This is a genomic window from Pseudomonas sp. Sample_22 (assembly GCF_004307635.1).
GTDB lineage: Bacteria > Pseudomonadota > Gammaproteobacteria > Pseudomonadales > Pseudomonadaceae > Aquipseudomonas.
In genome coordinates this window covers 56301-107585 of sequence record NZ_RCNY01000066.1, presented here as the reverse complement: position 1 = coordinate 107585, position 51285 = coordinate 56301, and the positions used below count along the sequence as shown (strand labels likewise).

At 59.4% G+C, this 51285-nt stretch carries 50 protein-coding genes, 4 tRNA genes, 1 pseudogene and 1 riboswitch (1 of these 56 cut by a window edge); of the genes and pseudogenes, 17 read left to right on the top strand and 38 right to left on the bottom strand.

Features of this window, described 5'->3' with window-relative positions; translation table 11 throughout:
* From D8U73_RS17925 to D8U73_RS17900, 6 genes and pseudogenes are all read right to left on the bottom strand, one after another.
* Positions 1–1198 (bottom strand): annotated as a pseudogene (locus D8U73_RS17925) (type IV secretion protein Rhs); the annotation flags it as partial.
* A gap of 208 nt (positions 1199–1406) precedes the next feature.
* Positions 1407–1814 carry a sel1 repeat family protein gene (locus tag D8U73_RS17920; protein ID WP_056852910.1) on the bottom strand — a complete coding sequence of 136 codons (408 nt, stop codon included), beginning with the start codon at positions 1812–1814 and terminating at the stop codon, positions 1407–1409.
* Positions 1815–2186 (bottom strand): hypothetical protein, encoded by a 372-nt coding sequence (locus D8U73_RS17915; RefSeq protein WP_003223109.1) that lies wholly within the window; start codon positions 2184–2186, stop codon positions 1815–1817. It abuts the gene before it with no gap.
* The gene (locus D8U73_RS17910; protein ID WP_056852911.1) at positions 2183–2527 is read right to left on the bottom strand and encodes a helix-turn-helix transcriptional regulator; all 345 of its coding nucleotides are present in this window, start codon (positions 2525–2527) and stop codon (positions 2183–2185) included. The genes D8U73_RS17915 and D8U73_RS17910 overlap by 4 nt, the downstream gene beginning before the upstream one ends.
* 114 nt (positions 2528–2641) lie before the next feature.
* On the bottom strand, positions 2642–3097 hold the full coding sequence (locus tag D8U73_RS17905; RefSeq protein ID WP_130905272.1) for a DUF1232 domain-containing protein: 456 nt from the start codon (positions 3095–3097) through the stop codon (positions 2642–2644).
* A 293-nt stretch (positions 3098–3390) separates the two neighbouring features.
* On the bottom strand, positions 3391–4104 hold the full coding sequence (locus tag D8U73_RS17900; RefSeq protein ID WP_056852913.1) for an FKBP-type peptidyl-prolyl cis-trans isomerase: 714 nt from the start codon (positions 4102–4104) through the stop codon (positions 3391–3393).
* Between the two features lie 266 nt (positions 4105–4370).
* On the opposite strand from D8U73_RS17900, the gene D8U73_RS17895 reads away from it, so the two are divergent.
* Both D8U73_RS17895 and D8U73_RS17890 read left to right on the top strand, forming a co-directional pair.
* The gene (locus D8U73_RS17895) at positions 4371–6179 is read left to right on the top strand and encodes a di-heme-cytochrome C peroxidase (protein ID WP_130905271.1); all 1809 of its coding nucleotides are present in this window, start codon (positions 4371–4373) and stop codon (positions 6177–6179) included.
* Positions 6176–7354 (top strand): catalase family protein, encoded by a 1179-nt coding sequence (locus D8U73_RS17890; RefSeq protein ID WP_130905270.1) that lies wholly within the window; start codon positions 6176–6178, stop codon positions 7352–7354. The genes D8U73_RS17895 and D8U73_RS17890 overlap by 4 nt, the downstream gene beginning before the upstream one ends.
* On the opposite strand, the gene D8U73_RS17885 is transcribed toward D8U73_RS17890, so the two are convergent.
* The 5 genes from D8U73_RS17885 to D8U73_RS17865 form a co-directional block, all read right to left on the bottom strand.
* Complete coding sequence (locus D8U73_RS17885; protein WP_130905269.1) at positions 7343–8713, bottom strand: hypothetical protein; 1371 nt, start codon at positions 8711–8713, stop codon at positions 7343–7345. The two genes, D8U73_RS17890 and D8U73_RS17885, sit on opposite strands and share 12 nt — an antisense overlap.
* 197 nt (positions 8714–8910) lie before the next feature.
* A tRNA-Asp gene (locus D8U73_RS17880) sits at positions 8911–8987 on the bottom strand.
* Between the two features lie 15 nt (positions 8988–9002).
* Positions 9003–9078, bottom strand: a tRNA-Val gene (locus tag D8U73_RS17875).
* Between the two features lie 188 nt (positions 9079–9266).
* Positions 9267–9343 (bottom strand) — tRNA-Asp (locus tag D8U73_RS17870).
* Positions 9344–9358: 15 nt separating this feature from the next.
* Positions 9359–9434 (bottom strand) — tRNA-Val (locus D8U73_RS17865).
* A gap of 159 nt (positions 9435–9593) precedes the next feature.
* Here D8U73_RS17865 and rdgC point away from each other — a divergent pair.
* The 3 genes from rdgC to sugE all read left to right on the top strand — a co-directional run bounded on the left by rdgC (position 9594) and on the right by sugE (position 12072).
* Positions 9594–10514, top strand: coding sequence for a recombination-associated protein RdgC (rdgC, locus tag D8U73_RS17860; RefSeq protein ID WP_008060875.1), 921 nt, complete (start codon positions 9594–9596; stop codon positions 10512–10514).
* 159 nt (positions 10515–10673) lie between these two features.
* Entirely contained in the window at positions 10674–11639 is a 966-nt protein-coding gene (locus D8U73_RS17855; protein WP_056852916.1) for a bile acid:sodium symporter family protein, read from the top strand.
* A gap of 118 nt (positions 11640–11757) precedes the next feature.
* Positions 11758–12072, top strand: coding sequence for a quaternary ammonium compound efflux SMR transporter SugE (gene sugE / locus D8U73_RS17850; RefSeq protein WP_056852917.1), 315 nt, complete (start codon positions 11758–11760; stop codon positions 12070–12072).
* A gap of 123 nt (positions 12073–12195) precedes the next feature.
* Here the strand turns inward: sugE and D8U73_RS17845 are convergent, their stop codons facing one another.
* The 3 genes from D8U73_RS17845 to D8U73_RS17835 all read right to left on the bottom strand — a co-directional run bounded on the left by D8U73_RS17845 (position 12196) and on the right by D8U73_RS17835 (position 16633).
* Positions 12196–14070, bottom strand: coding sequence for an MFS transporter (locus D8U73_RS17845; RefSeq protein WP_056852918.1), 1875 nt, complete (start codon positions 14068–14070; stop codon positions 12196–12198).
* A gap of 96 nt (positions 14071–14166) precedes the next feature.
* Positions 14167–15318: a TDT family transporter gene (locus tag D8U73_RS17840; RefSeq protein WP_130905268.1), complete on the bottom strand. Its 1152-nt coding sequence runs from the start codon at positions 15316–15318 to the stop codon at positions 14167–14169.
* Positions 15319–15436: 118 nt separating this feature from the next.
* Entirely contained in the window at positions 15437–16633 is a 1197-nt protein-coding gene (locus tag D8U73_RS17835) for an MFS transporter (protein ID WP_130905267.1), read from the bottom strand.
* A gap of 151 nt (positions 16634–16784) precedes the next feature.
* On the opposite strand from D8U73_RS17835, the gene D8U73_RS17830 reads away from it, so the two are divergent.
* Both D8U73_RS17830 and D8U73_RS17825 read left to right on the top strand, forming a co-directional pair.
* Positions 16785–17321, top strand: coding sequence for a TetR/AcrR family transcriptional regulator (locus D8U73_RS17830; RefSeq protein ID WP_130905266.1), 537 nt, complete (start codon positions 16785–16787; stop codon positions 17319–17321).
* 135 nt (positions 17322–17456) lie between these two features.
* Positions 17457–20927 carry a PAS domain-containing hybrid sensor histidine kinase/response regulator gene (locus tag D8U73_RS17825; RefSeq protein WP_056852922.1) on the top strand — a complete coding sequence of 1157 codons (3471 nt, stop codon included), beginning with the start codon at positions 17457–17459 and terminating at the stop codon, positions 20925–20927.
* Positions 20928–20942: 15 nt separating this feature from the next.
* Here the strand turns inward: D8U73_RS17825 and rmuC are convergent, their stop codons facing one another.
* Together rmuC and D8U73_RS17815 are read right to left on the bottom strand one after the other, a co-directional pair.
* A complete protein-coding gene (rmuC, locus tag D8U73_RS17820; RefSeq protein WP_177434392.1) occupies positions 20943–22286 on the bottom strand; it encodes a DNA recombination protein RmuC in 1344 nt (447 codons plus the stop codon).
* A gap of 196 nt (positions 22287–22482) precedes the next feature.
* Positions 22483–22806 (bottom strand): hypothetical protein, encoded by a 324-nt coding sequence (locus D8U73_RS17815; RefSeq protein WP_082557531.1) that lies wholly within the window; start codon positions 22804–22806, stop codon positions 22483–22485.
* A 985-nt stretch (positions 22807–23791) separates the two neighbouring features.
* Between D8U73_RS17815 and D8U73_RS17805 the strand changes: the two genes are divergently transcribed.
* From D8U73_RS17805 to D8U73_RS17795, 3 genes are all read left to right on the top strand, one after another.
* Positions 23792–24016 (top strand): hypothetical protein, encoded by a 225-nt coding sequence (locus D8U73_RS17805; RefSeq protein WP_003204606.1) that lies wholly within the window; start codon positions 23792–23794, stop codon positions 24014–24016.
* 277 nt (positions 24017–24293) lie between these two features.
* A complete protein-coding gene (locus tag D8U73_RS17800) occupies positions 24294–24776 on the top strand; it encodes a hypothetical protein (protein WP_056852925.1) in 483 nt (160 codons plus the stop codon).
* Between the two features lie 147 nt (positions 24777–24923).
* Complete coding sequence (locus D8U73_RS17795) at positions 24924–26195, top strand: outer membrane protein transport protein (protein ID WP_056852926.1); 1272 nt, start codon at positions 24924–24926, stop codon at positions 26193–26195.
* A gap of 89 nt (positions 26196–26284) precedes the next feature.
* Here D8U73_RS17795 and D8U73_RS17790 read toward each other — a convergent pair whose 3' ends face one another.
* From D8U73_RS17790 to cobO, 14 genes are all read right to left on the bottom strand, one after another.
* Positions 26285–26854: a redoxin domain-containing protein gene (locus D8U73_RS17790; protein ID WP_130905264.1), complete on the bottom strand. Its 570-nt coding sequence runs from the start codon at positions 26852–26854 to the stop codon at positions 26285–26287.
* Between the two features lie 69 nt (positions 26855–26923).
* The gene (locus tag D8U73_RS29685; protein WP_277751642.1) at positions 26924–27046 is read right to left on the bottom strand and encodes a hypothetical protein; all 123 of its coding nucleotides are present in this window, start codon (positions 27044–27046) and stop codon (positions 26924–26926) included.
* Positions 27043–28251, bottom strand: a complete 1209-nt coding sequence (locus tag D8U73_RS17785) for an MFS transporter (protein WP_056852928.1) — start codon at positions 28249–28251, stop codon at positions 27043–27045. Before D8U73_RS17785 ends, D8U73_RS29685 begins: the two co-directional genes overlap by 4 nt.
* A gap of 52 nt (positions 28252–28303) precedes the next feature.
* Positions 28304–28708, bottom strand: coding sequence for a MarR family transcriptional regulator (locus D8U73_RS17780; protein WP_056852929.1), 405 nt, complete (start codon positions 28706–28708; stop codon positions 28304–28306).
* A gap of 54 nt (positions 28709–28762) precedes the next feature.
* Positions 28763–29494, bottom strand: a complete 732-nt coding sequence (locus D8U73_RS17775; protein ID WP_130905263.1) for an adenosylcobinamide-GDP ribazoletransferase — start codon at positions 29492–29494, stop codon at positions 28763–28765.
* A gap of 2 nt (positions 29495–29496) precedes the next feature.
* Positions 29497–30072: an alpha-ribazole phosphatase family protein gene (gene cobC / locus D8U73_RS17770; protein ID WP_130905262.1), complete on the bottom strand. Its 576-nt coding sequence runs from the start codon at positions 30070–30072 to the stop codon at positions 29497–29499.
* On the bottom strand, positions 30069–31124 hold the full coding sequence (gene cobT, locus D8U73_RS17765) for a nicotinate-nucleotide--dimethylbenzimidazole phosphoribosyltransferase (protein WP_130905261.1): 1056 nt from the start codon (positions 31122–31124) through the stop codon (positions 30069–30071). The genes cobC and cobT overlap by 4 nt, the downstream gene beginning before the upstream one ends.
* Complete coding sequence (gene cobU / locus D8U73_RS17760; protein ID WP_130905260.1) at positions 31121–31642, bottom strand: bifunctional adenosylcobinamide kinase/adenosylcobinamide-phosphate guanylyltransferase; 522 nt, start codon at positions 31640–31642, stop codon at positions 31121–31123. The genes cobT and cobU overlap by 4 nt, the downstream gene beginning before the upstream one ends.
* A 145-nt stretch (positions 31643–31787) precedes the next feature.
* The gene (locus D8U73_RS17755) at positions 31788–33239 is read right to left on the bottom strand and encodes a cobyric acid synthase (RefSeq protein ID WP_130905259.1); all 1452 of its coding nucleotides are present in this window, start codon (positions 33237–33239) and stop codon (positions 31788–31790) included.
* A complete protein-coding gene (gene cobD / locus D8U73_RS17750; protein WP_056852935.1) occupies positions 33236–34228 on the bottom strand; it encodes a threonine-phosphate decarboxylase CobD in 993 nt (330 codons plus the stop codon). The genes D8U73_RS17755 and cobD overlap by 4 nt, the downstream gene beginning before the upstream one ends.
* Positions 34221–35129 carry an adenosylcobinamide-phosphate synthase CbiB gene (cbiB, locus tag D8U73_RS17745; protein WP_130905258.1) on the bottom strand — a complete coding sequence of 303 codons (909 nt, stop codon included), beginning with the start codon at positions 35127–35129 and terminating at the stop codon, positions 34221–34223. The genes cobD and cbiB overlap by 8 nt, the downstream gene beginning before the upstream one ends.
* Complete coding sequence (bluB, locus tag D8U73_RS17740; protein ID WP_130905257.1) at positions 35126–35776, bottom strand: 5,6-dimethylbenzimidazole synthase; 651 nt, start codon at positions 35774–35776, stop codon at positions 35126–35128. Before bluB ends, cbiB begins: the two co-directional genes overlap by 4 nt.
* Positions 35773–37188, bottom strand: a complete 1416-nt coding sequence (locus D8U73_RS17735) for a cobyrinate a,c-diamide synthase (RefSeq protein WP_130905256.1) — start codon at positions 37186–37188, stop codon at positions 35773–35775. The genes bluB and D8U73_RS17735 overlap by 4 nt, the downstream gene beginning before the upstream one ends.
* A 10-nt stretch (positions 37189–37198) precedes the next feature.
* Complete coding sequence (gene cobO / locus D8U73_RS17730; RefSeq protein WP_056852939.1) at positions 37199–37810, bottom strand: cob(I)yrinic acid a,c-diamide adenosyltransferase; 612 nt, start codon at positions 37808–37810, stop codon at positions 37199–37201.
* Between the two features lie 82 nt (positions 37811–37892).
* A riboswitch (cobalamin riboswitch) is annotated at positions 37893–38123 on the bottom strand.
* Between the two features lie 149 nt (positions 38124–38272).
* Here cobO and D8U73_RS17725 point away from each other — a divergent pair.
* Together D8U73_RS17725 and D8U73_RS17720 are read left to right on the top strand one after the other, a co-directional pair.
* On the top strand, positions 38273–38857 hold the full coding sequence (locus tag D8U73_RS17725) for a hypothetical protein (protein ID WP_130905255.1): 585 nt from the start codon (positions 38273–38275) through the stop codon (positions 38855–38857).
* A 68-nt stretch (positions 38858–38925) separates the two neighbouring features.
* Positions 38926–40239, top strand: a complete 1314-nt coding sequence (locus tag D8U73_RS17720) for a sorbosone dehydrogenase family protein (protein WP_056852941.1) — start codon at positions 38926–38928, stop codon at positions 40237–40239.
* Positions 40240–40260: 21 nt separating this feature from the next.
* Here the strand turns inward: D8U73_RS17720 and D8U73_RS17715 are convergent, their stop codons facing one another.
* From D8U73_RS17715 to D8U73_RS17690, 6 genes are all read right to left on the bottom strand, one after another.
* Complete coding sequence (locus tag D8U73_RS17715) at positions 40261–40914, bottom strand: class I SAM-dependent methyltransferase (RefSeq protein ID WP_130905254.1); 654 nt, start codon at positions 40912–40914, stop codon at positions 40261–40263.
* 18 nt (positions 40915–40932) lie between these two features.
* Positions 40933–41469 (bottom strand): C40 family peptidase, encoded by a 537-nt coding sequence (locus tag D8U73_RS17710; protein WP_056852943.1) that lies wholly within the window; start codon positions 41467–41469, stop codon positions 40933–40935.
* A 164-nt stretch (positions 41470–41633) separates the two neighbouring features.
* Complete coding sequence (locus tag D8U73_RS17705; protein WP_056852944.1) at positions 41634–42278, bottom strand: NlpC/P60 family protein; 645 nt, start codon at positions 42276–42278, stop codon at positions 41634–41636.
* A gap of 227 nt (positions 42279–42505) precedes the next feature.
* Positions 42506–43210 (bottom strand): DnaA regulatory inactivator Hda, encoded by a 705-nt coding sequence (gene hda, locus D8U73_RS17700; RefSeq protein ID WP_056852945.1) that lies wholly within the window; start codon positions 43208–43210, stop codon positions 42506–42508.
* Between the two features lie 219 nt (positions 43211–43429).
* A complete protein-coding gene (locus D8U73_RS17695) occupies positions 43430–44503 on the bottom strand; it encodes an AI-2E family transporter (protein ID WP_056852946.1) in 1074 nt (357 codons plus the stop codon).
* Between the two features lie 36 nt (positions 44504–44539).
* On the bottom strand, positions 44540–45601 hold the full coding sequence (locus D8U73_RS17690) for a DUF2066 domain-containing protein (RefSeq protein WP_130905253.1): 1062 nt from the start codon (positions 45599–45601) through the stop codon (positions 44540–44542).
* A 383-nt stretch (positions 45602–45984) separates the two neighbouring features.
* On the opposite strand from D8U73_RS17690, the gene purM reads away from it, so the two are divergent.
* The 5 genes from purM (at position 45985) to D8U73_RS17665 (ending at position 49926) form a co-directional block, all read left to right on the top strand.
* Positions 45985–47043 carry a phosphoribosylformylglycinamidine cyclo-ligase gene (gene purM, locus D8U73_RS17685; RefSeq protein ID WP_130905252.1) on the top strand — a complete coding sequence of 353 codons (1059 nt, stop codon included), beginning with the start codon at positions 45985–45987 and terminating at the stop codon, positions 47041–47043.
* Positions 47043–47693 (top strand): phosphoribosylglycinamide formyltransferase, encoded by a 651-nt coding sequence (purN, locus tag D8U73_RS17680; protein WP_056852948.1) that lies wholly within the window; start codon positions 47043–47045, stop codon positions 47691–47693. The genes purM and purN overlap by 1 nt, the downstream gene beginning before the upstream one ends.
* An 8-nt stretch (positions 47694–47701) precedes the next feature.
* Positions 47702–48415 (top strand): DUF3108 domain-containing protein, encoded by a 714-nt coding sequence (locus tag D8U73_RS17675; protein ID WP_056852949.1) that lies wholly within the window; start codon positions 47702–47704, stop codon positions 48413–48415.
* Positions 48416–48559: 144 nt separating this feature from the next.
* On the top strand, positions 48560–48976 hold the full coding sequence (locus tag D8U73_RS17670) for an OsmC family protein (protein ID WP_056852950.1): 417 nt from the start codon (positions 48560–48562) through the stop codon (positions 48974–48976).
* 62 nt (positions 48977–49038) lie between these two features.
* Positions 49039–49926: a pirin family protein gene (locus D8U73_RS17665; protein WP_130905251.1), complete on the top strand. Its 888-nt coding sequence runs from the start codon at positions 49039–49041 to the stop codon at positions 49924–49926.
* Positions 49927–50047: 121 nt separating this feature from the next.
* Here D8U73_RS17665 and D8U73_RS17660 read toward each other — a convergent pair whose 3' ends face one another.
* Both D8U73_RS17660 and htpG read right to left on the bottom strand, forming a co-directional pair.
* Positions 50048–50776, bottom strand: coding sequence for a dienelactone hydrolase family protein (locus D8U73_RS17660; protein WP_130905250.1), 729 nt, complete (start codon positions 50774–50776; stop codon positions 50048–50050).
* 67 nt (positions 50777–50843) lie between these two features.
* A protein-coding gene (gene htpG, locus D8U73_RS17655) for a molecular chaperone HtpG (protein ID WP_056853163.1) crosses the window boundary here: on the bottom strand, positions 50844–51285 show its 3' portion. 1463 nt of this gene lie beyond the right edge of the window; 442 of the gene's 1905 nt are visible here — the last part of the coding sequence; the start codon falls outside the window, past its right edge — the gene reads right to left on this strand; the stop codon is at positions 50844–50846.

The following is a 51285-nucleotide window of genomic DNA, read 5'->3' as shown; positions in this document are numbered from 1 at the left end:
CATGGGTGGCGGTGCGGTCGGCGGCGTCGGCGCTGTCGCCGTTGGGGTTTTTCGCCTGTTGCGAGGCGTCGTCGTGGTGCTCGTGTTTTTTCAGCGAGGTGTTGTTGCGAGCATTCCAGCGCAGTTGCATCCGGCCTTTTTTCAGGCCCGCCGCAACGCCCCGTGCGGCCACATTTTTGTAGCGGTCAACGTAACCGCTGAAGGTGTTGACGATGGCGAACAACGCATTGACGAGACGCGTCAGCGCACTGATCATCTGCGCGCCCCGCCCCGCCAAACGCGTTGCCAGATAGGCCACACCGCCCCCGGCCGTGGCAAAGGTCAGGACGATGGCGATCAGGATGTCGATCAGCAACTCCACCACGACCTTCGACAGCGCTTCGGCGGTGCTGCCAGCGATCACGCTGGGCGGCAGCATTTCCAGCCAGAGACTGGCCGTGCGCAACAGCAGACACAGGGCCGCTTCGTCACTGGCCAGCAGCTGGATTCTTGCCATGGCTTGCGGCGTTTTCTGCGCCATTTCCTTCAACGCAATTGCACTGCTGCCCAGTCGCGCAACAAACGCCTCGGGATCCTTGAGGATGTCCGAAAGCAGATTGATCCCGTCCCACACGCCCTCGATCGCCGCCCAACTCCCGGCCAGCAAGCCGTTGCCCACGGCGGTTGAAGAGGACTGCGACCATTGCGGCTTGAACCCCTCCCACTCATTGCGCAGCCACTTGTCCAGGTCCAGGGACAGGCCGTCGTAGGAGGAGAACAGCGCTTCAACCTGCGCCTCTGTGACCTCGCCTTGCACGCGCACGCGATAGAATTTGTCCGGCTCTCCCTCGAACTCACCTTTGCCGTCTGCGTCGAGGGTCACCGGCTTCGTCTCGCCACCCTCCACCGCAATCACATCAACCTTGATGTTCCCCAGCGGAACGTCGTACACCGACTCGAACTTGCTCTCGATGTGCAGGATTCCACCCTTCGGACACTGCGCCACGGTCGAGATGAAGTCGTCGTCTGCACTACTGACCACGGTGCTGGTATTACCCAGTTTGATCACCCGCTCCATGCCCATCAGCGAAGGCATGTCCGTAGCGCGGCTGACCTGATCGGCGGCCTGGCTGAACCATCGCTTGAGCTGTTGGCGGTACAGCGTGAGGGTGTCCGGGAAACTGTCGAGCTCTCGCTCAATACGGGTGACGTGATCCATCAGCCCACCGGAACATCTGGGGCCACGTAAAAAACCGGGTCGAACATAAGCAATCCTTCGCGCAGGAAATTTGGCGCAATGGACTTTGCGGGGGTTCAGCGGGGAAAGAAGTCAGGCAAGGATGAGGTTGCTGTAGGGCGTTTCGCTAAAAGCAAAAACGCGGCGCAGGGGTCGATCCCAGCGCCGCGCTCAGCAAACAGGTCAGTCTTTAATGCGTGCTATCAGGGGAATCCAGCGCCTGCAGTTTGATCTGCGCCAGCGGATGTCCGGCCTTCGCGGCGATGGTCCAGAACCGCGCCGCTTCAGCCGGATCCGGCGCCTTGCTCGGGCTTCCGGAAAGGTAGATCACGCCGACCTGATAGGCTGCTTTGCCATCCCCGCCCAATGCCGCCAGACGCAGAAGGCGTATGCCTTCCTCGCGAGCCCCCAGTCCGACGCCGCGGAAGGTCAGGATGTGACCATAGAAGCTCTGGGCACCAACATCGCCCAGGTTCGCCATGCGGGCAAACTGGCCCTCAAGCCATTTCCAGCCGCGCGGTTGACGCACAAACCATGACCAGTGAAACAGCCTGCGCGCGAGCCAGTACCCAGCCCGCGCCTTGAGTCGAAAAAACATTCAGGCTTCCGCCGATTCCGGGTATTCGTATTCGAAAACACGCACCACTTCCGAGGCATGCCACGACGCTGCTGCGACGCCATCGGAGGGCCCGGAAAAGCGCCCCAGTCGCTCGACGCATTCAAAAAAACCGGTACGTGGCAGGCGGCTGGCACCCTGGCTGATCACCAGCGAACTGCGCAGCGGCTGCTCGGCTTTGGCGTCCAGCGCGGCCAGATGTTCCAGTGCCGCGGTCAAGGTTTGCATGGCCGGTGTCGGCAACTGCAAACGCTCCAGCAATGCTCGATAAGTCAGTAGATGACGCTGCCGGCGCGCCTGATCCAGCTCACCCAGCAATCCATCCCAGTGTTGACGACTGATGCGTACGCTCACGATTCATCCCTCCACCCCGGCACCGTCAACTCCCAGGCCAGGCTGCGACGTATCGCGGCGTCGGGCAGACGCTCGCCACTTTCGATCATGGCCAGATAGGATGGGCTGATGCCTACCGTGCGGGCCAACGCTTCAATGGCGATGCCCTTTCCTTCGCGCAAACTGCGTAGTTGATCAAGACCTGGAAGGGTCGGGTCTTGGCTTGTCGCGGCCAGCGGCGCCGGGGCCGGGCTCGACGGTGCTTCTTTGATGCCTGCTGCTTTCAGTAGAGCCTGATATTGAGCCCATGGCAAAACCGCATATTCGGGCTCGCCTTCGCGTGTAATTATCTGAATATCCATGACTACCCCGTAGGACAACAACACTTAGCGAGTCGGCACTTTTCCCTAGAAGTGTAATCCTAACAGCGGCTAAGGTCGCGGGGGGTATCTATCTGAGGATAAGTCGGGGTCGACTTATCTTTTTTTCGGTCCCTGAAGGTGAAGTTGTTCCGGCGTATCGGGCAAGCGCTCAACCACGGCAAGCTTCTCCGGCAATTGCCGTTTACGCCAGGCGCGAAACGCGTTGAGCTCATCGTCGAGGACTTTCATGAGCCAGGCGAGTACGGCGATGTCATCGATCATGCCAAACAGAGGCAGGAAATCCGGGATCGCATCCACCGGGCTGAGGAAGTACATCAAACCTGCCACCACGGAGATCAACGCCTTGGGGCTGATGGCCCGGTACTCGCCGCGCCAGTACGCCAGGCAAAGCGCCTGCAACAGACGCAAATCATCTTTAAGTTTGCCCAACCGGTTACCTTGGCTGGCACTTTTGCTGGCCACGGCGAACAACAAAGTCGGCAATCGCCCACGTGCGATCAGGCGCCCGGCCAGTGGCAAGAAACGAGCGAAACTCCAGGGTGCTTTCATCATTCCTCCCACTAGAATGTTATCCACACAAATTGTGGATAACCTTGTGAACAGACCTGCTTTTCACGGCTGAAAGCCCCGCAACACAAGGGCCGAACTTAGATCGGGCGTTTTTTACACATCAAAAAAAACCCAAGATTTCATTGACTTGACAGCCCTGCGCGGTTAGCAGCGGTCCTACATTGGCTATGACTCCAGCCTACAGCATCTGTTCGCTTTGTTTATCCGCGCCAAATGCCGGATGCAACAACGCCCCGCATAAGCGAGGCGTTGTTTGTGACCCAGGCGCCGATTTACTTGGCAGCGTCTTCTTTTGCCGGATCTTTGATGCCCAGCAGTTCCAGGTCGAATACCAGCACCGAGTTGGCTGGAATGGCCGGGCTTGGGCTTTGAGCGCCGTAAGCCAGTTCGCTAGGAATGTACAACTTGTACTTCTCGCCAACGTGCATCAGTTGCAGGCCTTCGACCCAACCCGGGATCACGCCGCTGACCGGCAGATCAATCGGGCTGCCGCGCTCGACGGAGCTGTCGAACACGGTGCCATTGGTCAGCTTGCCGGTGTAGTGAACGGTCACTACATCAGTCGGCTTGGGCTGAGCGCCATCGGCTTTCTTTTCCACTTCGTACTGCAAGCCCGAAGCGGTGGTCACTACGCCAGCTTTCTTGGCGTTCTCTTCGAGGAATTTCTTGCCGGCGGCTGCCGACTCTTCGCTCATTTTGGCCATGCGCTCTTCGGCACGCTTTTGCAGTGCGGCGAACGCTTCAACCAACTCTTCGTCTTTGAGTTTCTGTTCTTTTTTGCCGACGGCATCTTCGATGCCCTGGGCTACGGCTTTGGAGTCCAGGTCATCCATGCCTTCCTGAGCCAGGCTTTTGCCCATGTTCAGGCCAATGCCGTAGGAAGCTTTTTGCGCCGGGGTTTTCAGCTCTACGCTGGTCTGCGAGTCGCAACCCGCGAGTACCAGGCCAACCAGGGCAACCGCCGCTGCCAACCGATGCTGTTTCATGCTATTTCCTTGTTCATGCGCCGAAAGGGCAATCGAGTAAAGCCGCGAGCTTATCAGGCCGCCACGACCAATGGCTACCGGCATGAGAGCAAGAGTTTTACGATAAGTTCAGGTGTTTAAACGCTTTTGCAGTTGAGCAAGATGAAACTTCTGTCAGATTGATCTGAAGGAGGCAGTTCTGCCCTGATGACATATGGCGTAATGGCCTCTTGCCGCTAATTGGCCACTCAGGCATAACGGGCGAAAAATCGACAAGGATGTTCATCTTGCGCCTCCTCCTCCGCTTGCTGATTGTGGTCGTTTTTCTGTTGGTGGCTGGGCTGGCCGTGGTTCTGTATTACATCGCCAACCCCAAATTGCCCTTCCATTCGCCAGTGCAGCAAGTGCATTACCTGGATCAGTGGAGTGCCGAGGAACGGCAAACCTATTACTTCACGCCTCAGGGCACACAGGTCAAAGGCCTGCGCTACGAGTGGTTCCAAGCCCTCGAACTGCCGTTCTCGCAACAGCGTTTCGCCTCACCGCAATACCTCGCTCGCTTTGGATTTCTGATTGATCCCCAGCAAAAAGCCACGCCGAACAATCCCGGCAACTTGCCGGTAGGCTTCACCCGGCACCGAAACCCCGGAAGTTCGGAGCAATATCTGGACATAACTTGCGCCGCTTGCCACACCGGTGAACTGCGGTTAAACGGCCAGGCGGTGCGCATCGATGGTGGCTCGGCGCAACATGTTTTGCCTTCCAGCGTTCCTACGTTGCGCGGCGGGAGTTTCGGACAGGCATTGGTCGCCAGCCTGACATCTACCTACTACAACCCTTGGAAGTTCGAGCGTTTCGCCCGCCAAGTACTGGGCGAAAACTACGATGCTGCTCATGCGCAACTGCGCAGGGACTTCAAAAACTCGCTGAACACGTTCCTCAAGGTCGCCTGGAACGATACCCATCGCGGTCTCTACCCCACCGAGGAAGGTCCTGGCCGCACCGATGCTTTTGGCCGAATTGCCAATGCAACCTTCGGAGACGCCATTTCCCCGACCAACTATCGCGTCGCCAACGCCCCGGTGGATTATCCACAGCTATGGGACATGTGGACGTTCGACTGGGTGCAATGGAACGGGTCGGCGCAACAGCCGATGGCACGCAATATCGGTGAGGCGCTGGGCGTCGGCGCAACCTTGAGTTTCTTCGACGCCAACGGCCAGCCCCTGCAAGGCGACGAGCGCTACGCCTCCAGCGTCCGCGTGCGCGACCTGCATGCGATCGAAGAAACCCTGCAGCGCCTGAAACCACCCACCTGGCCGCAAGCCCTGTTCGGCATTGTCGATAAACCGCTCGCAGCCAGGGGCCGCACACTGTTTGCCGAAAATTGCGCCGGCTGCCATGTCCCGCACAAGACTCAGGAAGGTGAGCGCTGGGTGCAACGTTTGCACATGCTGCCAGTGGACTTCATCGGTACGGATCCGAGCGCGGCGAACAATATCGCCAACCACCGATTTGATTTGACCGCCCTGCAATGGAACCTGGCAGAGCTGGAGCAGATGGACGTGAAGTTGCACCCCACGCCCAAGGAACCGCTGGACTTGAGTCAGCTATCGGTAGCCAGGGGCCTGGCTTATGTCACCGCGCTCGTCGAAAAGCGCGCTTATCGTGAAGCCGATGTCACTGCCCAAGAGAAGCCTCGGCTCGATGGCTTCGGCCTGCCTATCGGCGTTCGCGAAAAGGTCGCTTACAAGGCTCGCCCACTGGCAGGGGTTTGGGCGACTGCCCCGTTTTTGCACAACGGCTCGGTTCCCACCCTTTATCAATTGTTGTCGCCTCAAGATGAGCGATCCACCACGTTCTACAAAGGCACCTTCGAATACGATCCGCGGCATTTGGGTTATCGCACAGAAGCGTTCACCAATGGCTTCCTGTTCGATACCCGCATCACCGGCAACCACAACAGCGGCCATGAATTCCGCGCCGGCAAGCGCGGCAGAGGTGTCATTGGCCGACTGCTGTTACCCGAAGAGCGCTGGGCGCTGCTGGAGTACCTGAAAGTGTTGGGCGGCCCGCTGGAGGCGCAACTGCCATGATCATGACCACCTTCAAGAAGGATCTGCCACTGCTTGCCAGGGTGTGGTTGCGCCTGGGCCGATTGCTCGGCAAGTGCTTGCTGATCGCGCTCGGCATCGGCCTGCTGATCTGGGCTCTGACTACTGCGTGGTTCGTCTGGCAGCACCGTGGACCGGTTTCTGCACTGGAACAGATTCCGGACGGCGAATCAGCCATGACCCAGGACGTGATCCAGACCGCTGTGCGCATCGTCGACCAGCACCGTGAGAGCACCCGTTATCTGCGCGACGCCCACGCCAAGGCACATGGCTGTGTCAAAGCCCAAGTGCAGGTGTTGCCGCAACTGGCGCAGGAACTGCGTCAGGGTGTATTCAGTGAGCCGGGCAAGGTCTGGCAGGCCACCCTGCGTTTTTCCAACGGCAATGCCTATCCGCAGTTCGACAGCATGCGCGATGCCCGAGGCATGGCGATCAAGTTGCTCGATGTTGCGGGTACGCCGCTGCTTGCTGACCGGCAGGGGCAGCATGAACAGGACTTTGTGATGTTCAGCCATCCGAATTTCTTTGTCAGCGATGTTGCCGAGTATCGGCAGAATGTCGCGGCTCAAGCCAATGGGCAAAAAATCATGGCGTTTTTTCCGGGATGGGATCCGCGAACCTGGCAGGTCCGCCACCTGTTCATTGCGCTGGCAACGCTGTCCCCGCCGCCAGAAAGCCCGACGCAAAGCACTTACTTCTCTGTATCGCCGTACAAGTTCGGCGAGGCGAATGCGAAGTTTCGGGTGAGGCCGGATCCGGATAATTGCCCGACATACGTTTTACCCAGGCAAAACCGCGATCTGCCGAACTTTCTGCGCAATGCTCTTAACCAGCAATTGTCCACCGACCGGGTGCCGGCCTGCTTTGCCTTGCAGATCCAGCGCCAGGATGCGAACAAGTACATGCCGATCGAGGACACCAGCATCGAATGGCGTGAACAGGATTCCCCGTTCGAAACGGTGGCACGGATCACTTTGCCGCCTCAGGATTTCGATACGCCTGCGCAGAATCTGCAATGCGACAACCTTTCGTTCAATCCGTGGTTCGGGCTTGAGGCGCACCGCCCCATCGGTGGAATCAATCGGCTGCGCAAAGCTGTTTATGAGGCGGTCAGTGACTATCGACACAGTCGCAATGCCGAGTCTTCATTGCGCTGACTCGTCCCCCATGATCACAGTTGCCGTAGGAGCCAGGACCCTGCCCTTTGCCCAGACATCGCCAGGATAAAGGACGCTCAGGGTTCCGGCAGCCGCCAGCCGATCGACAAACGCCTGCACACGCATCTCACCGCTCAGAATCTTCTGTTCGAAATCTTGATAGTCAGCGTTTTGGGGATCCAACTGCGCCATCAGGTTTTGCAGCTTTTCGGGTTCCGGTTTGGAGAATCGCAAAACAGCCCCACTCGGCGTACACAGAAATACCCGATGATGCGGTGCGACGATAAATCGGCTTAACCCGGTGCGCAGATCATTGGCAGAGAAAAAGTTTTTATACAGCTGCACTTCCTGCGCGGGCAGCCTGTCATCAGCGATAGTTTTCATGGAGTGATAGAAGCCATGAATCCGAAACTGTGCCGGCAGCAGCACGTTTGCCTGGGGCCCCTTGGGAAAGATAGTGTGCCGGTCAAAACTGGCGTAATCGCTCGCCACCGGTGCGGTGACGACAAAAACGTCCTGAGTTTTATGCTTGAGAATGATGCCGACGTGCTGTTGCAGGTGTGATAACTTGAGCATCTGTTCATGAAGATAATGAGCCACAGCACTGACAGCCTTTAGAACCGGACCACAGACAGGCATCAACTCGATTGGCGGATTATGTTGCAGTATGTCGTTTCTCCAACTGGCTTTGAGCCTGCCCCTGCGCCTCCAGAGACTACCGGCTACCACAGTGGTTACCTCACCCGCCGCAATCGCCAGCAAAATCAGAACACTGCTCGGGATTGCACCTCTTTCATACAAACTCTCGAAGTTTTGCGGTCTCCCGTCAGGTTTTAGCTGAAGCCTTGGCGACAACTCCTTCTCGAAGTCGGAAAGGCTTGAGGTGTAGGCAATAAGCCCGCCATCACTGGCCGACAGATAACACCTGGAATATTGACGTCGCGAAGACATGACCGCGTGCAAATCAGCAACCGAATGGAAAAGGTTGCGCTGGTTCCACTCTACGGCGCTTTCGTCGAAACCTTTTGCTTTGTCGACGCGGGAGACCAGGCTCGCTTCAAGGGAATAGCCGCTGGGCACTTCCATCTCACCGAGAAGATTCACGGCTACGGTTAACGGGAAATCGCGGGGGAGTTCTGTGTCAGCAAGTTCATCGGCGCTCTTCACTTCCAGGGCACAATAAAAGCGCCCTTCCGTGTTTTTGAGGATGAAGCCGGTGAATTCGATACTTCGCCGACCTTTCAACGACTCATGCATGAAGGCCGCTGCGTCATCACAGGTCAGAAAAGCCGGATTCGATCCTGCTGCCGGAGCGGCAGCCGATGACGAAACAGTAGTTTCAGGAGGGAGGGTATTCATGTTTTCAGTCTCTCGGTAGATATCGAACACTTCCCATGACTGTCATGGAAACGTTGCCCATCATCCGAAAGCTGCGTGCCTTGCAGGCACTACATAGTTATATACACAGAATTGCCAAACGCCAGACAGCAAAAAGCCCGCATAAAGCGGGCTTCTTGTGTGGTGACCTGGCGTTCAGTGTTCCAGGTTACCGAATATGGCGCAGCGGACGGGACTCGAACCCGCGACCCCCGGCGTGACAGGCCGGTATTCTAACCGACTGAACTACCGCTGCGCGTAGCGTTGAAAGTGGTGGGTGATGACGGGATCGAACCGCCGACATTCTGCTTGTAAGGCAGACGCTCTCCCAGCTGAGCTAATCACCCTTTACCTTCGTTGCGGGGCACATTATGCCACAGGTTTTTATAAAGTGTTGATTTAATTGAAGTTTTTTTCAAAAAAATCTAAAAACCGGTGAAACGATGCAACCTGCAGGAACTTCATTCATAAAAAAACCCGCCTTGGCGGGTTTTTCCGTGGTGACCTGGCGTTCAGTGTTCCAGGTTACCGAATATGGCGCAGCGGACGGGACTCGAACCCGCGACCCCCGGCGTGACAGGCCGGTATTCTAACCGACTGAACTACCGCTGCGCGTAGCGTTGAAAGTGGTGGGTGATGACGGGATCGAACCGCCGACATTCTGCTTGTAAGGCAGACGCTCTCCCAGCTGAGCTAATCACCCTTCGCTTCGGTGTGGCGCGCATTCTACGGAGCGACCCTACCTCTGGCAAGCACTTTTTTAATTAATTTTCTGATGCCTTCCAAAGGCTTAGAGAAGGGTTGGCCTATGGCACACGGAGGACAATAATGCCCGCCTTTGTATAAAGGAGAGACTCACCCCATGTGGTTCAAAAACCTGCTTATCTATCGCCTGACCCAAGATCTGCCTGTTGATGCCGAGGCGTTGGAAACTGCACTGGCCACCAAACTGGCGCGCCCATGTGCAAGCCAGGAGTTGACCACCTACGGTTTCGTCGCCCCGTTCGGCAAGGGCGAGGATGCGCCGCTGGTACATGTCAGCGGAGATTTCCTGCTGATCAGCGCGCGCAAGGAAGAACGTATTCTGCCTGGCAGCGTCGTGCGGGACGCGGTAAAGGAAAAGGTCGAAGAGATCGAAGCCGAGCAAATGCGCAAGGTCTATAAGAAAGAACGCGACCAGATCAAGGATGAAATCATCCAGGCCTTCTTGCCTCGTGCCTTTATTCGCCGCTCCTCGACCTTCGCCGCCATCGCGCCGAAACAGGGCCTGATCCTCGTCAATTCGGCCAGCCCGAAACGGGCCGAAGACCTGCTGTCGACCCTGCGTGAAGTGATTGGCACCCTGCCAGTGCGCCCGTTGACGGTGAAGATGTCGCCGACCGCGACCATGACCGAATGGGTCACCACGCAGAAAGCCGCCGACGATTTCTTTGTGCTGGACGAGTGCGAGCTACGCGATACCCACGAAGACGGCGGCATTGTGCGCTGCAAGCGTCAGGACCTGACCAGCGAAGAAATCCAGCTGCACCTGAGCACCGGCAAAGTGGTCACTCAGCTGTCGCTGGCCTGGCAGGACAAGCTGTCCTTCGTGCTCGACGACAAGATGGTGGTCAAGCGCCTGAAATTTGAAGACTTGCTGCAAGACCAGGCAGAACAGGACGGCGGCGACGAAGCCCTCGGCCAACTGGATGCCAGCTTCACCCTGATGATGCTGACCTTCGGCGATTTCCTGCCGGCGCTGGTTGAAGCGTTGGGTGGCGAAGAGACTCCGCAGGGGATCTGACTTCTTTCCCAGATAATCGGCACTCAAAAAGATCGCAGCCTTCGGCGGCGCCTACGGAAAACTTTTTCCTGAGGCGACGCTGGCGCAGGCTGCGATCTTTTTTTTGCAAGCAGCGTATGCTTAGCTCCCTAACGCTTTTCTCATAATAAGGATCAGGCCATGCGCGCACTGGCTGCATTGAGTCGTTTTGTCGGCAACACTTTCGCTTACTGGGTACTGATTTTCGCTGTCGTGGCATTCCTGCAACCGGCATGGTTCATTGGCCTCAAAGGTGCCATCGTGCCCTTGCTGGGCCTGGTGATGTTCGGCATGGGCCTGACCCTCAAACTCGAAGACTTCGCCGAAGTCGCTCGCCATCCATGGCGCGTGGCTCTCGGCGTGGTTGCGCATTTCGTGATCATGCCCGGTGTGGCGTGGTTGCTCTGCCAGGCATTCCATCTACCGCCGGAAATCGCCGTCGGCGTTATCCTGGTCGGCTGCTGCCCTAGCGGCACCTCTTCAAACGTCATGACCTGGCTGGCGCGTGGCGATCTCGCACTGTCGGTGGCCATCGCTGCGGTTACCACCCTCCTCGCCCCACTGCTGACGCCGGCGCTGATCTGGTTGCTGGCTTCGGCCTGGCTGCCGGTTTCGTTCATGGAGTTGTTCTGGTCGATTCTGCAAGTGGTGCTGCTGCCGATCGTATTAGGCGTGGTTGCCCAACGCTTGCTCGGGGACAAGGTTCGTCACGCCGTGGACGTGTTGCCGCTGGTCTCGGTGGTGAGCATCGTGATTATCGTCACTGCCGTCGTCGCCGCCAGCCAGGCGAAAATCGCCGAATCCGGCCTGCTGATCATGGCGGTGGTCATGCTGCACAATAGCTTCGGTTACCTGCTGGGTTACTTCACCGGACGCGTATTCAAGCTGCCATTGGCCCAGCGTAAATCCCTGGCACTGGAAGTCGGCATGCAAAATTCCGGGTTGGGTGCCGCGCTGGCCAGTGCACACTTCTCGCCGCTGGCGGCAGTGCCGAGTGCGTTGTTCAGTGTGTGGCACAACATTTCCGGCGCGCTGCTTTCGACGTATTTCCGCCGCATGAGCGAGAAGCAAGACCGGAAAGTCGCGGGTCAGCAAGCCACCGACTGATCCGGCAACTTGATCCCCGGATTAATGCTGGGCACTATATTGCGCACCGGGAGGACGACCTCGCGGCTCGATCGAGTCATCAATCTGGGGACGACCCCGTCAATCGATGAGGTCTTACATGTCCTGGATCATTCTGTTTTTCGCCGGCCTGTTTGAAGTCGGCTGGGCTGTGGGCCTGAAGTACACGGACGGTTTCAGCCGACCACTCCCCACTGCCCTCACCCTCGCGGCCATGGCGATCAGCCTTGGTTTGCTGGGCCTTGCCATGAAGGAATTGCCGCTGGGTACGGCCTATGCAGTCTGGACTGGCGTAGGCGCCGTCGGTACGGTGATTGCCGGGATCATCCTGTTCGGTGAGTCGATGGCGTTGTTCAGGCTGGCCAGTGTGGCGTTGATTATTGCCGGGTTGGTTGGGCTCAAGGTCAGCGCTTAGGCCACTACCGCCATCGCGGGCAAGCCCGCTCTCACAGGATTTACGTTGTGCCACCTATTTGGAGCACACCATCAATCCCTGTGGGAGTGGGCTTGCCCGCGATGGGGCCAGTACAGTCACCAACTACCTGACGGTCCCGCGCAAGTCACCAACCAAAGCCTGTAGTTTGGCAGGCTCGGCCACCTCAACCGCCACCGCCGGCCCCGCCACCAGTGTCACCCGCGACCACAGCCGACGAAACAATCCCTTGCCCGGATCGCGGCTGAAGAAACTTCCCCACAACCCCTGCAAAGCCAACGGAATCACTGGCACTGGCGTCTCCTCGAGAATCCGCGTCAGTCCACCCTTGAACTCATTGATCTCGCCGTCCGCCGTCAGCTTGCCTTCGGGGAAGATGCACACCAGCTCACCTTCCTTCAGATACCGGGCAATGCGCGTGAAGGCCTGTTCGTAGATCTGGATATCTTCCTGACGTCCGGCAATCGGAATCGTCCCCGCCGTACGGAAGATAAAGTTCAGCACCGGCAGGTTGTAGATTTTGTAGTACATGACAAAGCGAATCGGCCGACGCACTGCACCGCCGATCAACAAGGCATCGACGAACGACACGTGGTTGCACACCAACAGAGCGGCACCTTCATCGGGAATCCGTTCGAGATTGCGGTGCTCCACCCGGTACATGGAATGGCTGAGCAGCCAGATCATGAAGCGCATGGTGAATTCGGGAACAATCTTGAAGATGTAGGCATTGACGCCGATGTTGAGCAGCGACACCACCAGGAACAATTGCGGAATCGACAGCTTGGCCAGGCTCAGCAGGATGATCGAAACGATCGCCGATACCACCATGAACAACGCGTTGAGAATGTTGTTGGCGGCAATCACCCGCGCCCGCTCGTTCTCGGCGGTGCGTGACTGAATCAGCGCGTACAGCGGCACGATGTAGAAACCACCGAAGACGCCGAGGCCGAGGATGTCGAGCAACACCAGCCAGGTGTGGCCAAAGCCGAGAATGTCGATCCAGCCATGGCCCGCAACGCTGTCGGGAATCCCCCCGGAATGCCACCACAGCAGCAAGCCGAACACGGTCAGGCCAAACGAACCGAACGGCACCAGGCCGATTTCGACTTTACGCCCGGAGAGCTTTTCGCAGAGCATCGAACCGACGGCGATACCGACCGAGAACACCGTCAATATCAGCGTTACAACGGTCTCGTCACCGTGCATCCACTCCTTGGCATAGGCGGGGATTTGCGTCAGGTAAATCGCCCCGACGAACCAGAACCACGAGTTGCCGACAATCGAACGCGACACCGCCGGGGTTTGCCCCAGGCCCAGTTTCAACGTGGCCCAGGACTGGCTGAAGATGTTCCAGTTCAGGCGCATTTCCGGGGTCGCCGCTGCAGCCCGCGGGATACCGCGGCTGGCCAGGTAACCGAGCACGGCAATGCCGATGATCGCCGTCGAAACGACCGGGGCGTAATGACTGGAAGACATCATGATCCCGGCGCCGATGGTCCCGGCAAGGATCGCCAGGAACGTACCCATTTCCACCAGGCCGTTGCCACCGACCAGTTCATCTTCGCGAAGGGCTTGCGGCAGGATCGAATACTTCACCGGCCCGAACAGCGCCGAGTGCGTACCCATGGCGAACAGCGCCACGAGCATCAGCCACAGGTGATCGAACATGAAACCGATCGCGCCTACCGCCATGATGGCGATTTCCCCGAGCTTGATCAGACGGATCAACGCGTCCTTGGCGAATTTTTCCCCGAACTGCCCGGCCAGCGCCGAGAACAGGAAAAACGGCAGGATGAACAACAGCGCACACAGATTGACCCAGATCGAACGATCACCGTCGATAGTGAGTTTGTACAGGATGGCGAGGATCAGCGACTGCTTGAAGATGTTGTCGTTGAACGCCCCCAGGGACTGGGTCACGAAGAACGGCAGGAATCGACGTGTGCGCAGCAAGGTGAACTGTGAGGGATGACTCATCTTCCATGTTTCCCTGAGGTTGGGTAAAAGTGGCCGGGTTTTCTGATTGGATTGTCGAACCTCGATCCAGGCCACACATTACCTAAACTTCGCAGGTTATTTCTTTAATCCTGCAATGCATGGCGAGACGAACAGCTCCCCTCTCCAGGCGCCCTGTGCAGTGCGCGTGCCTACGATCAGCCACATCACCGCCAACAACGCCACCAGAGCACAACCAGACACACTGAAAAACATCAGGTGCAGGGTGCTGGCCAACTTCAGCGTTGCCAAAGAGTAGACCCCCAACGGAAAGGTGAAGCCCCACCAGCCGAGATTGAAAGGAATGCCGGCACGCAGATAACGCAGGGTGATCAGGATCGCTATCAGCATCCACCACAAGCCGAAGCCCCACAACGTGATGCCTGCGACCAGGCCCAGGCCGGCGGCAATCTCGCCGCTACCCGCCATACCGTTGGTGGCGAAAATCGCTGGCGCATCCGCGCCCAGCAGCAACATGCCCAGCGCGCCGGTGCCGATCGGCCCCAATGCCCGCCAACTGGAAGCGGCCATGTTCTCGTGGGGCAACTTGTGCAGGGCCATGCGCAGCAGAAGAATCGTCAGAATGCTGAACGCCACCGGCAAGGAAAACGCCCAGAGCACGTAACTGGTCACCAGCACCACCAGTTGCGAATGAGCGTCGGCCAGGTGCGGCGCCAGCAAGCCACCACTGGCAGCTGCCACTTCCGCCGCCACCACCGGCAGCAACCAGACGGCGGTCATTTGGTCGATGCGGTGTTCCTGGCGGGTGAACATCATGTAGGGAATCAGCACCCCACACGCCAGCGACATCGCGACATCCAGCCACCACAACACCTCGGCCAGTGCGATCACGCCTTCGCCCCAACGTGGCAAACCGAACAGCAGAAAGCCGTTGATGATGGTCGCCAGCCCCATGGGAATCGTGCCGAAAAACATCGAAACCGTGGAATGTCCGAAAATCCGGCGAGCCTCGTCGAAAAACAGAACCCAGCGCGCGGCATAAAGGCCCGTGAACAATACAAACAACAGAATATTGAACAGCCAAAGACCTTCGGCGATTGCGTGCAGCGCGGGATTGGCGCCCGGCAATTGTGCCAGCGCCAAAGCCAATACACCGGTGCCCATGGTGGCGGCAAACCAGTTGGGGGTGAACTGGCGAATGACCTCCATTGGATGTTGCAGATGACGAAACGGCTTGATACCGGGTTTGGCGATGTGGATGCAGGTCATGATGAACTCCTGTCCTCTGGTGAGGTGGAGTTCATCATAGAGCCAGATGGAATATCGATATAACGGGTAATATCTCTAACTGTTATCTATTTTGCAGATGTACACCTCCTACAGGAGATTACGCACGACCTGAAGCATTGCTGATGCTGGCGTTACGTTGGCGCATCAATGAAAACAAAGCGCTCAGCGACAGGACGATCAATGCAACACCATAGCCATCAGTGGTTCTGACTAGACCAAAACCGTGCGTAAGGTTGCCGGCCAGCAACGATGGCAGGCAGAACGCCAGATAGCTGAGCACGTAGTACGCCGACATCAACCCCGCCCGCTCATGGGGCAAGGCCAGCGGCACCAGACTGCGCACGGCCCCCAGAAACCCGGAACCAAAGCCACACCCGGCGATGAGCGTGCCCACGAAAAACAACGTCAGGCTGGAACCGTGTACACCCAGCAGAATCAACACGATACCCATCGGCAGCAGGCTGGCTCCCAATTGCAGCGACCGGGCGGCCGGGCGATTGCGCAAGGCGTAGATCATCAGCGCGCCCGTCAGTGTCAGAGCGGCGACGGTCGCGCCGCCGATCAAGTTTGATGTCGAGCCGGTGGCCGTGCGTACCAGCGAGGGTGCCAGTGAGGCGTAGAAACCACCGAGCGCCCAGGTCGCGGTGTTGAGCGGCAACACCCGCCACATTGTCGGACGCGCCTGGACGGGCACATGCAGCGTGGGACGTAATGAAGCCCAGGCGCCGGGCTGTCGCGAAACGCTTTCCGGCAAACGCCAGACGTACACCGCCTGCATCGCAAACAAGACCAGCAGCAGCCAATAGGTCAAGTGCAGTGGCGCCGGCGCAAACTGCGCCAGCAAACCGCAGCCCAACCCGCCCATGGCCATGCCGATCAAGGGTGCCACGCTGTTGATCAGCGGCCCATGCTGGCGGTCCGTATCGAGTAGCGTCGCGCTCAACACCGCGGTCGCCATACCGGTGGCAAAGCCTTGCAGGACGCGGGCACTGATCAGCCAGGTAACACTGTCGGCATGAATAAACATGAGCATCGCCAGGATGTTCAGTAGCACCGCGGTGAAGATCACCGGTTTGCGGCCCAGGTAATCCGAGAGCGAACCGACCGTCAGCAGCGCCGCCAGCAAACTGAGGGCATACACACCGAAAATCAGGGTCAGCACCGCAGCCGAGAACTGCATTTGCTCCTGATACAAGTAATACAACGGTGTCGGCGCGGTGGATGCCGCCAGAAAACTGAGCAAGGTGATTGCCAGGAACCACAGGCTGGACCGGTTCGAACGAGTACTGGACATGCGCACACTCCGCAAAAGCTAATTTTTTGCTTTTGCGGAGTGTGCTACCGGATAGCGCTTAAAGCAAATTCTTTGTGTTAAGGTCCGATGCATGGCTTTTTAGAAACGGCGCTGCCTTGAAAAGACTCCGCCGCGAAACAGGAAACACATCATGAGCACGCCCGCTTTACGTCCCGGTGGCCGCAGCGCCCGGGTACAGGAATCGATTCATAACGCCGTGCGCGAGCTTCTTGAAGAACAGGACCGCGCCACCCTCACCGTGCCGCAGATTGCTGCTCGCGCAGGGGTCACGCCGTCGACCATCTACCGGCGGTGGGGAGAATTGTCGGTGCTGCTCGCGGACGTCGCCCTTGCGCGCATGCAACCGGAAACCGAGTCGGCCAACACCGGCAGCCTGGCGGGTGATGTGCGCGCCTGGGCGGAACAGTATCTGGACGAGATGAGCTCAGCCCCCGGCCGCAACATGCTGCGCGACGTGCAGTCGAGCCTCAAGCCGAGCTACTGCGCAACGATCATTGGCGGGCAATTGCAGGTCATTCTGGATCGCTACCCGGATGAACCACAGCCCGGTGTCGACCGGCTGATCAACATGATCGCGGCGCCCATCGTGTTCCGCATCCTGTTTTCCGAAGCGCCGCTGGAGGTAGAGGAGTTGCATCGATTGATCGAGATTGCACTGACTCAGTGACGACCCTATCGAGAGCAGCCCCCTGCGACAGCCCGCCACGCCACGACCTTGGTCGACACTGACTAACCCCTGCCATCGTGCGAGACTGTCTGTCCGGGCGGGAGGCCCGGGTGTCTTTGGTTGCCGGGAGTTCCCATGTCGCTGTCCAGCGGGCTGATCGCCGCCGTCGCCCTGGCCTATATGGCCATCATGTTCGCCATCGCCTTTTACGGTGACCGTCGCAGCGCGCCATTGCCGCCGCGGGTGCGTGCCTGGGTGTACAGCCTGTCACTGGCCGTCTACTGCACCAGCTGGACGTTCTTCGGTGCCGTTGGCCAGGCCGCCGAACAGCTGTGGTCGTTCCTGCCGATCTACCTTGGACCGATCCTGCTGTTGATCGGGGCGCCGTGGGTCCTGCAAAAAATGGTGATGATCAGCAAGCAGGAGAACATCACTTCGATTGCCGACTTCATTGCCGCACGCTATGGCAAATCCCAGTCGCTGGCGGTGGTGGTGGCGCTGATCTGCCTGGTCGGCGTGCTGCCCTACATTGCCTTGCAGCTCAAGGGCATCGTGCTCGGCGTGAATCTGCTGATCGGTGCGGGCGCCGACGCCATGGGCGTTCGCGCACAGGACACCGCGCTGGTGGTGTCGCTGGTGCTGGCGCTGTTCACCATTGTTTTCGGTACGCGCAACCTCGATGCCACTGAACACCACCGTGGCATGGTGCTGGCGATTGCGTTCGAGTCACTGGTTAAGCTGTTCGCCTTTCTGGCGGTCGGCGCGTTCGTGACCTTCGGTTTGTACGACGGTTTCGATGACCTGTTCAATCAAGCCATGCTCGCCCCACGCCTGGAGCAATACTGGAAAGAAACCATCAACTGGCCGTCGATGGTGGTGCAAACCGGCGTGGCGATGATGGCGATCATCTGCCTGCCGCGACAATTCCATGTGACCGTCGTCGAAAACATCGACCCGCAAGACCTGCGTCTGGCGAAGTGGGTGTTTCCGGCCTATCTCGCTTTGGCAGCATTGTTTGTCGTACCGATCGCCCTTGCCGGCCAGATGATGTTGCCGAGCTCGGTGTTGCCGGATTCCTTCGTTATCAGCCTGCCTTTGGCACAGGCCCACCCTGCCCTCGCGCTGCTGGCGTTTATCGGCGGTGCGTCGGCCGCCACCGGCATGGTGATCGTGGCCAGCGTCGCACTGTCGACCATGGTTTCCAACGACATGCTGTTGCCATGGCTGCTGCGCCGCAACAACGCCGAGCGTCCATTCGAAGTGTTCCGCCAGTGGATGCTCTCGGTGCGCCGCGTGAGTATCGTGGTCATTCTGCTGCTGGCCTACGTGAGCTATCGGCTGCTGGGCTCGACCGCCAGCCTGGCAACCATCGGCCAGATCGCTTTCGCCGCGGTCACGCAACTGGCACCGGCGATGCTCGGCGCGTTGTACTGGAAACAGGCCAACCGCCGTGGCGTGTTTGCCGGTCTCGCCGCCGGCACCTTCCTGTGGTTTTACACGCTGATCCTGCCGATCGCCGCCCATAGCCTCGGCATGTCCCTGAACAGTTTCCCGGGCTTGGCCTGGCTGCACGGCAATCCGCTGAACCTGCCGATCACCCCGCTGACTCAAGGCGTGGTGCTGTCTCTGGCGGGTAACTTCACCCTGTTTGCCTGGGTCTCGGTGCTGTCGCGCACCCGCGTGTCGGAACACTGGCAGGCTGGCCGTTTCATCGGCCAGGAAATCAGCGCCCGCCCCAGCGCGCGCTCGATGCTCGCGGTACAGATCGACGACTTGCTGCAATTGGCCGCCCGCTTCGTCGGCGAAGAACGCGCCCGCCAGAGCTTCATCCGCTTTGCCTATCGCCAGGGCAAAGGCTTCAACCCGAACCAGAATGCCGACGGTGAATGGATCGCCCATACCGAACGCCTGCTCGCCGGCGTACTGGGCGCCTCGTCGACGCGGGCGGTGGTAAAGGCGGCCATCGAAGGTCGGGAGATGCAACTGGAGGACGTCGTGCGGATCGCCGATGAAGCCTCGGAAGTCCTGCAATTCAACCGTGCGCTGCTGCAAGGCGCCATCGAGAACATTACCCAAGGCATCAGCGTGGTCGACCAGTCACTGAAACTGGTGGCCTGGAACCGGCGCTATCTGGAGCTGTTCAACTACCCGGACGGCTTGATCAGCGTGGGTCGCCCCATCGCCGACATCATCCGCTACAACGCCGAACGGGGACTGTGCGGCCCCGGCGAAGCCGAAGTACACGTCGCCCGGCGCCTGCACTGGATGCGCCAGGGGCGTGCGCATACGTCGGAGCGATTGTTCCCCAACGGGCGGGTGATCGAACTGATCGGCAACCCAATGCCGGGTGGTGGTTTTGTCATGAGTTTCACCGACATCACCCCATTCCGCGAGGCCGAGCAGGCGCTGACCGAAGCCAACGAGAGCCTGGAACAGCGGGTAGCTGAGCGTACCCGCGAGCTCTCACAACTCAACGTCGCGCTGACCGAAGCCAAGGGCACCGCCGAGGCGGCCAACCAATCGAAGACCAGATTCCTGGCAGCGGTCAGCCATGATTTGATGCAGCCACTGAACGCTGCGCGGCTGTTTTCCGCGGCCTTGACTCATCAGCACGACGGTTTGCCCGGTGAGGCGCAAAAACTGATCCAGCACCTGGATAGCTCGCTGCGTTCTGCCGAAGACTTGATCAGCGATCTGCTGGACATTTCCCGCCTGGAAAACGGCAAGATCAATCCTGATCCCAAGCCATTTGCCCTCAGTGAATTGTTCGACACCCTTGGCGCCGAATTCAAGGCGTTGGCTCGTGAGCAAGGCCTGCAATTCCGTGTCCGGGGCAGCAAGCTGCGCATCGACAGCGACATCAAACTGCTGCGCCGAATCCTGCAGAATTTCCTCACCAACGCCTTCCGCTACGCCAAAGGCCCCGTGTTGCTTGGGGTTCGGCGACGCAAAGGCGAGCTGTGCCTGGAAGTCTGGGACCGCGGACCGGGTATTCCGGCAGACAAGCAGCAGGTGATTTTCGAAGAATTCAAACGTCTCGACAGCCATCAGACACGGGCGGAAAAAGGCCTGGGGTTGGGCCTGGCGATTGCCGATGGTCTGTGCCGCGTGCTGGGTCACACCTTGCTTGTACGCTCTTGGCCAGGACGCGGCAGCGTATTCAGCGTCCGAGTACCGCTGGCCCGAGCGCAAACGGCGCTGCCCGCCAAGGCTGTCGAACTCAATGGCAAGTTGCTCAATGGCGGCCAGGTGCTGTGCATCGACAATGAGGACAGCATTCTGATCGGCATGAACAGCTTGCTGACGCGCTGGGGTTGCCAGGTCTGGACCGCACGCAACCGCGAAGAGTGCATGACCCTGCTCGCTGAGGGGATGCGACCACAATTGGCGTTGGTCGATTACCACCTGGATGACGGCGAGACCGGAACCGAATTGATGGCGTGGTTGCGAACTCGACTCGGTGAGCCTGTGCCGGGCGTGGTGATCAGCGCCGACGGGCGGCCAGAGACCATCGCTCAGGTACATGCGGCCGGACTGGATTACCTGACCAAGCCGGTCAAACCCGCGGCGTTGCGAGCGTTGTTGAGCCGGCATTTGCCGTTGTAGCGCCAGCGAAAACCCTTATTCCGGCAACTCGACCAAGCCATCGACATCGGTCATCGCCCGCTCCAGCAAATCTGCGGGCAAACTCTTGCTTGCCCTGGCCCCGAGCAACTTCAGTTGCTCGCTGCGACTGACCAGATTGCCGCGCCCTTCGGTCAACTTGTTACGCGCCGAGCTGTAGGCCTTGTCCAGTTGCTGCAGGCGATTGCCCACCTCGTCCAGGTCCTGGATAAACAACACAAACTTGTCGTACAGCCACCCGGCTCGTTCGGCGATTTCCCGGGCGTTCTGGCTTTGTCGTTCCTGCTTCCACAGGCTGTCGATAACCCGCAGTGTCGCGAGCAACGTGGTTGGGCTGACGATCACGATGTTGCGGTCGAACGCCTCCTGAAAAAGCGTCGGCTCGGCCTGCAATGCCGCGGAAAACGCTGCTTCGATCGGCACGAACAGCAACACGAAATCCAGGCTGTGCAAACCGTCGAGCCGCTTGTAATCCTTGCCGGCCAGGCCTTTGACGTGATTACGCAGAGACAGCACGTGCTGCTTGATGGCGATCTGGCTGATGCCTTCGTCCTCGGCCGCCACGTATTGCTGATAAGCCGTGAGGCTGACTTTGGAGTCGACCACCACCTGCTTGTCGCCGGGCAAATAGATGATCACGTCGGGCTGGAAACGCTCGCCGTCCGGCCCCTTGAGATTGACCTGAGTCTGGTACTCACGGCCTTTTTCCAGGCCGGCATGTTCGAGTACCCGCTCCAGGATCAACTCGCCCCAGTTGCCCTGGGTCTTCTGCCCTTTCAAGGCACGGGTCAGGTTGGTGGCTTCGTCGCTCAGGCGCAGATTAAGCTGTTGCAGGCGTTCCAGTTCCTTGGCCAGGGAGAAGCGCTCGCGCGCCTCGGCCTGATAACTTTCCTCGACACGTTTTTCGAACGATTGAATGCGTTCTTTCAGTGGGTCAAGCAATTGTCCCAGACGCTGCTGGCTGGTTTCGGCAAAACGCTGTTCACGCTCATCGAAGATTTTCCCCGCCAACTCGGCGAACTGCGCGCGCAACTCGTCTCGGGAGCCCTGCAGGTCGTTGAGGCGTTGTTGATGGCTTTCCTGTTGTTCGCGCAGTTCAGCCTTGAGCGAGGCGGCCTGGGCATCCAGGCGCCGCAACTCGGCTTCCTTGCCGGCGCGCTCGATGTTCCAGGCATGGGCAGCATCCCGGGCGTCATCGCGTTCGATCTGCAACAACTCGACTTCACGGCGCACAGCGGCCAAATCTGCCTGCCTGGCGGCATTGGCCTGCCCCAGATCAGCGATTTCATCGCGACAGGTTTCAAGTTGTGAACTCAAGCCATCCTGCGCCAGTTGGGCCATGGCCAGACGCTCTTCCAGTAACGCAACGTCCGCTTGCGAGTTGCTCGCCCGGCGCTGAAGCTGCCAGGCCAATACCAGCAAAGGCAACGCAGCGCCTGCCAGACCGAGCAAGGCGCTGGTCAAGTCCATAGCCATAGCCATTCCTGCCTTCGAATTAAAGTTTGAAGGTTAACCAAGGCGTCAGGTCTTGGACAGCTCAGTCTTCGATCAGCCCCAGTTCCTGTTGTGCGCGCTGATCACCCGCCCGTGCGGCCTGCCGCAACAGGTCCTGGCCGATCCGGCGGTCCCGGGCATTCCCGCATTCGCGGCACATCAGTTGGCCCAGGCGGCTTTGCGCGGCCACCACGCCCTCACGGGCAGGTTGTTTGAGCAAACGCCCGGCGATGTGTTTGACATTCGGGTTTTCGCCCAGTCGCGGACTGTCCAGCAACCACTCTGCAACCCGCATCGAAAAACGCTTGGGAGGGGCAACAGTGGATGTTTTGGAGGAAGAGGAATCGGATGGTGTACGAAACTTCATAAAGCACTGTGGGCAGATCGGAAGGCGCGCCACTCTACTCTTTTTTTCTTACAGGTAAAGCTGAAAAAATCCCGGCACGCCCGTCCTAGCGCAAGCGCTCGGGACAATCCACAGAAGCTGTGGATAACTCAGTGGACAACCGCCCTTGAAGAGCCGCAAAGCCCTGTGGAATGGGGCCTGCAGTCAAACTGACGATTTTTTCACCAGTAAAAAAAAGCGATGTTTTTCATTGACTTAAATTTTGGTTACAGGCACCCACTCCTCTCTGGAGCGGGATGACAGTGGCGTTACAGTCTGTGCAACTAATGTGTACAAGTAGCTCGCCGATGGTTATATCGAGGCGTTTTTTCGGCGCGATTTGGCATCGGTCCTGGGGATAAATCGCGGCAAACCCGCATTCCAGGCCGTTTGTCATCCGTCGGATGGTCATGACCATCGGTCGGAATCCGGATCATCCAAGCTCGCTATCAGGGCTCATGTCGGTTTTTTTACGGCTGTTCCAGGCCCCCTTGGATATTCCTGTGGCTATCACACTTCCCTTTGCCGATTCAATCCGTTAGTATCCCCGGCGTTAGTACCAAGCTGAAAGTCAATTCTGGTCGAACAAATCCCCCCGGACTGCCTTCCCGATGGAAGCCCAACCGATAAAAGCGGGATCGACCACCTCGATGGTTTCCAGGTAAATCTTGCGTCAACACAGCCTTTGAATCGAAAGCAAAGGGTGTTGCCAGGCTCGCTTACTCTGACCGAACCAACCTGCAAATTGATCAGGATCCTCACCCCGGGCCCAGAACCTTAGCCCTTGATGTGTTGCCTGCCCTCCTAAGTACCTACCTGCCAGCCCAAGCGCGCCAATTTATCAGCGCTTCAAACTGGCTGCTTTGTTCCAGTCAGGTTCTTCGCTCGACCAACGGTGGTCGTCGTCACTGGAACGTTTTAATTTTGCACGGCTCTTATCCGTGTCGCTTGTAGGAACACCATGACTATGTCTACTCAAATCCATGCACAGGATGCCATCCGCACCCTAACCAACGCTTTTGCACCAATGAACTGCCTGATCATGGCCGCTCGCAAAGGCTGCTTCAGTTTTACCCTGGTCAACGAACACGGCATCGCCCGACACAGCGAACGCCTGTACCCCGATCAATACTCCAGCGCTGAACCGCTGCAGGCCGTGATCGAACGTACTCGTCAGGCACTGGTTGCCTGAGACGCCAGCAAGGCTGAAATACCAAAAGCCCCGCTCTCAAAAGCGGGGCTTTTTGTTGCCTGAAATTTCAGTTTGCCCGCAAAGCGGCTAAGCACCAACCGGTATAACGGTTATAACTGGAAGCTGGAAATATTTTAAAAACAGTCCTTTACGCAGCGAATATGACACTACACTTCAACTCAAGCGGCTTGATCCGCTTTCGGCGAGCCTGATTCGATCCATTGCTGCCAAGGCCCTGTTCAGGTATCGCCGTCCAATTCATGGTTTCGAGGGTTTTATGGGTATCGCTGCCAGCGAACTGTGCCGTTATGTGATTCGTCCGACGCTGATCTACCTTGGACGCCATAGCGCAACTGCCGAATCCCTGCTGCTGGGCATTGCCGCCAGTCAGTCAGCCCTTGGTTCCGCCCTTCACGACCGCCGTGGCCACGGCCTCTACCGTATCGCCGAACCTCGCCATCAGGCACTTTGGGACCACTACCTGGCGCTCGATCCCGAACGCGCAAGCCTGGTCCGTGGCCTCGCCAGCCAACATGCCTTTCTCAGTGGCCCGCACGTCGAATTGACCGTCAACCTGCGTTACGCCACCGCCATCGCCTGGCTGATGGTCGAAGAACAGAACACCCCGCTCCCCGAAGCAGACGACCTGCTGGGAATGGCCCGAATCTGGCGCCAGACCTTCCAGCCCCAAGGTCGCCTGAGAGACTTCACCTTCGCTTGGCAAACCTGTGTATCACCACTGAATCAGGTTGCCTGCTGACACACTCTGGATCCAAAGATCGCACAATACGCTGCGAATCTGGTCGGATTGTCCTACAAAACCGCTCTAAATCAAGCCATACAGCCTATAGCGCTGGGACGAAAATGTTGGTAATTTTCGCCCCGGTGATCACCAGGAGTTCTAATAATGAAAAAAGTAATGCTCAAAACCACCATTAGTCTCGCCGTTGCCATGGCATCCACCCAGATCTTCGCAAGTGGCTTTGCCCTCAACGAACAAAGCATCAGCGGGATGGGTACTGGTTTTGCCGGGCGATCTTCCGTTGCCGACGACGCATCCACACTTGTGGGCAACCCTGCGGGCATGTCCCGCCTCAAGCGTGAACAAGTAACCGGTGGTGTTGCATTCATCGACGCACACACCGACATCAGCGATGCCAGCTCCCGTCCGAATGGCGGCACCAACAAAGGTGACATGGTCCCTTTCATGGGCGTGCCGATGGGCTATTACGTCAAGCCTCTCGATGACCAATGGGCAGTCGGTTTCGGTGTCTATGCACCGTTCGGCCTGGTAACCGATTATGAAAACGGCTTTGCCGGCCGCTACTTCGGCAGCAAGAGCGAAGTCAAAATCATCACCCTGCAGCCAACCGTCAGCTACGCCTTCAACGACAAGGTGTCGATCGGTTTCGGCCCGACCATCAACCGTATCGACGGCAAGCTGGAATCCAACCTGTCGCTGGACCCGCGCGCACCGGATGGTGAAGTCAAGATCAAGGGTGACGACACGGCTCTGGGCTACAACATCGGTATCCTGGTGCAAGCCACCGACAGCACTCGCGTCGGCCTGACCTACCACTCGAAAGTGAAGTACAAGCTCGACGGTGACACCAAGGTCAACTACGGCCTGCTCGGCGCCCTGGGCCAGAATCCGAACCAGAAGTTCGATGCTTCCCTGGACCTGACCACGCCCGAGTCGGTTGACTTCTCGGTTACCCACCAGCTCGACGACCAGTGGACTCTCTATGCAGGCAGCACCTGGACTCGCTGGAGCCGCCTGAAAGAAATCACCGTGGAAAACGAAGGCGTTCCTGCTGCCCTGGCCGCACGTGGTCTTGGCACCATCACCGAAGAACAGAACTGGCACGACACCTGGGCTCACGCCATCGGTGCTTCGTATCAGCTGAACAAGCAGTGGGTACTGCGCACCGGTTTCTCGGTTGACCAGGCACCAACCAACAACGAAAACCGTTCCCCACGCATCCCGACGGGCGATCGCAAGATTTTCAGCCTGGGCGCCGGCTGGAGCCCGACCGACGACCTGACCATCGACGTGGCGTACTCCTACCTGTGGGAAGAATCGGTCAACGTCAACAACAGCAATGGCCGTCAGGCCTACAGCGCCAAGTATGAAAACTCGGCGAACGGTTTCGGCGTCGGTGCGACCTACCGTTTCTGATAATTCGCGGCGAGCCTGACCCCTCGCCCGCGCAATCAAAAAAAGCCCCGCGCTCTGGTACAGAGGCGGGGCTTTTTTGTGGCTGTCGATCAGGGAGCGGAGGCCAGGGGTGGCGAGGCCAGAGCCTTTTCCACTGCGGCGATGAAGTCGGGATCGTCAGGCTTGGTCAAGCTGGAGAAGCTGGCGACCACCTTGCCTTGACGGTCGACCACGTATTTGTAGAAATTCCATTTCGGCGGATTTTCGGACTGTTTGCCGAGTACCTTGAACAAGTTCGTGGCATCGTCGCCCCGGACTTTCTGTGGCTCGGTCATGGTGAACGTCACGCCGTAGTTGACGTAGCAGACCTTGGCTGTTTCGGCACCGTCCTTGGACTCCTGTTTGAAGTCATTGGACGGCACACCGATCACTTCCAAGCCTTGTTCCTTATAGCGCTGATTGAGCGCCTCAAGACCTTTGAACTGCGGGGCGAAGCCACAGAAGCTCGCCGTATTGACCACCACCAGCGGCTTGCCGGCGAAGCGCTGGCACAGGTCGATGGACTCATTGGAACGCAGCTTGGGCAACGAGCCCTGTAGCAGCGCCGGGCACTCTGCCGCTTGAGCCAATCCGGTAAACGCTACCAGTAACGCGGGAACTGCCAACCAGCGCATCAGCATATCGGTGCTTCCTTGAGTGATTCGGGTGACATCGAAGTTACTCGTCCTACCCTCCCGCTAGCAAGCGTCCTAACACGCCCCCATGCCCAATTGCATCAACGCCAGGCCGCCCTGATGCCAACCCCACCAGGCCACAGCGAGCAACCCGGCGCAGAGGGCAAAAATGGTGATATGCGGCCAGAGACTGTTCATGTCGTGCTCATTTGTGTTTGCAGGCGCGCAACCGGTCGCTCACGCACCGGCCAGTTCAGCGCGGCGGCCATCAAGCTCAGAAGAATCGCGACCTGCCAGATCAAGTCATAGCTCCCGGTCCGGTCGTACACCACCCCGCCCAACCAGCCGCCAAGGAACGAACCCAGTTGATGAAAGAGAAAAACGATACCTCCGAGCATGGACAGGTTTCGTACGCCGAACAAGGTTGCGACGGTGCCGTTGGTCAGCGGCACCGTCGACAACCACAGGAAGCCCATGGCCATTCCGAACAGGTACGCCGTCGTCGTGGTCACCGGCGCCCACAGGAACAGCGCGATCACCACGGCCCGCAACAGGTACAAACCGGTAAGCAAACGCGGCTTGGACATGCGCCCGCCGAGCCAGCCGGCGGTGTAGGTGCCGAAGATATTGAATAAGCCAATCAACGCCAGAACAGTCGTACCGACGGTGGCAGGCAGATGCTGATCGACTAGATACGCTGGCAAGTGCACGCCGATAAAGACCACTTGAAAACCACAGACAAAGAAACCGAATGCCAGCAGCCAGAACCCGGAGTGAGAACAGGCCTCACGCAGTGCTTCCGAGAGGGTTTGCTCATGGCCAAGCACTGGCAATGGCTTGTCCTTGAGCATGCTCACCAGCGGCACGATCAGCGCCACCAACAGCCCCAAGGCCAGCAGCGCCGCTGACCAACCGAGCCAGCCAATCAATCCGAGCGTGCCGGGCAGCATGGCGAACTGACCGAACGAACCGGCGGCGCTGGCAATGCCCATGCCCATGCTGCGTTTTTCCGGCGGCACTGCGCGCCCGACCACCCCGAGAATCACTGAAAATGAGGTACCCGACAGACCAATCCCGATCAGCAGACCGGCGCTCAGGGACAGGGTCGCCGGCGAATCCGACAGGCCCATGAACACCAGACCCAGGGCGTACAGCACACCGCCGATGAGCACGACTTTCGCCGCGCCGAAGCGATCGGCCAACGCGCCAGTAAAGGGCTGTGCGAGTCCCCAGATCAGATTCTGCAGGGCGATGGCAAAGGCAAACACCTCGCGTCCCCAGCCGAATTCGGCACTCATCGGCGCCAGGAACAGCCCGAAGCCATGCCGCACCCCCAGAGACAACGCAAGAATCAGCGCACTCCCCAACAGAACCCAACCACATGTACGCCACATCGATGTCATTATTGTTCTCCGGTCGCGGGTATATACCCGCTTAAGATCGAACAAACTGGCATCAAGCCAGTTCATCCAGCAACTTCAGTAATGTTTCGCGCTTTTCAGCGCCCAGGCGATCGATCAAGCGCTGTTGCGCCGCCTCCCACGCCGGCAGGGCTGCTTTTAAACGCTCTGCTCCGGCTTCGGTCAGCCTGACGATGCGATTGCGCATGTCCTCGCCCTCGACCAGCATCACCAACCCTTCGCCCTCCAGCACACGCAGATTGCGCCCCAGCGTGCTGCGGTCCAGCCCCATCGCTTCGGCGAGGGTGGAAATGCTCGGTTGATCCAGCCGTTGCAAATTACACAGCAAAGAATACTGCGCGACATTGATCCCGAAGCCGTCGAGTGCGCCGTCGTAATGCCTGCTGACGCCACGGGCGGCGCGACGCAGGTTGATACATAAACATTGGGATTCGAGCATGGTGCGTGTATATACCCGCGGTTGTGTTAAATCAAGTCGCATGATGGGTGAAGTTCAGAAAAACGCCAAGCCCACCAGCACTGCAACTTCCAGCAGTTCCAGCAGCGCCCCGGCGGTATCGCCCGTGGTTCCACCCAATCGCCGTAGCATCATCTGCCGCAGCCAGACAAACATTGCCGCCGCCAGCGCCAGCGCCAGAACACCGCCAAACCCCGCAATCAGCACACAGACCACGGCGCTTGCGACCATTATCTGCTTGCCCGCCGAGCGCGGAAGATGATCGGCGAGCGCCTGGCCCAAACCGCCTGCGCGCACATAAGGGGTGGTCAGGAACAACCCCAGCAACGCAGTTCGGCCGATCAGGGGCACGATGATCAGGGCCAGCGCATGGGACTGCTCGATCAGCGCCAGCAACGCGCAGAATTTCAGCAGCAACACCAACACCAGCGCCACCACCGCGATCGGACCGCTGCGCGGATCTTTCATGATCGTCAACGTCCGTTCGCGATCACCAAAACCGCCCAGCCAGGCATCGGCACTGTCGGCCAGGCCATCCAGGTGCAACGCTCCACTGAGCAGGACCCAAACCGTCAACAACAGGGCCGCATGCAGCAGCAAAGGCGTCCCCAGCATCAGCCAGTTCAACGCCCACAGAATGACGCCGAACAACAACCCCACCAGCGGATAGAACAGCAGCGAGCGTCCCAGCTGCTCAGGCGTCGGCATTCCCGGCAGACGGATCGGCAGACTGCTGAGGAATTGCAGGGCGATCCAGAATGGCAACATGCTCAGATCACTTCCCTTAACACGCCATCGGCATCGACCGACAGCGAGAACAACGCACCATGACCGACCTCGACACCCAGCAATTGCTCGCGCGGCAATCCCCGTGCCTGGGCCAGCAGCAGACGCATGACGCCGCCATGGCTGATCAGCAACACCCGTTCACCGGCGTAGGCGGCCTGCAACCTCGCCACGGCGGCAAGCACCCTGGCAGAAAAATCCGCAACCGGCTCACCGTCCGGAGGGGTGAACGCATAGGGATCAGCCCAAAATAGCCCCAGGGCCTGCGCATCGGTTTTCATCAATTCGACGGCGCTCTGCCCTTCCCAAGCGCCGAAATGCAGTTCCTGCAGATCTTTTTCCAGCGTGACCGGCAAAGCCAATCGCTCACCGAGCTCATGGGCGAACCGCGCACACCGCTGCAATGGCGAGCTGACCAGGCGATCCCACGGTCCTTGACTGAACACCGCCGCGCGCATTTGCGCCCATCCCGTCTCGGTCAGCGCATCGTCGAGGCTGCCGCGCAGGCCGCCGCCGAGTTCGGTCTCACCGTGACGCAACAGATCCAGGTGCAAAGTCATGCCGGACGATCCGCCACGGCGGCCTCGGCGAAGGTCGCCATCTGCCCGTGCAGATCACACGCCAGGCGCAGCAACGGCACCGCCAACGCAGCACCACTGCCCTCGCCCAGTCGCAGTCCGAGATCGAGCAACGGTTCGGCATTCAGCGTTTCCAAAACATGCCGATGACCCGGCTCGGCGCCACGATGAGCGAACAAAAGCCACGGACGGCATTGCGGGTTCAATCGCACCGCGACCAATGCCGCAACGCTGCAAATGAACCCGTCCACCAGCACCGCAACGCCTTCCTGGGCACAGGCCAGGTAAGCCCCGACCAACGCTGCAACTTCAAAACCGCCGAGGTTGAACAGGGTGAGCAAGGCATCACCACGTTGAGCCGCGTGCAACGTCAATGCCCGCTCGATCACTTGAGCCTTATGGCTGACCCCCTCTGCATTCAAGCCGGTGCCCGGCCCGGTCAGGTGCATCACCGGGCAATCGAGCAAGGCACAGGCCAAGGCGCTGGCGGCGGTGGTGTTGCCGATGCCCATCTCGCCACCGATAAACAGTTGCGCGCCCGTCGTGATGGCACGCAACACGCTGTCGCGACCGGCCTGCAATGCAAGTTCGCCTTGCGCCTGAGTCATCGCCGGCCCTTGTACGAAATTCGCCGTGCCAGGGCCGATGTTCAGATGACGTACGTTCGGCAGATTCAACGACGGCGTTACGGTGCCGAGATCGACCACTTCCAGGGATGCACCCAACTGTCGCGCCAACACGCTGATCGCCGCACCACCGTTGACGAAGTTGTGCAGCATTTGCCCGGTGACTTCCTGGGGGTACGCCGACACCCCTTCGGCGACCACGCCATGATCACCGGCGAAAATCGCAATCCACACTTGATCCAGGCCGGGTTTCACCTGCCCTTGCAGGCCGGCCAATTGAACAGCCAGCGACTCGAGCTGACCGAGGGAACCGGCCGGTTTGGTCAGTTGCTGTTGCCGCGCTTGCGCCAGTTCGAGCACTTGGGTGTCGAGCGGTTTGCACGGGGCCAGCCACCAGGATGAGGTCATAACGCAGTTCCTTTCAGAGTCAGGGGCAAGCCGGCAACGGTCAGGACGACTCGCTGACAGCGTTCGGCCAGAGCTTGATGCAGCCAACCGGCTTCATCGACAAAGCGGCGAGTCAATTCGCCCAGCGGCACGACACCCATTCCGGTCTCGTTGCTGACAAAAATGATTTCACCCGGCAGCGACACCAGGCACTCCAGCAAGGCATCACGTTCGGCGCACAAGCGCTCAGCGTCGTCGAGCATCAGCAGGTTGGTCAGCCACAGCGTCAGGCAATCCACCAACAGGCAATGATCGGCGCGCGCGTTTTCCCGCAGGACGCGGGCCAGTTGCAGCGGTTCTTCAATGAGGTTCCACTCGGCTGGGCGACGGGCGCGGTGATGGGCGACCCGCTCATTCATTTCACCATCAAGCGGCTGGCTGGTAGCGATGTAGGTCACCGGCAATTGGCTGTCAGCCGCCAGTTTTTCGGCCAGGCGACTTTTGCCGGAGCGGGCGCCGCCGAGGATCAGTTGCAGCATGGTTACTTCCTATAAATATTGGTGAATCGACTGACGTCATCGCGGGCAAGCCTTGCTCCTACAGTTTTGTGTCAACCACACAATTGCGGCTCGCTGCGAAATTGTCGGAGCAAGGCTTGCCCGCGATGAGGCCAGCACAATCACCTCAGATCCCACAGAGTTCCCGTAACAGCGCGGTATCCAAATGCTTCTCCACCAAATCCGCCAGCCGCTCGATATCGCGCTCGCGCAAACCGTGGTAATCGACGTCCTGCACGTTCTGCAAACCCGCCCAGCGCAGCAGCGCACTGCAAGCGGCCGGTGATTCGAACAGGCCATGCAGATAAGTACCGAGAATTTGCCCGTCGACGCTCCGGGCACCGTCGCAACGACCGTCGTCGAGTTGCACCGCCGCATTTTCCAGCGCCGGCCCGGTGGTCACGCCCGCATGAATTTCATAGCCGACGACTTCAGCATTCTCCAACGCCAGGTGCCCACGCACATTGCGCAGTTGTTTGTCCTGTTCCAATTGCGTTTCAAATGCCAGCAAGCCCAGACCGGCGCTGGAACCGGGTGCACCCTCCAGGCCCAACGGGTCATGCACTTGCTCGCCAAGCATCTGCAGGCCACCGCAAATTCCCAACACTTTTCCGCCATAGCGTAAGTGCCGAGAGATCGCCGTTTCCCAGCCGTTAGCCCGCAGATAGGCGAGGTCACTGCGCACACTTTTCGAGCCGGGCAGAATGATCAGGTCGGCCGGCGCAATCGCCTGACCGGGGCCGATGAATTGCAGGTCGACTTGCGGATGCAGGCGCAGTGGATCGAAATCGGTGTGGTTACTGATGCGCGGCAACACCGGCACCAGCACTTTCAGGACTTGCTCGGCCTTGTCGGTCTGGCGCTGATCGATGCCGTCTTCGGCTTCCAGGTGCAGGTCCATCACATAAGGCAGCACACCGATCACTGGTTTGCCGGTGCGCTGTTCCAGCCAGTCGAGACCGGGTTGCAGCAGGGCAATGTCACCGCGAAAACGATTGATGATGAAGCCTTTGACCCGTGCCTGTTCGCTCGCCGACAACAGCTCCAGCGTGCCCACCAGATGCGCGAAAACCCCGCCGCGATTGATGTCAGCGATGAGCAGCACCGGGCAATCCACCGCTTCGGCGAACCCCATGTTGGCGATGTCGCCGGCACGCAGGTTGATTTCGGCCGGCGAGCCCGCGCCTTCGACCATCACCACCGGATACGCCGCGCTCAATCGTGCGTGCGAGGCCAGCACCGCTTGCATCGCGATAGCTTTGTAGTCGTGATAGGCCACGGCATTCATCGTCGTGACCGCGCGGCCATGGATGATCACCTGCGCGCCGGTATCGCTGTTGGGCTTGAGCAGTACCGGGTTCATGTCGGTGTGAGGTTCGAGGAACGCCGCCTGAGCCTGCACGGCTTGCGCGCGGCCGATCTCGCCACCGTCGGCCGTCACTGCGCTGTTGAGGGCCATGTTCTGCGGCTTGAACGGCACCACACTCACACCCTGACGTTTGACCCAGCGGCACAACGCCGTCACCAGGGTGCTTTTGCCGGCATCGGAGGTGGTGCCCTGCACCATCAGCGTGGTCATGGGTGTTCCTTGGATAAAGCAGTGAATGCGGCGTCGAGACGCGCCCAATCGGCTTCATCTCCCGGCAAGCCAAAACGCAGGCTGCTGTTGTGGGTGAACAAGCGCAGCAGAATGCCGCGACGGGCCATGAACTCGTGGAGCTCTTCGGCGCGATCGGTGATCAGCCACTGGAACAGCGCGCAACCACCCTGCGGTTTGAAACCGTGACGCTCGAGCAACGACGCCAACCGCTCGCTGGCCTCTTCGGCCCGTATCCGTTGCTGCGTTTGTCCTTCGGTATCACGCAGGCACGATTGGCCCAACACACGGGTCGGACCGCTGACGGCCCACGGCCCTACCTGTTCAGCGAGCAACTTGAGCAACTTGCGCTCGGCCAGCACAAACCCCAGACGCACACCGGCCAGGCCAAAAAACTTGCCGAACGAGCGCAGTACGATCAGGCCGACCTGATGGGCAAACGGTGCCAGGCTCAAGTGCGGCGTGTTGTCGATGAACGCTTCGTCCACCACCAACCAGCCTCCGCGCTGTGCCAGGCGCGTGTGCCAGTCCAGCAATCGGGCGGGCGTCAGGCTCAGCCCGGTAGGATTGTTCGGGTTGACCACCACCAGCACGTCGAGGCTGTCGAGGAAGAAATCGACTTCCTGTTCCAGCACTTCTCGCACGATGTAGCCGTTGCGACGCCAGGCTTCGGCATGTTCAGCGTAACACGGCGACAGTACGCCAACCTTGCCGACCCGCCGCAAACGCGGCAGCAGCTGGATAGCCATTTGCGAACCGGCCACTGGCAATGCCTGCAAGGTGCCGTAGTAATCGCAGGCGGCCTGCTCCAGGCCATCGTCGGCCTCTGGCAACCGCGCCCAGGCGCGCAGCGGGATATCGGGGACTGGAAACGGCCAGGGCGCGAGACCGCTGGACAAATCAAGCCAATCGGCTTCCTCGATGCCGTATTCGAGCGCCGCCTTGCGCAACCGTCCACCGTGTTCAAGCATAAAATTCAGCCCCCACGCAGAGAATCAGCAGCCATAACCATACGCCGCGCTGGACCAATTGCCAGCCACGGTCGATGGAGTCCGCGTCCGCCGGCGCACCTTCGCCCAGTTGCGGACGCTCATGCCGTTCGCCGTGATAAATCGCCGGCCCGCCCAATTCGACGCCCAGCGCGCCGGCCCCCGCCGCCATCACTGGACCCGCATTCGGGCTGTCCCAGGTTGGTCCCTGAGTACGCCAGCATTTCCACGCCAGTCGGGTTTTGCCGAGCAGCGCGTAGGTCATCGCCACCAGACGCGCAGGAATGTAATTGAGGATGTCATCGATCTTTGCCGCGGCCCATCCGAAACGCTCGAAGCGTTCGTTGCGATAACCCCACATCGCATCCAGCGTATTGCTCAAACGGTAGAGCACTACGCCCGGCGCACCGGCCACGGCGAACCAGAACAAGGCGGCGAACACCGCGTCGCTGCCGTTCTCCAGTACCGATTCGGTGGCGGCACGGGCGACTTCGGTTTTGTCCAGCTCACTGGTTTTGCGGCTCACCAGATAACTCACGCGTTTGCGTGCCTCTTCAAGATCATCGCTGCGCAGGGCTTTTGCTACAGGTTCGACGTGCTCACCGAGGCTGCGCATGCCGAGGGCGCAATACAGCGCGAGAATCTCGACGATCCAGCCGACATAAGGCGCCCAGGAAAAGGCCGTGGCCAACAATGTCAGCGGCAACACGGCGATCACCCACGCCGTCACGCCATGGCTGCGCCAGCCACGGCCACCGCCATTGAAACGTTGCTCGATGCGCTCGGCAAAACGGCCGAACGCCACCAGCGGATGCCAGCGTTTGGGTTCGCCCAGCAGCGCATCCAGCGCCACTGCGGCGACACTCAATAACGCCACACTCATTGACTCACTCCCCAATAATTTTCATACAACATTTCGCTGAGTGGACGTGCCTGCGCCCAGCCTTCGAGCACCAGCATCGGCGCCGGATAGAACTCTTTGACCGGCCCCAGGCACAGGATCGCCAACGGCTTGGCACCGGCGGGCAAGCCCAGCAGGTCGGCGAGCGCCTGCGGTTCGAACAATGAAACCCAGCCCATGCCCAATCCTTCGGCACGGGACGCCAGCCACAGGTTCTGGATCGCGCAGGACAACGACGCCAGGTCCATTTCCGGCAAGGTGCGGCGACCGAAGATGTGCCGCTCGCGGCCATCCATCAGTGCGGCCACCAGCACTTCGGCACACTCGTTGATGCCTTCGACCTTGAGCTGCATGAACTCGTCGGTGCGCTCACCGAGAGCCTCGGCGGTACGCACACGTTCGTCTTCCACCAGTCGCTGGATCTTGCCGCGCAAACCTCGATCGCTGATGCGGATGAAACGCCAGGGCTGCATCAGGCCGACACTGGGCGCCTGATGCGCGGCTTCGAGCAGACGCCGAAGCAATTCGGGTTCGACAGTACCGCCGCTGAAGTGGCGCATGTCGCGGCGTTCGGCGATGGCGCGATAAACCGCTTCGCGTTCGACGTCGGAAAAGGCGTTGTCGGTCATGGCCTCTTCGCTGGCAAGCCAGCTCCCACAGGGAATTGCATTTCTTCAGGTATCACACCGCTCACTGTGGGGGCTGATTTGTCCGGTCGCCGCATCGCAGCGATAGCGGTTTCAAGGTCAGGCGCAAACAATGCGGCGACTGCCGATGGGTTGGACGGAAAATAAAAATGCACATACGACGCTGTCATCCGCCCCTCGCGGAAAACCGCCTCCGCCCCGCGCCCGCCGTTAGGGCTCAGGCCACGGGCAATCGGCGTCAAATCGGTGGTCGTCAGCGAGTGGTGATACGTATGTCCACGCAGCGAACCCTCCGGCAACTCGACCGCTTGCAAGGCCAGCGCGGCGAGGCGCTTTTGCATCACCGCGTCACCGCTGAGCAAACCGACCAGCTCGGCGCGCGTGCCTTCGACGTCGGTCAACGAATCGAGCAGATAAAGCATGCCGCCACATTCGGCCAGCAGCGGCTTGCCCGCGGCATGGTGCGCGCGAATGGCGTTCAGCATCGAAGTATTTTGCGCCAATGCCACATGGTGCAATTCCGGATAACCACCGGGCAGATACAGGCTGTCGGCCTGCGGCAAATCGGCATCGCGAATCGGCGAGAAAAACCGCAACTCGGCACCCATCGCCCGCAACAGATCGAGGCTGGCACCATAGGTAAAGGCAAAGGCTTCGTCCCGGGCCACGGCAATCCGCACACCGGCCAACAACGGTTCGGCCGCGATCACGTCGGGCGCCGCGAATTCCACGGCCGGCGGTAACGCCACTTCGCAACTGCTGGCCAGGGCATCGGCGGCAGCATCCAGACGCACATCGAGATCATTCAACTCACTGGCCTGTACCAGCCCCAGGTGCCGACTCGGCAATTCGATCCCGGTTTCCCGGGACAAGGCACCGTACCAGCGCAAGCCTTCGGTCAGGCTGCCTTCGAGCAATTGCGCGTGACGCAGGGTGCCGACACGATTGGCCAGAACCCCGGCAAACGGCAAGTCCGCCTGATAACGCGCCAGCCCGAGGGCCAGTGCTCCAAAAGTCTGGGCCATGGCGGTGCCGTCGATCACAGCGAGTACCGGCACACCGAAGTGCCGCGCCAGATCGGCACTCGACGGCGTACCATCGAACAATCCCATCACGCCTTCGATCAGGATCAGATCGGCTTCAGCCGCGGCTTCCCACAACAGCCGACGACTTTCCTGCTCGCCGACCATCCACATATCCAGTTGATACACCGGCGCACCGCTGGCGCGCTCGAGAATCATCGGGTCGAGAAAGTCCGGGCCGCATTTGAACACGCGCACCTTGCGCCCCTGATTGCGATGCAAACGGGCCAACGCGGCGGTGACCGTGGTCTTGCCCTGACCGGAGGCCGGCGCGGCAATCAGTACCGCCGGGCATTGACGAGCGCTATTCATACAGTGCGACTCACAGCTCGACGCCTTTTTGCGCTTTGATACCAGCCTGGAAGGCGTGCTTGATCATGCCCATCTCGGTGACGGTGTCGGCCAGCTCGATCATCTCAGGCTTGGCGCCGCGACCGGTCACCACCACGTGCTGCATCGCCGGGCGCGCCTGCAAATCACTGAGCACCTGGTCCAGATCGAGATACCCGTGCTTGAGGGCGATGTTCAGTTCGTCCAGCACCACCAGGCCGATGGACGGATCACGCAGCAGTTCCTGCGAAACAGCCCAGGCCGCTTCGGCCGCGGCGATATCACGCTGGCGATCCTGGGTTTCCCAGGTGAAGCCCTCGCCCATCACATGAAATCGCACCTGCTCGGGAAAACGTCGGAAGAACAATTCTTCGCCGGTGCTGTTACGCCCTTTGATGAACTGCACCACGCCACACTGCATGCCATGGCCCATGGATCGCGCAAGCATGCCGAACGCCGAGCTGCTCTTGCCTTTGCCGTTACCGGTCAGCACCAGCAACAGCCCGCATTCATTCGGTGAATTGGCGATACGTTCGTCGATCACAGCTTTTTTGCGCAGCATGCGCGCCAGATGACGTTCGTCACGATCAGGGGTATCAGTCATGGGGGAGCTCTCCGTTGAGGCATGAATAACGGCGGGCAGGCACAAGAATAGACGGCAAGAAGCCTGGCATCGCCCACCGTGATGCCGCTTGGATGAATCAGGCCGGTCTCCGGACTCATGAGCGGCTTGCGCCTGACTGCGCGCCTTCCCATGTCAGTCGACACAGTGGCCAAAGGCGCAGTCTTTCACTCATTTACCGTTGCGGGGGCAGCGTCGGGATTGCGGCTCATCACCCTTGATGCGCTCGCTCACCGACTTCCCTGTTTCACTCTGTCGACCCGAGCCACAGAGCACCTGAAACAAGCCGCGAAGGTTAGAGGGTTGGGGGTGGAGCGTCAATTGAAGACAGGGCGCACAAGTGAATAACTACCTGCGATCAATAATCTGATGGCGATCTTGTGCCACACTCTCAGCAGTGATATCAAAGAGCCATAACACCACACAATAATAAGGGTGAGCACCATGCAAGGCTTGATCATCAGCAATCCGAAGCTGGAATTCCTGCGACCGGTGCTGGAGCGCTGGTTTGACTGCATCGATCGCTATAACGCTGTACGCGGCGACAATGAAACGCCCTATTGGCTGGACGAAAAAGCCAACCTAGGCCTGCTCTCCTCCGCGGCCTGGATGGCCGAGATGATTACCCTCCAGCAATCGCCCACCCGCAAACAGATAGAAGAAGGCGAGCGCAACGGCCGGGCCGACCTGTTCATCGCCACCACCGAAGCCCGCGCCTGGCTCCAGGCCACTCAGCGCTGGCCACGGGTCAACAATCTGAACCTCGCCCAGGCGCTGCAAGACATCACCAGCGAGGCCAAACGCATCAGCTACGCCAGCGACCTGAAGCTTGGCTGCCTGTTCGTGGCGCCGCATAAAACCCAGCATGGCGCCACACCCGAAGAGCTCCAGGACATGGTCGACGACCTGCAAAAGGAACACACCTGCGCGGTGGCCTGGTATTTCCCATACGCCTATCGCAAGCTGCACAACGAAGCGGGCCAGTATCATCCCGGCATCGCCGTGCTGTTCAAGGAGGCTCGCGGCTGAAGCGTTGAACCATCCGGCATCCCGGCTTCTCTATGATTAAATCAAGGCATTCATAGGGAAGATCAGCAATGCGCAAACCTCAGTACGTTCTCGTTATCGCGCTAGCCGGAGGGCTCGTCGCTTGTGGTGAAACCTCCAGACTGCAAGTCTCCGACGGCACCGGCCCGTCACCCAAGTTGCCCGAACCCAACAAAACACTGTTCCCGACGATGAACATCGCCCCGGCCATTGGCTGGCCGGAGGGCGTAAAACCCGTAGCGGCCAGCGGCACTCAAGTCGCCGCCTTTGCCGATAATCTCGACCATCCACGCTGGCTGTATGTATTGCCCAATGGTGACGTACTGGTCGCTGAAACCAATGCCCCGCCCAAGCCCGATGACAACAAAGGCGTGAAGGGCTGGATCACCAAGAAGGTCATGGCCCGCGCCGGGGCGGGTGTACCAAGTGCGAATCGCATCACACTGCTCAGAGACAAGGACCACGATGGCGTTGCCGAAACCCGCACGGTCTTCCTGGAAAACCTCAATTCGCCCTTCGGCATGACGCTGGTGGGTAACGACCTCTACGTGGCCGACACTGATCGCCTGCTGCGCTTCCATTATGAAAACGGCGACACGACGATCAAGTCGCAGCCGATCAAAGTGGTCGACCTGCCCGGCGGTACGCTGAATCACCACTGGACCAAAAATGTCATTGCCAGCCGGGACGGCAGCAAGTTGTACGTGACGGTCGGTTCCAACAGTAATGTCGGCGAAAACGGCATGGATCAGGAGCAAGGACGCGCGGCCATCTGGGAAGTGGACCGCGCCACCGGCAATCACCGGATCTTTGCTTCTGGCCTGCGCAATCCCAATGGCATGGCTTGGGAGCCGCAAAGCGGGGCGCTGTGGACGGCAGTCAACGAGCGAGATGAAATCGGTAGCGATCTGGTGCCCGATTACATCACTTCCGTGAAGGACGGCGGCTTTTATGGCTGGCCGTTCAGCTATTACGGCCAGCACGTAGACGTACGCGTCGAACCGCAAAACCCCGATCTCGTCGCCAAGGCCATTGCGCCGGATTACGCCGTCGGCCCGCACACCGCCTCGCTCGGTCTGACGTTCGCCGAAGGCAACACGTTGCCGGCGCAATTCAAGGAAGGTGCCTTTATCGGTCAGCACGGCTCCTGGAACCGCAAGCCGCACAGCGGTTACAAAGTGATTTTTGTGCCATTCAACGCTGGCAAGCCAACGGGACAACCGATTGATGTGCTCACCGGTTTCCTCAACGAAGATGAGAAAGCCATGGGCCGGCCAGTGGGTGTGGTGATCGATCAGCAAGGAGGCCTGCTGGTGGCCGATGATGTGGGGAACAAGGTTTGGCGGGTGTCTGCGACCCAGTAAACGCCCCCAAGCCTGTGATCTCTAGCGTTTACGGCAGAGCGTGAGCCCATCCCCCAGCGGCAACAATGACAGATCAACCCTCGCGTCATCCTTCAACGCTCGATTGAGCGTTTGAATGGCGCGGGTGTCTGCGCTTTCGGGGTTGTCCTCAAGTACCCGGCCGCTCCACAGGGTATTGTCGAATACCGCCAGCCCGCCAGTACGCAGCAAGCGCAATGCGTGCTCCAGATAGGCTGGGTAGTTCGCCTTGTCGGCATCGATGAAAATCAAATCGAATTCGCCAGGCTGATCGAGTTTGCCGAGCGTCTCCAGCGCAGGCGCCAGGCGCAGATCGATGCGCTTGGCCAGTCCGGCTTCCTGCCAATAGCGACGCGCGATGGCGTTGTAATCCCCAGGAATGTCACAGCAGATCAGTGCCCCGTCTTCAGGCAAGGCTGCAGCCATGCACAGGGCGCTGTATCCGGTGAAGGTGCCGATTTCCAGCACTCGTCGTGCTCCAGTGAGTTTCACCAGTAACGCGAGGAACTGCCCCTGCTCCGGCGCCACCTGCCAGCGCGCCATCGGCAATGCCTGGGTTTCGTCTCGCAAACGCTTGAGCAGCGGCGTCTCGCGCAGGGACACATCGAGCAGATATTGATACAGCGCATCGTCGAGATTAAGCGTGCGAGCAGTCATATCGACAACCTCAAGCCATCAGGGATTGCGCGCCAGATGTTCTGGCTGCAGGACGCGCTTGGCACTCAGGTAGGCTTTCTGCCAATACGCTTTAGACAGGCTATCGAGCTTGACCGTGCCGCCCGTGGCGGGCGCATGGACGAAACGGCCTTCGCCCACGTAAATCCCGGCATGGCTGACCTGGGAACCGCCATTGGTGGCAAAGAAGATCAGGTCACCGGTCTGCAAACCTTCCTTGCCGACATTGGCCGCCTGCATGGAGATCATCTCGCGCGTGGTGCGCGGCAAGGAAATTCCGGTGACATCACGGTACACATAGCCGATCAAGCCACTGCAATCAAAGCCGGAATCCGGCGTGTTGCCGCCCCAGCGATAGGGCGTGCCTACCAGGCCCAACGCGCGAAACAGCACGTCTTGCGCTTCTGGCGAAAAAGCCTGGGAGGGACCGAATACGATTGGAGCACGAACCACCGGCGCTGGTGGCGGTGTGCGGCTGGCGCAAGCGCTGAGCAGTGCTGCGATAAAGATGATTGCGAGGCGGGCCGACATCGTCATAAGCAGAGCATCCTGATCTGGCTGCGGCGTTTTCTGCCGGGACGCAGAAAAGAAAACCGCCTGCGCAGTACGCAGGCGGTTTGCCATCATTGATTGATCAGAATTCTAGCGCTTATCAGGCAAACTTCAAGTAAGACTTTAAGTTCGCCTTACAAAAAGTCCGTTTACTTGCGTGCGGTGACGATCGGAGCGGCACCGGGGGCCATGGCAAGTGCACGCTTGGCTTCGATGAAGGTCTTGCTCCAGTAGCTGTCGCCCAAGCTATCGATCCGCACACCACCGCTGCGGCGGCTGCTGGAGTGGATGAACTGGTTGTCACCCAGATAGATCCCGGCATGGCTGACACGACCACGGCGGCCATTGGTTGCGAAGAACAGCAGATCGCCCGGTTCGAGCTTGCTGCGCGAAACCAGTGGCGCGTCAACGTTGATCATTTCACGAGTCGAGCGCGGCAAGTTCATGCCGGCCTCTTCACGGAACAGGTAACCGATGAAACCGCTGCAATCGAAACCGGCTTCAGAGGTACCACCAAAACGGTAACGGGTACCGATCAGCGACATGCCGCGTTCGAGAATGCTGTCTGCCAGAACCGGCAGCTGGTAGGACTTGCCATCGGCGAAGTTGGCCAGTTCTTTTTCGGTGGCGACTTCTTCTTGATAAAGAGCTTCCTGATAACGAGCGGAAGCTTGGGCAGTAACAGAGTTTTGAACCTGCTGTTGTTGCTGCTGGGACACCGGAGTATGGGCAGCGCAACCGAACAACAGGGTAACGAGTGCGAGGGGCACGAGGGGTGCAAAGCGATTTAGCATGGGCACGACCGTGGCTGATAGTTGTAAAGAAGCCGAGACTATGCCCGCTATCAACCTCATTTGCAAATTCAATCGAACTTTTTGTGACTTATCGGTTTCTCGTTAACATCTAAGCGCTTAAGCCTATTTTGAATGTTGACGCAGCCTGCAGCCATGCGGGAAAGCGGATTTTCTGGCGCCTGAAATATGCCAGAGAGCGCTTGAAGCCTTTAATTTAGCGGGTTCAACTACCAACCCAGCGTCTCTTTAAGGAAGGGAATTGTCAGCTTGCGCTGGGCTTGAAGCGAGGCCTGATCGAGCTGCTCAAGCAGGTCGAAAAGTGCACTCATGCTGCGGGTACCTCGGGTCAGAATAAAATGCCCGACCTCGTCGGTCAGGTGCAGGCCGCGACGGGATGCTCGCAGTTGCAGGGCTCGCAATTTGTCTTCGTCGGAGAGCGGGCGCATTTGAAAGATCAGCGCCAGAGTCAGGCGGGATTTGAGGTCCGCCAGCTTCACCGGCAACTCGCGCGGGGACGTCGATGCCGCAATCAGCAAGCGTCGACCGCTGTCACGCAGGCGATTGAACAGATGGAACAGTGCTTCTTCCCAATCCGCCTTGCCGGCTACTGCATGCAAGTCATCCAGGCAGACCAGCTCATACTGTTCAAGGTTGTCGAGAATTTCGATGCCGCGGTCCATCAATTCGGCCAGCGGCAGATAAACCGCCGGTTCACCCATCTGCTCGAATCGCAGGCATGCGGCCTGCAACAGATGCGTGCGCCCCACTCCATGCTTGCCCCAGAGATAGATCAGGCTCTCGGTCCAGCCAGCATCGGCTTCGCACAGCCGCTCGACATAGCCGAGTGCAGCGGCATTGGCGCCTGGGTAGTAGTTGATAAAGGTGGCGTCGTCACGCAGACGCACACCTAGGGGCAGCTGAATCGGTTTCATGCTGACTGAACAGTTCCAAAGGAACCGTTAGTGGCCTCTGTGTAAAGTTTGCGAAGTTTATACCCGTGAAGCCGACCGCACAATGCGACAGACCACAAGCAAAATCAAAGGTTTGCGTTAGCGCTCTGGTTTTATGACAGTTTCTTTGGCGCTGCGGGCAACAATCCAATGGAAGGTGCAGGGCAACCCGGGAGCGACCCGGGCTGCCCGCGCCTTCCTTTATAGCTCAGGCTCGTCAACGCCACTGTAAATTTCTGAATCCTTATATAAATCATGCACATGGCGCACCAGCACCATGATCACCGCAGCCACCGGCAGTGCCAGCAGAACGCCGGTAAACCCGAACAACTCACCACCGGCCAGAATCGCGAAGATCACTGCTACCGGGTGCAAGCCGATTCGATCCCCCACCAGCAACGGCGTCAGGACCATGCCTTCCAGCGCCTGACCGACCATGAACACCGCGACGATGCCGATCATGGGATACAGATCGCCACCGAACTGGAACAGCCCGGCGATCAGCGCCGCGCCAATCCCGATCACAAACCCCATGTACGGCACAATCGCGGCCAGTCCGGCAATCAAACCGATCAGCAACCCCAACTCCAGACCAACCAGCATCAGGCCCGCGGCGTAGATTGCGCCCAGCGCCACCATCACCAGCAGCTGCCCACGCACGAACGCGCCCAGCACTTCATGGCATTCGCCGGCCAGGGACACTGCGCGCTCTTCGCGATCACGCGGCAGCAGGCTGCGGATCTTGGCCATCATCAGATCCCAATCGCGCAGCAAGTAGAAACTCACCACCGGGATCAATACCAGGTTCGCCAGCCAGCCAATCAGGGCCAGCCCCGAGGCCGTCGCCTGACTCAACACCACCCCGACAATATCGGTGGTCTGCCCCATGTGCTCACTGATGGCCGCCTTGAGCTTGTCAAACTTCCAGAAACCCTCCGACAAGCCAAACTTTGACTGCGCCCATGGCAACGCAGTGTGCTGCAACCAATCGAGCATCTGTGGCGCCAATTCATATAAGCGCAAGAGCTGCTTGGCGAGCATAGGCACCAACACCAGCATCAGCGCGGTGACAATCAGGGTGAACAACGCGAATACCGTGATCACGCCCCAGGTCCGCGACAGTCCGGCCCTTTCCAGCCGATCCACCACTGGATCGAACAGATATGCCAACAACAACGCCACCAGAAACGGCGTGAGAATCGGATGCAACAGCCAGATAAACGCGCAGAGCAGGACTACTGCACCCAACCAGAACCAACGCCGCGTATCGGCCATGAACCACTCCATTGCTTCTATATAAAGAAAGAAAATCTACCAGCGATAACGTAATTGCGGGGTCGGGGCCGGGGCTGGCGCTACGGCAGGAGCAGAACCGCCCGCCGCAGGCTGAGCCGGCGTCACGGGAACGGCAGCTACCGGTGCATCCGTCACCTCCTGTAACTTCGCCAGGGACAATTGCGCACGCAATTGATCGGTACTGCCGTTGACCCGATACAGGATCCGGTCACCGTCGACACTTTGCGGGCGCCCGGCAAAAGGCTCCAGCAAACGCCCAAGCACTGCATAGCGCTCAAGGTTCATGCCTTGCACTTCCAGCAACTGCTGCGACGACGCTCCCGGCTTGGCAACAAACCGCGGCGCCAGGCGCTCATTGACCGCCAACATCACTGCATCCGCCAAGGCCGCCTGATCAGCCCCCTGAACATTGCCCGCCTCCTTTTGATCGCCCAGCCACAAACGCCACTTGGCTTGCCACTGCCCCCCCTCTTCCCGGGCATGCACCGCGAGCAACGCGTCGGCATTGTAACGTTCCGACGCCCCACGTAGCGGTGCCGGATCAGCGCTTTCCAGATTCGGCGCCGTGGCGACGATCTGCTCGTTCAGATCGGCAAGCGGTAACCGCAGCGGCAAACCGCGATGTTGCGCCGCCCTGCGCAAAGGTGCGGCGCTGGCCTGACCGTCGCCCACCAGGCTCGAGCCCTCTGCGGAATCGATCAACCACCAACTGAGTATCGAGGGTCGATTGGCGCCCCACATTGCCAGCCCGGCGCGCCGCAGCGCCTGCTCGGTAGATGCCGGATCGAAATCGACTTTCAGCACTTCCGGTGGCCCGGCGTCGAAGCCGAACTGACTGATGATTTGCTGCGGATCCTTGCGAATCGCCGCCAGCCCCGGACTTTGCACTGCCTTGGGATCGCCGGTCAGGCGCAACACCAGCGTATCCAGCGCGCGTTGGGTCGCCTGATCACGCTCCTCCGGCGCCTGGCCACTGACCGGCTCGCGCACTTGATAAAGGCCTTTGACGGTTTCGGCATGACTGACCAGACTGAACAATGACAAACAGCCTACAAACAAGAATTTACAAAAACGCATGGAAGATTCCTGACGACAAGAGCGGCTGGAACAGACCGCATGAAGACATCGAGCAAGGCTGTGACCATCGCCCGGCGCAAAACATTCACACGCTCTGGGTAAGTTTTCGCACTGTCATAACGATAGACGGTTAATGACGATACCTTGCACAGGTCAGCAGGATGCCATCAACCCGGAATAATTAAGGTTTTTTTAGGCGGATATGTCCCTGCCGTCGGCCTGAGGATGGCCGCTGCCCTTCAAGCCTGATAAAATCGCGCGCCTTCGCAGACCGGCAACAGCCGGGCACTTTCGAAATTCGCGTGAGGCAATCGCCTTCGTCGATTTCGGCGGCCCCGCTGGACTCGGTCGTTACCCCTGAATCCCCCCTAAAGGCCTGGATCATGAGCAAGCAACCCTCCCTGAGCTACAAGGACGCCGGTGTAGACATCGACGCCGGTGAAGCATTGGTCGAACGCATCAAGAGCGTCGCCAAGCGCACTGCGCGCCCGGAAGTCATGGGCGGCCTGGGCGGTTTCGGCGCCCTCTGCGAAATCCCGGCCGGCTACAAGCAGCCTGTGCTGGTTTCCGGTACTGACGGCGTCGGCACCAAGCTGCGCCTGGCATTGAACCTGAACAAACACGACAGCATCGGCATCGACCTCGTTGCCATGTGCGTCAACGACCTGGTGGTTTGCGGCGCCGAGCCGCTGTTCTTCCTCGACTACTACGCCACCGGCAAACTGAACGTCGACACCGCCGCTCAGGTCGTGACCGGCATCGGCGCTGGCTGCGAACTGTCGGGTTGCTCGCTGGTCGGCGGCGAAACCGCTGAAATGCCAGGCATGTACGAAGGCGAAGACTACGACCTGGCCGGTTTCTGCGTCGGCGTCGTGGAAAAGTCCGAAATCATCGACGGTTCCAAGGTCGCTGCCGGCGATGCCCTGCTCGCCCTGCCGTCCTCTGGCCCGCACTCCAACGGTTACTCACTGATCCGCAAGATCATCGAAGTCTCCGGTGCTGACATCGAGAACACCCAGCTCGACGGCAAACCGCTGACCGATCTGTTGATGGCCCCGACCCGCATCTACGTGAAGCCGCTGCTCAAGCTGATCAAGGAAACCGGCGCTGTCAAAGCCATGGCCCACATCACCGGTGGCGGCCTGCTGGACAACATCCCGCGTGTGCTGCCAAAAGGCGCCCAAGCAGTCGTTGACGTAGCGAGCTGGGCCCGCCCGGCGGTGTTCGACTGGCTGCAAGAGAAAGGCAACGTCGACGAGAACGAAATGCACCGCGTGCTGAACTGCGGCGTGGGCATGGTCATCTGCGTGGCTCAAGAGCACGTGGAAACCGCCCTGAACGTTCTGCGTGAAGCCGGTGAGCAGCCTTGGGTCATCGGTCAGATCTCCACCGCTGCCGAAGGCGCGGCTCAGGTTGAACTGAAGAACCTTAAGGCGCACTGATGTCCGCCACCTGTGATGTCGTGGTGCTGCTCTCCGGCACCGGCAGTAACTTGCAGGCCTTGATCGACAGCACGCGGACCGGCGACAGCCCGGTCCGCATCGCTGCGGTGATTTCCAACCGCGCCGACGCCTACGGCCTGCAACGCGCCCGTGATGCGGGTATCGCCACCCGCTCACTGGATCACAAGGCTTTCGAAGGTCGCGAGGCCTTCGACGCCGCGCTGATCGAACTGATCGACGCCTTCAATCCCAAACTCGTGGTACTGGCCGGCTTCATGCGCATCCTCAGCGCTGGCTTTGTCCGTCATTACCAGGGTCGCCTGCTCAATATCCATCCCTCGCTGCTACCCAAATACAAAGGGTTACACACTCATCAGCGTGCGCTGGAGGCCGGCGACACCGAACACGGCTGCTCCGTGCACTTTGTCACCGAGGAACTCGATGGCGGACCACTGGTCGTACAGGCAGTAATACCGGTAGAGTTGCACGACTCGCCGCAAAGTCTGGCGCAGCGAGTCCACGCTCAGGAACACCTGATCTACCCGATGGCCGTACGCTGGTTTGCCGAAGGCCGGTTATCACTCGGTGAGCAAGGTGCTTTACTGGATGGACAGTTACTCGCCGCCAGCGGCCACTTGATTCGAACCTAGGAGATTTTATGCGTCGCGCCCTGCTCTTCGCTTGCGCTCTGCTCGCCCTGCCATTCGCGCAGGCCGCAGACCTTCAACCCTTCTCCGCCAGCTACACCGCCGACTGGAAGCAGTTGCCCATGAGCGGCACCGCCGAACGCAGCCTGACCAAGGAAGCCAACGGCGTCTGGAAACTCAGCTTCAAGGCGTCAATGATGATCGCCAGCCTGTCCGAAGAAAGCACCCTGACGGTCGACAAGGACACCTTGCTGCCCCAGTCCTACCACTTCGAACGTGGTGGCCTGGGCAAAGCCAAAAAGGCTGACCTGGATTTCGACTGGGCCGCCAAAAAGGTCACCGGCACCGATCGTGGTGACGCAGTCAATATCCCGCTGAACCGCGGCATCTTCGACAAATCCACCTATCAACTGGCACTGCAACATGACGTGGCTGCCGGCAAAAAAAGCATGAGCTATCAGGTTGTCGATGATGGCGAAGTCGATACCTATGACTTCCGCGTGCTGGGCTCGGAAAAAGTCGACACCAAGGCTGGCCAGATCGAGGCGATCAAGGTCGAGCGCGTTCGCGACCCGACCCAAAGCAAGCGCATCACCGTGCTGTGGTTCGCCAAGGATTGGGACTACCTGCTGGTCCGTCTGCAACAGGTCGAAACCGACGGCAAGGAGTACAACATCATGCTCCTGGACGGCACCGTCAACGGCAAGGCTGTCAAGGGCAGCTGATCCGCAACGATACGAAGGAGCCCCGCAATCGCGGGGCTTTTTCATGCCCGGACAAAAAACCGGAACGTGTCACCGCAGGCATGCTCTATACCTTCAAGGTCTTTTTTGATCGAATGACTATTCCTGTCGCTAGCGAGGTTTTCCATGACTGTCACCGTCAACACCGTTTCCGCTGAAGGTCTTCGCCATACCGTACAGATCGATGACCACCAATTGTTTGCCGATGCCCCGGTTTCCGCGGGCGGCGAAGGCTCTGCACCGGAACCACACGATTACTTCGACGCGGCATTGGGCGCATGCAAGGCCCTGACCCTGAAGATGTACGCGAAGAAAAAGGACATACCGCTGACTGGCGTCGGTGTCGAGGTCAAGCGCGATAACAGCGAAGAACAGAAAGGCAAATACGCGCTACACGTGAAGCTGACGCTCAAGGGCGTGCTGACCGATGCACAGCGTGACGAACTGCATCGCGTGGCTGACCGCTGCCCGATCCACAAGCTGATGACCACGTCCGAAGTCAGCATCGAAACCCACCTCTCGGAAGGTGCATTCAGCCAATAGCGGCAAGGGCTGCGCAAGCGGGTTATGCTCGACGGCATTACCCGCTCAGTCTGGAACGCACCATGAACACTCCGCTCGTGATCCGCCCTCGCGCTGAAGATGTCGAAGGCCAGCCGATTCTTCGCCCGTTGCCGTCAGCCAAATGCCGCAGCGTCGGACCTTTCGTTTTTTTCGACCACATGCTCGAAACCGAGTATCCGGCAGGCAAAGGCATGAACATCCGACAGCATCCGCATATCGGCCTGTCGACCCTTACCTACTTGTTCGAGGGGCAGCTTCAGCACAAGGACAGCCTCGGTTCGGATCAAGTGGTTAACGCCGGCGATGTCAGCTGGATGACGGCCGGCAGCGCCATCGCTCACGTTGAACGCACGCCTGAGCCGCTGTGGGATCGGAGCTTCAAGATGCACGGCTTGCAAATCTGGCTGGCCTCGCCCAAGGATCATGAACAAGGTCCAGGGCATTACAGCCATCACCCGGCAGCGACACTCCCGGTCAGTGATAACCTGGGGGTAAAGATCCGCATGATCGCCGGGTCAGGCTTCTGCCTTGAGTCACCGGTACCTGTTCTTTCTCCTACGCTCTACGCGGAATTGAACCTGCAAACGGCGACGACTTTGCTGATTCCAACCGAGCATGAAGAACGAGCGCTGTATGTGTTGAGCGGCGATGTGCACCTGGATGGCGAGCCGGTAGAACCGCATTCGCTAGTGGTCTTGCCGGCCGGGGAAGAGATGACACTGTTCGCCGAGAGCGATTGTCATGCAGTGCTGTTCGGTGGTGCGCCGCTGGATGGACCGCGACGGATCAACTGGAATTTCGTGGCGAGCGATCCGGCGGCCATCGACGAAGCGCGCCGGCGCTGGGCGGCCGGAGATTGGCCGACAGTGCCGGGGGAAGTTGAGCGAATCGAACTGCCAAAAGGACGAAGCGAACCCACTCCGCTGTGATGATCGCTCCCACGCTCTGCGTGGGAATGCAGCCCAGGACGCTCCGCGTCCCATCCAGAGCCGAACGCGGAGCGTCCGTTGAGGCATTCCTTTGCTGCGCGTGGGAACGATCGAATTACTGTCAGCCCTTGAACACTTCATCCAGCAGGTTGTGCATCGAGGTGAACGCCCTGGCGGCGACCTTGGCGTCGTACATCATCATGCCCGGTACGTTGGCATGGGGATCGGTGAACGAATGGAATGCGCCGCCGTAGCTCAGCAGCTGCCAATCCACGCCCGCCGCATTCATTTCATCTTCGAACGCCGGCAGTTGCTCTTTCGGTACCAATGGATCGGACGCGCCGTGCAGCACCAATACCGAGCCCTTGATGTTTTTCGCATCGTTGACGTCCGGGGTATCGAGCGTACCGTGGAACGACACCGCCGCCTTCACCGGAGCACCGGTGCGAGCGAATTCCAGCGCACAGCAACCGCCAAAGCAGAAACCGAACGTGGCCAGCTTCGAGGTATCGACAGCGGCCTCACCCTGGCTTTGCAACTGCTCGAACGCCACTTGCATGCGCTTGCGCAGCAATGGGCGGTCATTCTTCAACGGCGTCATTGCCGCGCCCGCCTCATCGTTGTTCTGCGGACGAACCGATTGCCCGTATAGATCCGCGATCAGCACCACATAACCCTTGGCCGCAACCGACTTGGCGATCTCCTCGGCGCCGGCACCAACACCCATCCAGTTCGGCGCCATCAACAAACCCGGACGCGGGCCTTGGTGGCCGGCATCAAAGGCCAGACGGCTTTCGTAGGCCTGGCCGTCAATCTGATAGGCAACGGAACGTACAGTGATTTGGCTCATTTCTGACTCCTGACTCGTAAACACCAGAATGAAAAAACCCGCCGAAGCGGGTTTTTCTACAACCTGATTAAGCCGACAGCTCAACCAATAGCTTGTTCAGTCGACGTACGTAGGCCGCCGGATCTTTCAAGCTGTCGCCGGCCGCCAGGGCCGCCTGATCGAAGAGGATGTGCGACAGGTCGCCGAAGCGCTCGTCGCTCTGCTCATTGTCGAGCTTCTCGATCAGCGGGTGAGCCGGGTTGAATTCGAAGATCGGCTTCGAATCCGGAACCTTCTGCCCGCTGGCTTCGAGGATCTGGCGCATTTGCAGACCGAGGTCCTGCTCGCCAATGGCCAGGATCGCCGGGGAATCGGTCAGACGATGGGAAACCCGAACTTCGGCTACGGACTCGCCCAGCGCCGTCTTCAGACGCTCAACCAGACCTTCTTTGGACTTGGCGACTTCTTCAGCGGCCTTCTTGTCCTCTTCCGAGTCCAGGTTGCCGAGGTCCAGGTCACCGCGTGCCACG

Bases quoted from the DNA above. Each gene is read 5' to 3' on its own strand.
- D8U73_RS17900 (WP_056852913.1), bottom strand. From the start codon at position 4,104: ATGAAACAGCATCGGTTGGCAGCGGCGGTTGCCCTGGTTGGCCTGGTA.
- D8U73_RS17795 (WP_056852926.1), top strand. From the start codon at position 24,924: ATGAAAAAAGTAATGCTCAAAACCACCATTAGTCTCGCCGTTGCCATG.
- D8U73_RS17715 (WP_130905254.1), bottom strand. From the start codon at position 40,914: ATGACTGCTCGCACGCTTAATCTCGACGATGCGCTGTATCAATATCTG.
- D8U73_RS17790 (WP_130905264.1), bottom strand. From the start codon at position 26,854: ATGCTGATGCGCTGGTTGGCAGTTCCCGCGTTACTGGTAGCGTTTACC.
- D8U73_RS17705 (WP_056852944.1), bottom strand. From the start codon at position 42,278: ATGCTAAATCGCTTTGCACCCCTCGTGCCCCTCGCACTCGTTACCCTG.
- D8U73_RS17775 (WP_130905263.1), bottom strand. From the start codon at position 29,494: ATGTTGCCATTCTGGATCGCCCTGCAATTCCTCAGCAGTCTGCCGATC.
- D8U73_RS17845 (WP_056852918.1), bottom strand. From the start codon at position 14,070: ATGAGTCATCCCTCACAGTTCACCTTGCTGCGCACACGTCGATTCCTG.
- D8U73_RS17815 (WP_082557531.1), bottom strand. From the start codon at position 22,806: ATGAAGTTTCGTACACCATCCGATTCCTCTTCCTCCAAAACATCCACT.
- D8U73_RS17690 (WP_130905253.1), bottom strand. From the start codon at position 45,601: ATGCGTTTTTGTAAATTCTTGTTTGTAGGCTGTTTGTCATTGTTCAGT.
- D8U73_RS17780 (WP_056852929.1), bottom strand. From the start codon at position 28,708: ATGCTCGAATCCCAATGTTTATGTATCAACCTGCGTCGCGCCGCCCGT.
- cobD (WP_056852935.1), bottom strand. From the start codon at position 34,228: ATGCTTGAACACGGTGGACGGTTGCGCAAGGCGGCGCTCGAATACGGC.
- D8U73_RS17855 (WP_056852916.1), top strand. From the start codon at position 10,674: ATGCGCGCACTGGCTGCATTGAGTCGTTTTGTCGGCAACACTTTCGCT.
- D8U73_RS17840 (WP_130905268.1), bottom strand. From the start codon at position 15,318: ATGACCTGCATCCACATCGCCAAACCCGGTATCAAGCCGTTTCGTCAT.
- D8U73_RS17825 (WP_056852922.1), top strand. From the start codon at position 17,457: ATGTCGCTGTCCAGCGGGCTGATCGCCGCCGTCGCCCTGGCCTATATG.
- D8U73_RS17735 (WP_130905256.1), bottom strand. From the start codon at position 37,188: ATGAATAGCGCTCGTCAATGCCCGGCGGTACTGATTGCCGCGCCGGCC.
- cobC (WP_130905262.1), bottom strand. From the start codon at position 30,072: ATGACTTTGCACCTGGATCTGTTGCGTCACGGTGAGACCGAACTCGGC.
- rdgC (WP_008060875.1), top strand. From the start codon at position 9,594: ATGTGGTTCAAAAACCTGCTTATCTATCGCCTGACCCAAGATCTGCCT.
- cbiB (WP_130905258.1), bottom strand. From the start codon at position 35,129: ATGAGTGTGGCGTTATTGAGTGTCGCCGCAGTGGCGCTGGATGCGCTG.
- D8U73_RS17885 (WP_130905269.1), bottom strand. From the start codon at position 8,713: ATGAATACCCTCCCTCCTGAAACTACTGTTTCGTCATCGGCTGCCGCT.
- D8U73_RS17785 (WP_056852928.1), bottom strand. From the start codon at position 28,251: ATGACATCGATGTGGCGTACATGTGGTTGGGTTCTGTTGGGGAGTGCG.
- D8U73_RS17830 (WP_130905266.1), top strand. From the start codon at position 16,785: ATGAGCACGCCCGCTTTACGTCCCGGTGGCCGCAGCGCCCGGGTACAG.
- D8U73_RS17675 (WP_056852949.1), top strand. From the start codon at position 47,702: ATGCGTCGCGCCCTGCTCTTCGCTTGCGCTCTGCTCGCCCTGCCATTC.
- D8U73_RS17670 (WP_056852950.1), top strand. From the start codon at position 48,560: ATGACTGTCACCGTCAACACCGTTTCCGCTGAAGGTCTTCGCCATACC.
- D8U73_RS17835 (WP_130905267.1), bottom strand. From the start codon at position 16,633: ATGTCCAGTACTCGTTCGAACCGGTCCAGCCTGTGGTTCCTGGCAATC.
- cobT (WP_130905261.1), bottom strand. From the start codon at position 31,124: ATGACCTCATCCTGGTGGCTGGCCCCGTGCAAACCGCTCGACACCCAA.
- D8U73_RS17755 (WP_130905259.1), bottom strand. From the start codon at position 33,239: ATGACCACGCTGATGGTGCAGGGCACCACCTCCGATGCCGGCAAAAGC.
- D8U73_RS17665 (WP_130905251.1), top strand. From the start codon at position 49,039: ATGAACACTCCGCTCGTGATCCGCCCTCGCGCTGAAGATGTCGAAGGC.
- D8U73_RS17695 (WP_056852946.1), bottom strand. From the start codon at position 44,503: ATGGCCGATACGCGGCGTTGGTTCTGGTTGGGTGCAGTAGTCCTGCTC.
- D8U73_RS17800 (WP_056852925.1), top strand. From the start codon at position 24,294: ATGGGTATCGCTGCCAGCGAACTGTGCCGTTATGTGATTCGTCCGACG.
- sugE (WP_056852917.1), top strand. From the start codon at position 11,758: ATGTCCTGGATCATTCTGTTTTTCGCCGGCCTGTTTGAAGTCGGCTGG.
- rmuC (WP_177434392.1), bottom strand. From the start codon at position 22,286: ATGGCCCAACTGGCGCAGGATGGCTTGAGTTCACAACTTGAAACCTGT.
- D8U73_RS17710 (WP_056852943.1), bottom strand. From the start codon at position 41,469: ATGACGATGTCGGCCCGCCTCGCAATCATCTTTATCGCAGCACTGCTC.
- hda (WP_056852945.1), bottom strand. From the start codon at position 43,210: ATGAAACCGATTCAGCTGCCCCTAGGTGTGCGTCTGCGTGACGACGCC.
- D8U73_RS17720 (WP_056852941.1), top strand. From the start codon at position 38,926: ATGCGCAAACCTCAGTACGTTCTCGTTATCGCGCTAGCCGGAGGGCTC.
- D8U73_RS17910 (WP_056852911.1), bottom strand. From the start codon at position 2,527: ATGGATATTCAGATAATTACACGCGAAGGCGAGCCCGAATATGCGGTT.
- cobO (WP_056852939.1), bottom strand. From the start codon at position 37,810: ATGACTGATACCCCTGATCGTGACGAACGTCATCTGGCGCGCATGCTG.
- cobU (WP_130905260.1), bottom strand. From the start codon at position 31,642: ATGCTGCAACTGATCCTCGGCGGCGCCCGCTCCGGCAAAAGTCGCCTG.
- D8U73_RS17920 (WP_056852910.1), bottom strand. From the start codon at position 1,814: ATGTTTTTTCGACTCAAGGCGCGGGCTGGGTACTGGCTCGCGCGCAGG.
- D8U73_RS29685 (WP_277751642.1), bottom strand. From the start codon at position 27,046: ATGAACAGTCTCTGGCCGCATATCACCATTTTTGCCCTCTGCGCCGGG.
- D8U73_RS17905 (WP_130905272.1), bottom strand. From the start codon at position 3,097: ATGAAAGCACCCTGGAGTTTCGCTCGTTTCTTGCCACTGGCCGGGCGC.
- D8U73_RS17725 (WP_130905255.1), top strand. From the start codon at position 38,273: ATGCAAGGCTTGATCATCAGCAATCCGAAGCTGGAATTCCTGCGACCG.
- D8U73_RS17660 (WP_130905250.1), bottom strand. From the start codon at position 50,776: ATGAGCCAAATCACTGTACGTTCCGTTGCCTATCAGATTGACGGCCAG.
- bluB (WP_130905257.1), bottom strand. From the start codon at position 35,776: ATGACCGACAACGCCTTTTCCGACGTCGAACGCGAAGCGGTTTATCGC.
- D8U73_RS17805 (WP_003204606.1), top strand. From the start codon at position 23,792: ATGTCTACTCAAATCCATGCACAGGATGCCATCCGCACCCTAACCAAC.
- purM (WP_130905252.1), top strand. From the start codon at position 45,985: ATGAGCAAGCAACCCTCCCTGAGCTACAAGGACGCCGGTGTAGACATC.
- purN (WP_056852948.1), top strand. From the start codon at position 47,043: ATGTCCGCCACCTGTGATGTCGTGGTGCTGCTCTCCGGCACCGGCAGT.
- D8U73_RS17890 (WP_130905270.1), top strand. From the start codon at position 6,176: ATGATCATGACCACCTTCAAGAAGGATCTGCCACTGCTTGCCAGGGTG.